This is a genomic window from Sphingomonas sp. GW821-FHT09E03 (assembly GCF_059416225.1).
In genome coordinates this window covers 333053-387492 of sequence record NZ_JBWKOS010000001.1, presented here as the reverse complement: position 1 = coordinate 387492, position 54440 = coordinate 333053, and the positions used below count along the sequence as shown (strand labels likewise).

57 protein-coding genes (1 of these 57 cut by a window edge) are annotated in these 54440 nt (G+C 67.6%); 34 read left to right on the top strand and 23 right to left on the bottom strand.

The window, feature by feature from the left end; translation table 11 throughout:
* Positions 1-231, bottom strand: partial view of an MBL fold metallo-hydrolase gene (locus AC07M8_RS02010; protein WP_495172776.1) — the beginning only. The gene continues 852 nt to the left of window position 1, outside the view; 231 of the gene's 1083 nt are visible here — the first part of the coding sequence; its start codon is at positions 229-231; its stop codon lies off the left edge, out of view.
* 148 nt (positions 232-379) lie between these two features.
* Between AC07M8_RS02010 and proB the strand changes: the two genes are divergently transcribed.
* The 7 genes from proB (at position 380) to lptG (ending at position 8352) form a co-directional block, all read left to right on the top strand.
* Positions 380-1483 (top strand): glutamate 5-kinase, encoded by a 1104-nt coding sequence (gene proB / locus AC07M8_RS02005; protein WP_495172775.1) that lies wholly within the window; start codon positions 380-382, stop codon positions 1481-1483.
* Positions 1480-2379, top strand: coding sequence for an NAD-dependent epimerase/dehydratase family protein (locus AC07M8_RS02000; RefSeq protein ID WP_495172774.1), 900 nt, complete (start codon positions 1480-1482; stop codon positions 2377-2379). The genes proB and AC07M8_RS02000 overlap by 4 nt, the downstream gene beginning before the upstream one ends.
* A gap of 57 nt (positions 2380-2436) precedes the next feature.
* A complete protein-coding gene (locus tag AC07M8_RS01995; protein WP_267395851.1) occupies positions 2437-2679 on the top strand; it encodes an acyl carrier protein in 243 nt (80 codons plus the stop codon).
* A 1-nt stretch (position 2680) separates the two neighbouring features.
* Positions 2681-3955 carry a serine palmitoyltransferase gene (spt, locus tag AC07M8_RS01990; protein ID WP_495172773.1) on the top strand — a complete coding sequence of 425 codons (1275 nt, stop codon included), beginning with the start codon at positions 2681-2683 and terminating at the stop codon, positions 3953-3955.
* A 53-nt stretch (positions 3956-4008) separates the two neighbouring features.
* Entirely contained in the window at positions 4009-5952 is a 1944-nt protein-coding gene (locus AC07M8_RS01985; RefSeq protein ID WP_495173131.1) for an ATP-binding protein, read from the top strand.
* Between the two features lie 121 nt (positions 5953-6073).
* Entirely contained in the window at positions 6074-7264 is a 1191-nt protein-coding gene (gene lptF, locus AC07M8_RS01980) for an LPS export ABC transporter permease LptF (protein WP_495172772.1), read from the top strand.
* Positions 7265-7299: 35 nt separating this feature from the next.
* Positions 7300-8352 carry an LPS export ABC transporter permease LptG gene (gene lptG, locus AC07M8_RS01975; RefSeq protein WP_495173130.1) on the top strand — a complete coding sequence of 351 codons (1053 nt, stop codon included), beginning with the start codon at positions 7300-7302 and terminating at the stop codon, positions 8350-8352.
* A gap of 193 nt (positions 8353-8545) precedes the next feature.
* Here the strand turns inward: lptG and AC07M8_RS01970 are convergent, their stop codons facing one another.
* Positions 8546-9637 (bottom strand): fatty acid desaturase family protein, encoded by a 1092-nt coding sequence (locus AC07M8_RS01970; RefSeq protein ID WP_495172771.1) that lies wholly within the window; start codon positions 9635-9637, stop codon positions 8546-8548.
* A gap of 196 nt (positions 9638-9833) precedes the next feature.
* Between AC07M8_RS01970 and AC07M8_RS01965 the strand changes: the two genes are divergently transcribed.
* The gene (locus AC07M8_RS01965; protein ID WP_495172770.1) at positions 9834-10988 is read left to right on the top strand and encodes an N-acetyltransferase; all 1155 of its coding nucleotides are present in this window, start codon (positions 9834-9836) and stop codon (positions 10986-10988) included.
* A gap of 45 nt (positions 10989-11033) precedes the next feature.
* Here the strand turns inward: AC07M8_RS01965 and AC07M8_RS01960 are convergent, their stop codons facing one another.
* The 7 genes from AC07M8_RS01960 to AC07M8_RS01930 form a co-directional block, all read right to left on the bottom strand.
* Entirely contained in the window at positions 11034-11387 is a 354-nt protein-coding gene (locus tag AC07M8_RS01960; protein WP_267395844.1) for a HesB/IscA family protein, read from the bottom strand.
* Complete coding sequence (locus AC07M8_RS01955) at positions 11387-11860, bottom strand: SUF system Fe-S cluster assembly protein (RefSeq protein ID WP_495172769.1); 474 nt, start codon at positions 11858-11860, stop codon at positions 11387-11389. The genes AC07M8_RS01960 and AC07M8_RS01955 overlap by 1 nt, the downstream gene beginning before the upstream one ends.
* 9 nt (positions 11861-11869) lie before the next feature.
* Positions 11870-13078, bottom strand: a complete 1209-nt coding sequence (locus AC07M8_RS01950) for a cysteine desulfurase (RefSeq protein ID WP_495173129.1) — start codon at positions 13076-13078, stop codon at positions 11870-11872.
* A 26-nt stretch (positions 13079-13104) separates the two neighbouring features.
* Positions 13105-14208, bottom strand: coding sequence for a SufD family Fe-S cluster assembly protein (locus AC07M8_RS01945; protein WP_495172768.1), 1104 nt, complete (start codon positions 14206-14208; stop codon positions 13105-13107).
* The gene (gene sufC / locus AC07M8_RS01940; protein WP_495172767.1) at positions 14205-14948 is read right to left on the bottom strand and encodes a Fe-S cluster assembly ATPase SufC; all 744 of its coding nucleotides are present in this window, start codon (positions 14946-14948) and stop codon (positions 14205-14207) included. The genes AC07M8_RS01945 and sufC overlap by 4 nt, the downstream gene beginning before the upstream one ends.
* Before the next feature lie 93 nt (positions 14949-15041).
* Positions 15042-16526: a Fe-S cluster assembly protein SufB gene (gene sufB / locus AC07M8_RS01935; protein WP_495172766.1), complete on the bottom strand. Its 1485-nt coding sequence runs from the start codon at positions 16524-16526 to the stop codon at positions 15042-15044.
* Entirely contained in the window at positions 16526-16990 is a 465-nt protein-coding gene (locus AC07M8_RS01930; RefSeq protein ID WP_495172765.1) for an SUF system Fe-S cluster assembly regulator, read from the bottom strand. The genes sufB and AC07M8_RS01930 overlap by 1 nt, the downstream gene beginning before the upstream one ends.
* 168 nt (positions 16991-17158) lie before the next feature.
* On the opposite strand from AC07M8_RS01930, the gene AC07M8_RS01925 reads away from it, so the two are divergent.
* The 3 genes from AC07M8_RS01925 to AC07M8_RS01915 are packed head-to-tail and all read left to right on the top strand — an operon-like array spanning position 17159 to position 21821.
* Entirely contained in the window at positions 17159-18190 is a 1032-nt protein-coding gene (locus tag AC07M8_RS01925; RefSeq protein ID WP_495172764.1) for a quinone-dependent dihydroorotate dehydrogenase, read from the top strand.
* A gap of 47 nt (positions 18191-18237) precedes the next feature.
* Complete coding sequence (gene ggt / locus AC07M8_RS01920) at positions 18238-19989, top strand: gamma-glutamyltransferase (protein WP_495172763.1); 1752 nt, start codon at positions 18238-18240, stop codon at positions 19987-19989.
* A gap of 44 nt (positions 19990-20033) precedes the next feature.
* Complete coding sequence (locus tag AC07M8_RS01915) at positions 20034-21821, top strand: AMP-dependent synthetase/ligase (protein WP_495172762.1); 1788 nt, start codon at positions 20034-20036, stop codon at positions 21819-21821.
* 96 nt (positions 21822-21917) lie between these two features.
* Here the strand turns inward: AC07M8_RS01915 and AC07M8_RS01910 are convergent, their stop codons facing one another.
* The gene (locus AC07M8_RS01910) at positions 21918-22706 is read right to left on the bottom strand and encodes an aspartyl/asparaginyl beta-hydroxylase domain-containing protein (protein WP_495172761.1); all 789 of its coding nucleotides are present in this window, start codon (positions 22704-22706) and stop codon (positions 21918-21920) included.
* A gap of 221 nt (positions 22707-22927) precedes the next feature.
* Here AC07M8_RS01910 and AC07M8_RS01905 point away from each other — a divergent pair, with 221 nt between their 5' ends.
* The 8 genes from AC07M8_RS01905 (at position 22928) to miaB (ending at position 30991) form a co-directional block, all read left to right on the top strand.
* Entirely contained in the window at positions 22928-25801 is a 2874-nt protein-coding gene (locus AC07M8_RS01905) for a M16 family metallopeptidase (protein WP_495172760.1), read from the top strand.
* A 125-nt stretch (positions 25802-25926) separates the two neighbouring features.
* Positions 25927-26499 carry a NifU family protein gene (locus AC07M8_RS01900; protein WP_495172759.1) on the top strand — a complete coding sequence of 191 codons (573 nt, stop codon included), beginning with the start codon at positions 25927-25929 and terminating at the stop codon, positions 26497-26499.
* 2 nt (positions 26500-26501) lie between these two features.
* Complete coding sequence (locus AC07M8_RS01895; RefSeq protein ID WP_495172758.1) at positions 26502-27095, top strand: malonic semialdehyde reductase; 594 nt, start codon at positions 26502-26504, stop codon at positions 27093-27095.
* 60 nt (positions 27096-27155) lie between these two features.
* A complete protein-coding gene (tsaB, locus tag AC07M8_RS01890) occupies positions 27156-27800 on the top strand; it encodes a tRNA (adenosine(37)-N6)-threonylcarbamoyltransferase complex dimerization subunit type 1 TsaB (protein WP_495172757.1) in 645 nt (214 codons plus the stop codon).
* The gene (locus AC07M8_RS01885; protein ID WP_495172756.1) at positions 27800-28267 is read left to right on the top strand and encodes a GNAT family N-acetyltransferase; all 468 of its coding nucleotides are present in this window, start codon (positions 27800-27802) and stop codon (positions 28265-28267) included. Before tsaB ends, AC07M8_RS01885 begins: the two co-directional genes overlap by 1 nt.
* A gap of 185 nt (positions 28268-28452) precedes the next feature.
* Positions 28453-28875 (top strand): Fur family transcriptional regulator, encoded by a 423-nt coding sequence (locus tag AC07M8_RS01880; RefSeq protein WP_267395829.1) that lies wholly within the window; start codon positions 28453-28455, stop codon positions 28873-28875.
* Between the two features lie 18 nt (positions 28876-28893).
* Positions 28894-29619, top strand: a complete 726-nt coding sequence (locus AC07M8_RS01875) for a lysophospholipid acyltransferase family protein (protein WP_495172755.1) — start codon at positions 28894-28896, stop codon at positions 29617-29619.
* Positions 29620-29653: 34 nt separating this feature from the next.
* The gene (gene miaB / locus AC07M8_RS01870; RefSeq protein WP_495172754.1) at positions 29654-30991 is read left to right on the top strand and encodes a tRNA (N6-isopentenyl adenosine(37)-C2)-methylthiotransferase MiaB; all 1338 of its coding nucleotides are present in this window, start codon (positions 29654-29656) and stop codon (positions 30989-30991) included.
* A 13-nt stretch (positions 30992-31004) separates the two neighbouring features.
* Here the strand turns inward: miaB and AC07M8_RS01865 are convergent, their stop codons facing one another.
* On the bottom strand, positions 31005-31298 hold the full coding sequence (locus AC07M8_RS01865; protein ID WP_267395826.1) for a hypothetical protein: 294 nt from the start codon (positions 31296-31298) through the stop codon (positions 31005-31007).
* A 337-nt stretch (positions 31299-31635) separates the two neighbouring features.
* Here AC07M8_RS01865 and AC07M8_RS01860 point away from each other — a divergent pair, with 337 nt between their 5' ends.
* The 4 genes from AC07M8_RS01860 (at position 31636) to AC07M8_RS01845 (ending at position 35481) form a co-directional block, all read left to right on the top strand.
* A complete protein-coding gene (locus tag AC07M8_RS01860) occupies positions 31636-32634 on the top strand; it encodes a PhoH family protein (protein WP_495172753.1) in 999 nt (332 codons plus the stop codon).
* The gene (gene ybeY, locus AC07M8_RS01855; protein ID WP_495172752.1) at positions 32627-33136 is read left to right on the top strand and encodes an rRNA maturation RNase YbeY; all 510 of its coding nucleotides are present in this window, start codon (positions 32627-32629) and stop codon (positions 33134-33136) included. Before AC07M8_RS01860 ends, ybeY begins: the two co-directional genes overlap by 8 nt.
* A 10-nt stretch (positions 33137-33146) precedes the next feature.
* Entirely contained in the window at positions 33147-34049 is a 903-nt protein-coding gene (locus AC07M8_RS01850) for a hemolysin family protein (protein WP_495172751.1), read from the top strand.
* Between the two features lie 106 nt (positions 34050-34155).
* Complete coding sequence (locus AC07M8_RS01845) at positions 34156-35481, top strand: PQQ-dependent sugar dehydrogenase (protein ID WP_495172750.1); 1326 nt, start codon at positions 34156-34158, stop codon at positions 35479-35481.
* Positions 35482-35604: 123 nt separating this feature from the next.
* On the opposite strand, the gene AC07M8_RS01840 is transcribed toward AC07M8_RS01845, so the two are convergent.
* On the bottom strand, positions 35605-35907 hold the full coding sequence (locus tag AC07M8_RS01840) for a polyhydroxyalkanoic acid system family protein (RefSeq protein ID WP_495172749.1): 303 nt from the start codon (positions 35905-35907) through the stop codon (positions 35605-35607).
* Positions 35904-36341, bottom strand: a complete 438-nt coding sequence (locus tag AC07M8_RS01835; protein ID WP_495172748.1) for a VOC family protein — start codon at positions 36339-36341, stop codon at positions 35904-35906. Before AC07M8_RS01835 ends, AC07M8_RS01840 begins: the two co-directional genes overlap by 4 nt.
* 279 nt (positions 36342-36620) lie before the next feature.
* Here AC07M8_RS01835 and lnt point away from each other — a divergent pair, with 279 nt between their 5' ends.
* The 3 genes from lnt to AC07M8_RS01820 all read left to right on the top strand — a co-directional run bounded on the left by lnt (position 36621) and on the right by AC07M8_RS01820 (position 40556).
* Entirely contained in the window at positions 36621-38168 is a 1548-nt protein-coding gene (gene lnt, locus AC07M8_RS01830; protein ID WP_495173128.1) for an apolipoprotein N-acyltransferase, read from the top strand.
* Between the two features lie 71 nt (positions 38169-38239).
* The gene (gene metK, locus AC07M8_RS01825) at positions 38240-39460 is read left to right on the top strand and encodes a methionine adenosyltransferase (RefSeq protein ID WP_495172747.1); all 1221 of its coding nucleotides are present in this window, start codon (positions 38240-38242) and stop codon (positions 39458-39460) included.
* A gap of 70 nt (positions 39461-39530) precedes the next feature.
* Complete coding sequence (locus AC07M8_RS01820) at positions 39531-40556, top strand: hypothetical protein (protein ID WP_495172746.1); 1026 nt, start codon at positions 39531-39533, stop codon at positions 40554-40556.
* On the opposite strand, the gene AC07M8_RS01815 is transcribed toward AC07M8_RS01820, so the two are convergent.
* Together AC07M8_RS01815 and AC07M8_RS01810 are read right to left on the bottom strand one after the other, a co-directional pair.
* A complete protein-coding gene (locus AC07M8_RS01815; RefSeq protein WP_495172745.1) occupies positions 40549-41232 on the bottom strand; it encodes a phosphatase PAP2 family protein in 684 nt (227 codons plus the stop codon). The two genes, AC07M8_RS01820 and AC07M8_RS01815, sit on opposite strands and share 8 nt — an antisense overlap.
* On the bottom strand, positions 41229-42029 hold the full coding sequence (locus AC07M8_RS01810; RefSeq protein ID WP_495172744.1) for a formate/nitrite transporter family protein: 801 nt from the start codon (positions 42027-42029) through the stop codon (positions 41229-41231). The genes AC07M8_RS01815 and AC07M8_RS01810 overlap by 4 nt, the downstream gene beginning before the upstream one ends.
* 68 nt (positions 42030-42097) lie before the next feature.
* Between AC07M8_RS01810 and trmB the strand changes: the two genes are divergently transcribed.
* Positions 42098-42778, top strand: a complete 681-nt coding sequence (gene trmB, locus AC07M8_RS01805) for a tRNA (guanosine(46)-N7)-methyltransferase TrmB (RefSeq protein ID WP_495172743.1) — start codon at positions 42098-42100, stop codon at positions 42776-42778.
* Positions 42779-42787: 9 nt separating this feature from the next.
* On the opposite strand, the gene AC07M8_RS01800 is transcribed toward trmB, so the two are convergent.
* Both AC07M8_RS01800 and AC07M8_RS01795 read right to left on the bottom strand, forming a co-directional pair.
* The gene (locus AC07M8_RS01800; protein WP_495172742.1) at positions 42788-42976 is read right to left on the bottom strand and encodes a DUF4169 family protein; all 189 of its coding nucleotides are present in this window, start codon (positions 42974-42976) and stop codon (positions 42788-42790) included.
* A gap of 140 nt (positions 42977-43116) precedes the next feature.
* Positions 43117-43725, bottom strand: a complete 609-nt coding sequence (locus tag AC07M8_RS01795) for an alpha-ketoglutarate-dependent dioxygenase AlkB (protein WP_495172741.1) — start codon at positions 43723-43725, stop codon at positions 43117-43119.
* A gap of 60 nt (positions 43726-43785) precedes the next feature.
* Here AC07M8_RS01795 and xth point away from each other — a divergent pair, with 60 nt between their 5' ends.
* Positions 43786-44559, top strand: coding sequence for an exodeoxyribonuclease III (gene xth, locus AC07M8_RS01790; protein WP_495172740.1), 774 nt, complete (start codon positions 43786-43788; stop codon positions 44557-44559).
* Between the two features lie 204 nt (positions 44560-44763).
* Here the strand turns inward: xth and AC07M8_RS01785 are convergent, their stop codons facing one another.
* From AC07M8_RS01785 to AC07M8_RS01775, 3 genes are all read right to left on the bottom strand, one after another.
* Positions 44764-44895 carry a hypothetical protein gene (locus tag AC07M8_RS01785; protein WP_495172739.1) on the bottom strand — a complete coding sequence of 44 codons (132 nt, stop codon included), beginning with the start codon at positions 44893-44895 and terminating at the stop codon, positions 44764-44766.
* 106 nt (positions 44896-45001) lie between these two features.
* Positions 45002-45544, bottom strand: coding sequence for a 3'-5' exonuclease (locus AC07M8_RS01780; protein WP_495172738.1), 543 nt, complete (start codon positions 45542-45544; stop codon positions 45002-45004).
* A 41-nt stretch (positions 45545-45585) separates the two neighbouring features.
* Complete coding sequence (locus AC07M8_RS01775; RefSeq protein ID WP_495172737.1) at positions 45586-46680, bottom strand: GNAT family N-acetyltransferase; 1095 nt, start codon at positions 46678-46680, stop codon at positions 45586-45588.
* A gap of 102 nt (positions 46681-46782) precedes the next feature.
* Between AC07M8_RS01775 and AC07M8_RS01770 the strand changes: the two genes are divergently transcribed.
* The gene (locus AC07M8_RS01770) at positions 46783-47232 is read left to right on the top strand and encodes a DUF2721 domain-containing protein (RefSeq protein ID WP_495172736.1); all 450 of its coding nucleotides are present in this window, start codon (positions 46783-46785) and stop codon (positions 47230-47232) included.
* The gene (locus AC07M8_RS01765; RefSeq protein ID WP_495172735.1) at positions 47229-47627 is read left to right on the top strand and encodes a DUF4345 domain-containing protein; all 399 of its coding nucleotides are present in this window, start codon (positions 47229-47231) and stop codon (positions 47625-47627) included. Before AC07M8_RS01770 ends, AC07M8_RS01765 begins: the two co-directional genes overlap by 4 nt.
* 7 nt (positions 47628-47634) lie before the next feature.
* Here AC07M8_RS01765 and AC07M8_RS01760 read toward each other — a convergent pair whose 3' ends face one another.
* Together AC07M8_RS01760 and AC07M8_RS01755 are read right to left on the bottom strand one after the other, a co-directional pair.
* Positions 47635-49206 (bottom strand): amidase, encoded by a 1572-nt coding sequence (locus AC07M8_RS01760; protein ID WP_495172734.1) that lies wholly within the window; start codon positions 49204-49206, stop codon positions 47635-47637.
* A gap of 97 nt (positions 49207-49303) precedes the next feature.
* On the bottom strand, positions 49304-50125 hold the full coding sequence (locus AC07M8_RS01755; RefSeq protein WP_495172733.1) for a ferredoxin--NADP reductase: 822 nt from the start codon (positions 50123-50125) through the stop codon (positions 49304-49306).
* 304 nt (positions 50126-50429) lie between these two features.
* On the opposite strand from AC07M8_RS01755, the gene uvrB reads away from it, so the two are divergent.
* The 3 genes from uvrB (at position 50430) to AC07M8_RS01740 (ending at position 53269) form a co-directional block, all read left to right on the top strand.
* Positions 50430-52625: an excinuclease ABC subunit UvrB gene (gene uvrB, locus AC07M8_RS01750; RefSeq protein ID WP_495172732.1), complete on the top strand. Its 2196-nt coding sequence runs from the start codon at positions 50430-50432 to the stop codon at positions 52623-52625.
* A 67-nt stretch (positions 52626-52692) separates the two neighbouring features.
* On the top strand, positions 52693-52980 hold the full coding sequence (locus AC07M8_RS01745) for a type II toxin-antitoxin system RelE/ParE family toxin (RefSeq protein WP_495172731.1): 288 nt from the start codon (positions 52693-52695) through the stop codon (positions 52978-52980).
* On the top strand, positions 52949-53269 hold the full coding sequence (locus tag AC07M8_RS01740; protein ID WP_495172730.1) for a HigA family addiction module antitoxin: 321 nt from the start codon (positions 52949-52951) through the stop codon (positions 53267-53269). The genes AC07M8_RS01745 and AC07M8_RS01740 overlap by 32 nt, the downstream gene beginning before the upstream one ends.
* Here the strand turns inward: AC07M8_RS01740 and AC07M8_RS01735 are convergent.
* Positions 53266-53637: a PRC-barrel domain-containing protein gene (locus tag AC07M8_RS01735; protein ID WP_495172729.1), complete on the bottom strand. Its 372-nt coding sequence runs from the start codon at positions 53635-53637 to the stop codon at positions 53266-53268. The genes AC07M8_RS01740 and AC07M8_RS01735 overlap by 4 nt on opposite strands.
* A gap of 99 nt (positions 53638-53736) precedes the next feature.
* Between AC07M8_RS01735 and AC07M8_RS01730 the strand changes: the two genes are divergently transcribed.
* The gene (locus AC07M8_RS01730; protein ID WP_495172728.1) at positions 53737-54270 is read left to right on the top strand and encodes a hypothetical protein; all 534 of its coding nucleotides are present in this window, start codon (positions 53737-53739) and stop codon (positions 54268-54270) included.
* The last annotated feature ends 170 nt before the right edge of the window (positions 54271-54440 follow it).

Sequence of the window (54440 nt, the reverse complement as noted above, 5' to 3'; positions counted from 1 at the left end):
ATGCGGCGGATGCACCTCCTGCTTGATCAGCGCGAACGGTCCCTTGTGCGCCTCGCCGCCGGTGCCCTGCTCGCCATCGGGATTGAAGAAGTGTCGCCCATCGAAATGGTCGCTCACCGGCAGCGCGCCCGGCGCGATCTTCGGGACTGCGCAGCCGGCGATGCCCCATGCCGCCATCCCGACGATCGCCACTGCCGCGCGATAGGGCAGCTTTTCCTGCATTTTGATCATCGCCCTGTTCATGCCAGCGGCGTTGACACTCCGCCACCAGGATCGTTCGCGTTCGTCATCGCCTGCCGGGTCAGGCGAGCGAGCCACTGATGCCGGATCCTACGCACGATCTTTGACGCCTGCCCCCTCCGCCCGATAAGGCGCGTGCATGTCGCTGTTCCCACCGTCCTCCTGTTCGCGCCTGGTGATCAAGGTCGGCTCCGCCTTGCTCGTCGATCCCGACGGCGCCGTGCGCCGGGCGTGGCTTGCCGGCCTGGTCGCCGACATCGCCGAACGGGTGCGCGTCGGGCAGCAGATCGTGGTGGTGTCGTCCGGCGCGATCGCACTCGGCGCGCGGCGCCTCAAGCTCGCGCGCGGCGGCCGCGCCAGCCTGGAGGATGCGCAAGCGGCGGCCGCTACGGGCCAGATCGCGCTCGCGCAAACCTGGGCCGGGCTGCTCGACGACCAAGGCGTCACCGCCGCGCAGATGCTGGTGACGCTCGACGATCTCGAAGATCGGCGTCGTTATCTCAACGCCGCGGCGACGCTCAACCGCCTGCTCGGGCTCGGCGTGGTGCCAATCGTCAACGAGAATGACAGCGTCGCCACCGAGGAGATCCGCTTCGGCGACAACGACCGGCTCGCCGCGCGCGTCGCCCAGGCGGCGGGCGCGAGCGGCGTGGTGCTGCTGTCCGATGTCGATGGCCTGTACGACCGCGACCCCGCGGCGCCAGGGGCGACCCACCTCCCCCATGTTGCCCGGATCGATGCCGCCATCGAGGCGATGGCCGGTGGCGGATCGGCGTCGGGCATGGGGTCGGGCGGAATGGCCTCCAAGATCGCGGCGGCGCGGATCGCGGCGCGCGCCGGCATCCCGCTGGCGATCGCCTCGGGAACGGTCGATCTGCCGCTCGGCGGTGGTGCCCGCCACACGCTGTTCGCCGCCGATCGCGTCGCGCCGGCACGCAAGGCCTGGCTGTCGGGCGGGTTGAGCGCACGCGGCAGCATCCATGTCGATGCCGGCGCCGTGCGCGCGCTTGCCGATGGCCGCAGCCTGCTGGCGGCGGGCGCCATCCGGGTCGAGGGCAGCTTCGGCCGCGGCGATCTGGTGACGATCGAAGGGCCGTCGGGCGCCGTCGCGCGCGGGCTGGTCGAATATGATGCCGCCGAAGCGCAGCGGCTGCTCGGCCGCCAGAGCGACGATCATGCCGCTATTCTCGGCTATGCGCCGCGATCTGCGCTGGTCCACCGCAACCATCTGGCCCTGCTGTGATCCTCGCGATCACCGGCGGCACCGGTTTCGTCGGCCGGCGCCTAATCGATCGCGCGCGCGCGGCGGGCCACGAGGTCCGCGCGCTCACCCGCCGTGCCCAGCCGGCGCGCGACGGCGTCACCTGGATCGAGGGCGCGCTCGACAAGCCCGAGGCGCTGGCAACGCTCGCCGCCGGCGCCGCGGCGATGGTCCATGTCGCCGGCGTGGTGAACGCTCCGACTCGCGACGGCTTCGTCGCCGGCAACATCGACGGCACCGCCGCGGTGATCGCCGCTACGCTAACGGCCGGCATCGACCGCTTCGTCCATGTCTCGTCGCTCTCCGCCCGCGAACCCGCGCTCTCCACCTACGGCTGGTCCAAGGCGGAGGCGGAGCGGCTGGTCGAGGCGAGCCCGCTCGACTGGACGATCGTCCGCCCGAGCGGTGTCTATGGCCCGGGCGACACCGAGTTGCGCGACGTATTCAAGGCTGCCACGCTCGGGGTGGCGCTGCTGCCACCGCGCGGCACCGTGTCGCTGATCGAGGTGGACGATCTCGCCACCTTGCTGTTCGCGCTGGCAACCCGCCAGGGGCCGCGCGCCGTCTATGAGGTCGACGATGGCACCGCCTGGACCCATGCCGCGCTCGCCCAGGCGATCGGTCGCGCGGTCGGCCGCCGCCGGGTGCTGGCGATCCACCTGCCGCGGGCGCTGATGATGATCGGCGCCCGGATCGACCGGCGCCTGCGCGGCTCCGGCGCCAAGCTCACCGCCGATCGGGTCGGCTATCTCGCCCATCCCGACTGGACCGCGCGTGCCGATCATCGCCCGCCGGCCGAGCTATGGACCCCCGCCACCCCGACGGAGGCGGGCCTTGCCGCCACCGCGGCATGGTATCGCGCCAACGGGCTGCTATAGCCGCCGAAAAGCCGCCGCATTGTTCTGTCAGTGTCACGGGCCTTCCCAGGAGTTAGCATGAGCGACCGCACCCAGATCCTCGACACCATCAAGGCGCAGATCGAGCCCTTCAACAAGAAGGGCGTGGCGATCACCGATGCCACCACCTTCCAGGGCGATCTGGAGTGGGACAGCCTGACCGTGATGGATTTCGTCGCCGCGATCGAGGACGAGTTCGACATCATCATCACGATGAACATGCAGGCCGAGATCGAGAATGTCGGCCAGCTCGCCGATGCCGTCGCCAAGCTGCAGGGCTGACATGACCGAAACTGGCCTCCAGGCAGAAGCACTTCCCGTCGATCCGCCGGTCGTCGCCCCGAGCAACGTTGCCGGGCACGACCTGATGAGCAAGTTCGATCCCCTGATCGCCGAACGCCGGGCGCTGCTCGACAGCGGCGTCACCGACCCGTTCGCGATCGTGATGGAACAGGTGAAGTCCCCCACCGAGGCGGTGATCAAGGGCCGCGATACCATCCTGCTTGGCACCTACAATTACATGGGCATGACCTTCGATGCCGATGTGATCGCGGCGGGCAAGGCGGCGCTCGACGAGTTCGGCTCGGGCACCAACGGCAGCCGCATGCTCAACGGCACCTTCCAGGACCACATGGAGGTCGAACAGGCGCTGCGCGATTTCTACGGCACCAGCGGCGCGATCGTCTTCTCGACCGGCTACATGGCCAATCTCGGCATGATCTCCACCCTGGTCGGCAAGGGTGAATATGTCATCCTCGACGCCGACAGCCACGCCTCGATCTACGACGGCTGCAAGCAGGGCAATGCCGAGATCGTCCGCTTCCGCCACAACAGCGTCGAGGACCTCGACAAGCGCCTCGGCCGGCTGCCCAAGGAGGCCGGCAAGCTGGTAGTGCTGGAGGGCGTCTATTCGATGCTCGGCGACATCGCGCCGCTCAAGGAGATGGTCGCGGTCGCCAAGAAGCATGGCGCCATGGTGCTCAGCGACGAGGCGCATTCAATGGGCTTCTTCGGCGCCAACGGCCGCGGCGTGTATGAGGACCAGGGGCTCGACGGCCAAGTCGATTTCGTCGTCGGCACCTTCTCCAAGTCGGTAGGCACCGTCGGCGGCTTCTGCGTGTCGGATCACCCCAAGTTCGAGGCGATCCGCCTCGCCTGCCGGCCGTATATCTTTACCGCATCGCTGCCGCCGTCGGTGGTCGCCACTGCGGCCGCCTCGATCCGCAAGCTGATGACCGCGCACGACAAGCGTGCGGCGCTGTGGCGCAACGCGCGGATGCTGCATGGCGGGTTGAAGGCGATGGGCTTCAAGCTCGGCACCGAGCAGCCCGACAGCGCCATCATCGCGGTGATCCTGGATGACCAGGAGCAGGCCGCGATGATGTGGCAGGCGCTGCTCCAGGCGGGCCTGTACGTCAACATGGCGCGACCGCCGGCGACACCGGCCGGCACCTTCCTGCTGCGCTGCTCGCTGTGCGCCGAGCATAGCCCCGAGCAGCTCGAGCGGGTGCTCGCGATGTTCCGCGCCGCCGGCGAGGCGACGGGCGCGATCGGCTGAGGCCAAGGGGGCCGCTTTCCACATTGGCCCCCTTGAGCTAGAACGACGTCGTGATGCGGAACGAGGCCGAGCGGACGGCCCCTGGGGGCGACTTGCCCTGGCGCACCATCATGCTGGTCGTGATGGGCGTGCTGGGGGCCGTGGTGTTGGTCGCGCTGATCGCGACGCTCACCAGCGCCAACCGCCAGCGCGACCGCGCGCTGCAGCTGCAGGCGCACAGCTATGACGTGATGATCCTCGCGCGTACGCTGTCGGGCACCATCGCCCGCTCGGAGGCATCGCTCGGGCGCTACGTGATCAGCGCCGACAAGTCGCTTGGCCGGCTCTATTTCGATCAATGGCGCCTCGCCAGCAGCCAGCTCGACCGGCTCGGCCAGCTGACCTATGACACGCCCGAGCAGAGCCACCGCGTCGCCCGGCTGCGCGAGGCCTATGCCGAGCGTGGCGCCGAGCTGTCGATCACCGCGCTCAGCACCACTTATGGCCAGAACAACCAAGCGTTGTCGCGCTTCTACCAGGCGCGCCAGTCGCCGGCGCTGGCGGCGATCGACTCGACGCTCAACCAAATCATCAGCCGCGAGCGGCAATTGCTCGATCGCCGCACCACCAATGCAATGGACACCGTCAACCGCGCCAGCCGTCTGGCCGGCGTGCTCGCCGTCTTCGGCGTGCTGATCGTGCTCGCCGCGCTGGTGCTGGGCTGGATCACGATCCGCACCGTCGGCGAGCGCGCGATCGCGCGTGCCGAGGCCGACGCCGAGCGCGAGCGGGCCGAGGAACTGTCCGGCGCCGTCACCCGTGCGACCGACGAACTGCGCGTCCAGGAAGCCAAGCTCCGCCAGATCCAGAAGATGGAGGCAGTTGGCCAGCTCACCGGTGGCATCGCCCATGATTTCAACAATATGCTGGCCGTGGTTCTCGGCGGGCTGGAACTCGCCCGACGCAGCGTCGTCACCGATCCGCGCGCCGTGACGCGTCACCTCGACAACGCCACCGAGGGTGCCAACCGCGCCGCCGCGCTCACCCGCCGACTGCTCGCCTTCAGCCGCGAGGACTCGCTGAAACCCGAATCGATCGGTGCTGCCGCGCTGGTCGCGGACATGTCCGAGATGCTCGATCGCACGCTTGGCGACGCCATCACCGTCACCACCCGCGATTCGGCGCGCGGCTGGCAGGTTCGTGCCGACCGCGTTCAGCTCGAGAACGCCGTGCTCAACCTCGCGGTAAACGCCCGCGACGCAATGAACGGCCGTGGGCTGCTGATCATCGACACCGGCGCCGTCACGCTCGCTGAGCATGAAGTGGATCATTGCCCCGGCGGCGAGTACGTCCGGATCGCGGTGACCGATAATGGCTCGGGCATGCCGCCCGAGGTGGTCGAGCGGGTCTACGAGCCGTTTTTCACCACCAAGGAGGTCGGCAAGGGCACCGGGCTGGGGCTCAGCCAGATCTTTGCGCTGGTCCGCCAGCTCGCGGGCGAGATCGCCATCGATACCGAGGTCGGCCGCGGCACCACCGTGACGCTCTATCTGCCCCGTGATCGATCCCAGGACGTCGGCAGGCCGGTCGAGATTACCGCCCCGGCACCGCTGCCCCCGGTGCCGGACAGCCTGGCGGTGCTGGTGGTGGAAGACGATCCCCGCGTGCTGGCGGCGACCGTCGGCGCGCTGGAAGAACTCGGCCACACCGCGATCGCCTGCCCGGCACCTTTGGAGGCGGCGGGGATGCTCGCCCGCGACGATAGCATCGACCTGATCATCTCCGACGTGCTGATGCCCGAGCAGACCGGCCCGGAGATGATTGCCGAGCTCGGCCCGCGCTACCCGCATCTCGCGGTACTGTTCGTCACCGGTTTTGCCGGCGACGCCAACACCAGCGAGTTCAACGGCCATCAGGTGCTGCGCAAGCCCTTCACGCTCGCGGGTCTGGAGCGGGCGATCGGCGAAGCGATGAGCCGCGACCGCCCCGCAGCGACGACGCAGATCGCCGCCGAATAGCATCACCCCTGCGGCAAGGCTCCCGCGCGATCCGCCCGAACGAGCGACCGGAATTTAAAAGCTGACGCTGCTGGCTGAGCAGCCTATATCCCGCCGCTCCCAGCCCCGGCCGAGCACATTCATGACATCCATCGATCGCTACATGGCCCGGCTGATCGCATTGCCCTTGTTCTCGACGTTGATCATTGCGGCGATGCTGCTGATCCTCGATCGCATCCGGCGCCTGTTCGATTTCGTCGCCGCGCAGGGCGGCCCGATCAGCGTGGTGTGGCGGATGCTCGCCAATCTGCTGCCCGAATATCTCGGCCTCGGCATTCCGATCGGCCTGCTGCTCGGCATCCTGCTCGCGTTCCGCCGGCTCGCCGCCAATTCGGAGCTCGATGTGCTCCGCGGCGTCGGTGTCAGCTACACGCGCCTGCTGCGCGTGCCTTACATGTTCGCGCTGGTGCTCGCGATCGCCAACATCCTGATTGTCGGCTTCGTCCAGCCGCAGGCGCGGTACTATTACGAGCAATTGCGCTTCGAACTGCGCACCGGTGCGCTCGGCGCCTCGATCAAGGTTGGCGAATTCACCCACTTCGGCAGCCAGATGACGCTGCGCATCGAGCAGAGCCACGACAAGGGCCGCAAGCTCGAGGGGATCTTCGTCCATTACGCCAACAAGGGAACCGAATATTCGGTGACCGCCCAGTCAGGCCGGTTCCTCGCCACCGACGATCCCAACACGATCAACTTCCGCCTGACCAACGGCACGTTGGTCCACAAGGCGCCGAATTTCGCCGTGCCGCGGGTGCTCACCTTCACCTCGCACGATCTGCCGATACCGCTGCCGAAATATGAGAACTTCCGCCAGCGCGGCGGCCGCAACCTCGAGTTCACCCTGCCCGAGCTCGCGCGCATCGGCCATTCGTCGCACAGCGAGGCGCAGCGTGATTCCAGCCGTTCCGAGTTCCACTTCCGCGTGGTCGAGGTGGCGACCATGTTCCTGCTGCCGCTGCTCGCCATCGCGCTCGGCGTGCCGCCCAAGCGTTCCAGCTCGGGTGTCGGCGTATTCCTCGCGATCGTGATGATCGTCGCCTATCACAAGGTAAACGAATATGCCGCCGCGGTGGGCGAGCTCGGCCGGGTCGATCCGCTGATCGCCTTGTGGACGCCGTTCCTGATCTTCGCCGGGATCATCATCTGGATGTATTACACCATCGCCTATGTCCCCGGCGGCCAGCCGATCGGCGCGCTCGAGCGCAGCTTCTCGAAGCTCGCCAAGCTGATCACCCGCTTCCTGCCCTTCCGCCGCAAGGAGGCCAGGGCGTGAGCGCGCTGTTCCCGTCCCGCACCATCGCCATCTACATGGGCCGGATGTTCCTGCTGCGCACCTTCGGGCTGCTCGCGGCGCTGCTGCTGATCCTGCAGACGCTCGATCTCTTGAGCGAATCGGGCAACATCCTTGCCCATGCCGGCAACACCCAGGCCCAGGTGTGGCAATATGTCGGCCTGCGCGCGCCGCAGATCGTCTCCTTCCTGCTGCCTTTCTCGGTGCTGCTCGGCACCATCCTGACGCTGATCACCATGAACCAGAACAGCGAGGTGATCGCACTCAAGGCCGGCGGCCTCTCCGCGCATCAGGTGCTGGCACCGCTGCTGGTCGCGAGCATGGGCGTGGCGGTGGTGAGCTTCGCGTTCAACGAGCGGATCGTCACCCGCGCGACGGCAACGCTCAACCAGTGGAAGAACGTCGATTACGGCCCGCTGCCGATCGACCGCGGCGATCGCGCCAACGTCTGGGTCCGCGACGGCGACGATCTGATCGCGGTTGATCAGGTCCAGGGGCGCGGCAATGCAGTCCAGCTTGGCGGCATCACCGTGTACGACCGGACCGGCGGCAACCTTGTCTCGATCATCCGCGCGCCGCGCGGCAAGCGCAGCGGCACCGGCTGGCTGATCGCGCCAGCGCGCCGGTTCAACATTGCCAGCGGCAAGCTCGCGCAGGTCGGCGCGGTCGTCGTCGCGCCAGGCGTCCGCCCGGACCAGTTCACGCTCGGCACCGTCGACGACGAGAGCCTGTCGTTCACCGACCTCAGCGCCGCAATCGGCGACTTGCGCGATGCCGGGCGGCCTACCAAGGCGCTGGAGGGCACCTTGTGGCACAAATTGTCGGGGCCGTTGTCGGCGGTGCTGATGCCGCTGCTCGGTGCGGTCGCGGCGTTCGGTACGGCGCGATCGGGCCAGCTGTTCATCCGCGCGGTGATCGGCATGGCGCTGGGTTTCGCCTATTTTGTCGCCGACAATTTCGCGCTGGCGATGGGCAATCTCGGCGCCTACCCGCCGTTCCTCGCCGCCTGGGCGCCGTTCCTGCTATTCCTGCTGATCGGCGAGGCGGTGCTGATCCGCACCGAGGAATAATCCCACTTCCCCAAGCCATCGCCCACACGCCGTCACCCATACGACGTCACCCCAGCGAAAGCGGGGTCTTTCAAGGAAGGGTGAGTAGCGCGTCCCAGGCAGATTCCAGCCTTAGCTGGGATGACGGCAGATAGAGAAAGGGCGCCCTCACCTTGCGGCAGGGCGCCCTTTAGCGGTCAGGCCCTTGCGCGCCTCAGCGCGAGACCATGGTGCTCTTGCCGATCCGGTGCATCAGCCCCAGCGCGCTCTTGTAGCTCGCCTTGTGGTAGACCGAACCTTCCTCGAGCACGGCGGAGATCCGCCGGTGCGCCTCGCCGAGTGCGTGATACGGCAGCCCGGGCAGCAGGTGATGCAGCGCATGGTAGCGCAGCCCCACCGGCGCCCACAGCGCCGGCAGCAGGCTCGGCGGCGGCACGTTGACCGAGTCGAGATACTGCGCCGTGACGCTCATCTGCTCGCCCTCATTCTCCCACAGATGCGCGACCAGGGTGCGCACCTGGTTGAGTAGCGCCACCGCCGAGCCGATCGCAACCACGATCCCAAAGCCGCGCAGCGGGATCAGCCCGGTCGCGACCAGCGCGACCACGGCAACTGCCCACACCGCCGCGCCGCCATCCAGCCGGTCAAACAGCCGGCGCTGCTCGCCTTCGGGGATCTTGCGGCGGAACGAGGGATTGATCGACAGCGCCGAATAACGCTCGATCACCGTCCTGCGCAGCGGCGGGATCAGCCACGACAATGGCGACAAGATCGCGAAGCGGATCAGCAGCCCGACCGGCGCAAGCAGCGAGACGAGGATGAACACCGGCAGCGTCCACGGCTTCATCAGCGCCAGCGGCAGATATTCGGGGTCCTCCGCGGTGCCATAGCGGGTCTTGGCATGGTGAAGGTTGTGGACGCCTTCATACATGAACGACGGGGTCAGCATCGGGATGCCGACCAGCAGGTTCCAGCCGAGGCGGAAGCCGGGCAGCGCCGCATGCTTGATGTGGCTGATCTCGTGGATGAACAGCAGGGCGCGATAGAGGGCGAGCACCGCGACGATGCCCGCCGCAATCATCACCGCGGTTGACGACGCCAATACCGCGACAGCCGCCGCGCCATAGCCGACCGTCGTCGAGGCGATGAGGTCACCCCAATAGACCAGCGGCTTGGGCGCATTGAGATCGCGGGTGAGATCGGCAGCCGCACGCAGCATCGCCTTGTCGTCGGCGATGCGCTGCCCCGGCGTGCGCGCCTCGGGCGCCGCGGCGGCGCCGCGCGCGAAGGAAAGCGTGGTATCCATGGCGTGTTCCATTGGCCCTAGATAGTGGCGACAGCGTGGCATTTACAGGCGGCGGCGCCGCCGTGGTGATGACTTGCCTCGATCACAGCCATGCGCCGCTACCATCACTGGGCTTCTAAACGCGCGCCACCGAAACGACCCTCGCCATGGGCGCCTCGACTGGCTACACGCGCACAGCTGTTTTCCGGAGGCATGAATGGCGAGCACCCTGTTGATCAGACCCGTCGAGACCAAGGCGGACCGCAAGATCTTCGTCGATCTGGCGTTCCGGCTGTACAAGGACGATCCCCATTGGGTGCCGCCACTGAAGGGCGAGGCGCTCGGGCTGATTACTCCGGAGAAGAACGGCTGGTTCAGCCACGCCAAGGCGCAGTTGTTCCTCGCCTATGAGGGCGACAAGGTGGTCGGCCGCATCTCGGCGCATATCGACACGCTGGCGCTGACCATGCCGGCGGCGCAGGGCTTCGGCCCCGGCGTCGGGCAATGGGGGCTGATGGAAGCGGAGCGCGAGGAGATTTTCGTGGCGCTGCTCGCCAAGGCCGAAGGCTGGCTGCGCGAGCAGGGCATGCACCGCGCGCTTGGCCCGATCTCCATGTCAATCTGGGAAGAGCCCGGCCTGCTGATCGAGGGCTATGATCACGCCCCGACGATCATGATGGGCCATGCCAAGCCCGAATATCGCGGCTGGATCGAGGCGGCGGGCTATGTCGGCGTCAAGCAGCTCATGACCTATGAGCTCGACATCACCCAGGAATTCCCGCCGATCGTCAAGCGCATCATCCGCTCGGGCGAGAACAACCCGCGGATCGTCATCCGCCAGGTCGACAAGTCGAAGTTCGATGAGGAAGCCGCGATCATCCTCGCCATTCTCAATGACGCCTGGAGCGACAATTGGGGGTTCGTCCCCCTCACCCCGCCCGAGATCAAGGATGTCGGCGTCAAGCTCAAGCCGATCGTGTTCAACGACCTGATCCGCATCGCCGAATTGGATGGCAAGCCGGTGGCGTTCATGATCACGCTTCCCGATCTCAACGAGGCGATCAAGCCGCTGGGCGGCAGCCTGCTGCCGTTCGGCTGGGCCAAATTGCTGCTGTGGCTGCGCAAGCCCAAGGTGCGCACGATGCGCGTGCCGCTGATGGGTGTGGTCAAGGAGCTGCAATCGTCGCGGATGGCGAGCCAGCTCGCCTTCATGATGATCGAATATATCCGCAAGGCGTCGGTCGACCATTATGGCGCGAGCCGCGGCGAGATCGGCTGGATCCTAGACGACAACCAGGGCATGCGCTCGATCGCCGAGACGGTGCACGGGACCGTCAACAAGGTCTATCAGGTATATTCGCGCGATCTGTAAGCGCGCCATCGTCGGCCGGCGCGCATCCGCCGGCCGATCGTCGGCTCACACCGTGAAGCTCTCGCCGCAGCCGCACGCGCCCTTGGCGTTGGGGTTGTTGAACACGAAGCCCGCGGTGAAATCGTCTTCCACCCAGTCCATCGTCGACCCGACCAGGTACAGGATCGAGCCGCCGTCGACGAACAACGTGCCGCCGGCGGTGTCGATCTTCTCGTCGAACGGCTTGGCCTCGGTGACGTAATCCACCGAATAGGCGAGCCCCGAGCAGCCGCGCCGCGGCGTCGACAGCTTGACGCCGAGCGCACCGGCGGGCGCCTTGCCCATCAGATCGGCGATCCGCGCCTCGGCGGATGAGGTCAGGATCAGCGGCGCCGGGCGCACGCGAGCGGCAGTGGCCATCACAGCATCCCCAGTTCGAGCTTGGCTTCGTCCGACATCTTCTGCGGATCCCAGGGCGGATCCCAGACTAGGTTGACGTCGGCGATCGCGATCCCCGGCACCGAGCCGACGCGCAGCTCCACCTCGCCGGGCATCGACTCCGCGACCGGGCAATTGGGCGTGGTCAGCGTCATCGTCACCGCGCAATGCCCCTCGGTGGAGACATCGACGCCGTAGATCAGCCCGAGATCGTAGATGTTGACCGGGATCTCCGGGTCATAGATCTCCTTCAGCGCGTCGATCACCGCCTCGTACAGCGCGCCGCCGGGCTCGCCGGGGGCGTCGCCCTGCGGCTGCTGCGCGAGGAAGCCGTCGAGATAATCACGGCGACGTTCGCCCTGAGCCTCGACGGTCGGCTCCGGCGCCTCGTCGACACGTGCGCGCGGCGGCGGGGTCACCGCCTCCACTTCCTCGATGCGAAAACCGTCGCTCATCCGAAATCCTTACCCGAAAATCCGCGTCACGCGCTCGATGCCGCGCACCAGCGCCTCGATGTGCTGCGGGCCGTTATACACCGCGAAGCTCGCCCGCGCCGTGGCATCCACGCCCAACGCCGCCATCAGCGGCTGCGCGCAATGGTGCCCCGCGCGGATCGCGACCTGCGCCTCGTCCAAGATGGTGCCGATGTCGTGCGGATGCACCCCCTCAATCACGAAGCTGACGATGCCCGCCGAGTCATCCGGTCCGAACAGCCGCACCGAGTTGATCTGCGACAATGCCTCACGGGTCTGGCGGACCAGCGCGGTCTCATGCGCATGGATAGCACCCAGCCCGATGCCTTCGACATAGTCGATCGCCGCGGCGAGGCCGAGCGCGCCAACGATATGCGGGGTCCCCGCCTCGAACCGGCCCGGCGGCGGCGCATAAGTGGTGCGCGCGAAGCTGACCCGATCGATCATCGATCCGCCACCCTGGTAGGGCGGCATCGCCTCGAGCAGCTCGGGCCGCGCCCACAGCACGCCGATCCCGGTCGGGCCGTACAGCTTGTGGCCCGAAAAGACGTAGAAGTCGCAGCCGAGCGCCGCCACGTCGACCGGCAGCCGCGGCACCGCCTGGCAGCCGTCGATCAGGATCTTGGCGCCGACGCCGTGGGCAAGTCCGGTCGCCCGCGCCACGTCGAGCACCGAACCGAGCACGTTGGAGACGTGCGCGAGCGCCACCAGTTTGTGCTGCGGTGTGATCATCGCCGCCATCGCGTCGAGATCGATCCGCCCATCCGCAGTCAGCGGCACCACGTCGATCGCAGCCCCCACCCGCTCGGCGACCATCTGCCAGGGCACGATATTGCTGTGATGCTCGAGCATCGACAGCATGATCCGGTCGCCAGCCTTGAGCTGCGTCCCCGCCCAGCTGTGCGCGACGAGGTTGATCCCCTCGGTCGCGCCACGCACGAACACGATCTCGTCGGCGGAGCCGGCGCCGATGAACCGCGCGACGGTGCGCCGCGCGGCCTCATAGGCCAGCGTCATGTCCGCCGAGCGCTGGTAGACGCCGCGATGGACGGTGGCATAGGTCTCGCCATAGGCGCTTGCGATCGCGTCGATCACCGGCTGCGGTTTCTGCGCGGTCGCAGCGGTGTCGAGATAGGCCCAGCCGGCGGGAATCGCAGGAAAGTCGGCGAGGCGATCGAGCGGCGCCGCCGTCGCTTGCATCTGCGGCAAGACTTGCTCGAGCACGGTCATGACACCCGCGCTCCCCCGGCGACCAGCGCTTGCCCCAGCCACGCATCGGCATCAGCGGCGAAGGCGTCGCGCACGGTCTCGTTGCCGATTCGGTCGAGCGCGTCGGCGACGAACGCGCGGGTCAGCAGCGCCTGCGCCTTGGGCTTGGGGATGCCGCGGCTCTGCATGTAGAACAGCGCGCGGTTGTCGAGCTCGCCCACCGTCGCGCCGTGCGCGCATTTGACGTCGTCGGCGAAAATCTCGAGCTCGGGCTTGAGGTTCACCGTCGCGGTACGCTGCAGCAGCAGCCCGCGCAGGCTTTGCTCGCCGTCGGTCTTCTGCGCATGCCGCGCGACCTCGACCGCCGCGGCAAGGCTCGCGGTGGAGCGATCCGCGGCCACGGCGCGCCACAATTGATGCGACTGGCCGTTGGACTCGGCATGGCGGACCCGCACCGCACACTCCTGGCGCTGCTCGCCCGCGGTGAGCAACGCGCCGCCGAACTCGGCATAGCCGCCGTCGCCCGCCAGCGTCACCGCGGCATCGATCCGCGTGCCAGCATGGCCGGCACCGAGGAAGGTCGTGATCAGGCTGGCGCCCGCGCCCAGCGTCGCTTCCTCGCGGACGCTGGTGAAACCGGCCTCTTGGGTCAGCCGCACCGCGCGCATCAACCGCGCCGCGCGTCCGAGCGACACCGAGGTGAAGCGGTTGCTCCAGCCGGCGCCGACATAGGTCTCATAGACCTGCGCCACCGCATCGTCGCCGAGCACGATCGCCGCCGGCAGGTGGTTTTCCGCGCCGGTGGCGACATGGACCACCTGGACCGGATCGAGCGCCGCGTCAGCCTCGACGCGCAGCATCCAGCCGGTGCCGGTGGCATGACGGCCAAGCAGGTGATCGCCGCCACCGAGTTCGGTCAGCACCACGCTGCCGAGCACGCTGCGCGCGTCATCGAGCACGCCGTCGACGAACAGCAGCCGCGCACCGGGCAGGTCGAGGAACGCGCCGTCGGTGTCGGAACGCGCCACCGGTGCGAGCGCCGCCGCGGTGGCGAGCGCGCCCATGTCGGCCCAGCGCCACGCCTCGGCGCGGCTGGACGGCAGATCGAGCACCGCGCTCATGCCGCCGCCTGCGCGTAACCCTCGCGCTCGAGCTGGTGCGCCAGCTCGGCGCCGCCGGTGCGGGTGATCCGCCCGGCTTCCAGCACGTGGACGAAATCCGGCTGCACATAATCGAGCAGGCGCTGGTAATGGGTGATCAGCAGCACCGCCTTGTCGGGCCGGCGCATGATCCGGTTGATGCCGTCGCCGACGATCCGCAGCGCATCGATGTCGAGGCCGCTGTCGGTCTCGTCGAGGATCGCGAACCTCGGATCGACGATCCCCATCTGCACCATTTCGTTGCGCTTCTTCTCGCCGCCCGAGAAGCCGACATTGACCGGCCGCTTGAGCATGTCGTGATCCATGCTGAGCAGATCGGCCTGGCCGCGCGCTAGCTTGAGGAATTCGCCGCCGGACAGCGGCTTCTCGTCACGGCTTGCGCGCTGGGCGTTGAGCGCCTCGCGCAGGAACTGGACGTTGGAGACGCCGGGGATCTCGACCGGATATTGGAAGCCCAGAAACACGCCGGCGGCGGCGCGCTCGTGCGGCTCGAGCTCGAGCAGGTCCTGGCCGGCGAAGGTGATCGCGCCGGCGGTCACCTCATAGCCGGGCCGGCCGCCGAGCACATAGCCGAGCGTCGACTTGCCGGCGCCGTTCGGCCCCATGATCGCGTGCACCTCGCCCGCGTTCACCTCGAGGCTCAGCCCCTTGAGGATTTCCTTGCCGTCGATCTCGGCGTGGAGGTTGTCAATCTTGAGCATTCTTCTCTCATTCATTCCCTGGCGACGCCGACGCTCATGGCCCCATGCGCATCGCCTGTAGCTGGACCCCGGCGCCCGCCGGGGATCAATGACTTAGCCGACCGAGCCTTCGAGGCTGATCCCGAGCAGCTTCTGCGCCTCGACCGCGAATTCCATCGGCAACTGCTGCAGCACCTCGCGCGCGAAGCCGTTGACGATCAGCGCCACCGCCGCCTCGGCATCGAGCCCGCGGCTCATTGCGTAGAACAGCTGGTCCTCGGAGATCTTCGAGGTGGTCGCCTCATGCTCGATCTGCGCCGATGGGTTGCGCACCTCGATATAAGGCACGGTGTGCGCGCCGCACTGGTCGCCGAGCAGCAGCGAATCGCACTGGGTGAAGTTGCGCACGCCTTCCGCGGTCGGACCGACGCGGACGAGGCCGCGATAGGTGTTGTCCGAGCGCCCGGCGCTGATGCCCTTCGACACGATCGTCGAGCGGGTGTTCTTGCCGAGATGGATCATCTTGGTGCCGGTATCGGCCTGCTGGCGGTTGTTGGTCACCGCCACCGAATAGAATTCACCGACCGAGCCATCGCCGGCGAGCACGCAGGACGGATATTTCCAGGTGATCGCCGAACCGGTCTCGACCTGGGTCCAGCTCACCTTGCTGTTCTTGCCCTGGCAGAGCGCGCGCTTGGTGACGAAATTGTAGATCCCGCCGACGCCATTCTCGTCGCCCGGATACCAGTTCTGCACGGTGCTGTACTTGATCTCGGCATCGTCGAGCGCGACCAGCTCGACCACCGCGGCGTGGAGCTGGTTCTCGTCGCGCATCGGCGCGGTGCAGCCCTCGAGATAGCTGACATAGCTACCCTTGTCGGCGACGATCAGCGTGCGCTCGAACTGGCCGGTGTTCTCGGCATTGATGCGGAAATAGGTCGACAGTTCCATCGGGCAGCGCACGCCCTCGGGAATGTAGACGAAGGTGCCGTCCGAGAAGACCGCGCTGTTGAGCGTCGCGAAGTAATTGTCGCGCTGCGGCACCACCTTGCCGAGCCACTTCTTCACCAGCTCAGGGTATTCCTTGATCGCCTCGGAGATCGAGCGGAAGATCACGCCCGCGGCCTCCAGCTCCTTGCGGAAGGTGGTCGCAACCGAGACGCTGTCGAACACCGCATCCACCGCGACGCGGCGCTTGGGGTTGCCCTCCGCGTCGAGTTCCTCGACGCCGGCGAGCATCTTCTGCTCCGAAATCGGGATGCCGAGCTTTTCATAGACGCGCAGGATCTCGGGATCGACCTCGTCGAGGCTGCCGAGCTTGGGCTTGGCCTTGGGCTCGGCATAATAATAAGCGTCCTGGTAATCGATCGGCGGCACGTTGAGCTTCGACCAGTCGGGCGCCTCCATCGTCAGCCACAGCCGGAACGCCTTCAGCCGCCAGTCGAGCATCCAGGCGGGCTCGCCCTTCTTGGCGGAGATGTAGCGCACCGTGTCTTCGCTCAGGCCCTTGGGCGCGAAGTCCTGCTCGATATCCGAGGAGAAGCCCCACTCATAGGTCTTGGAAACGGCCGCATAGGCCTCGGCGTTCTTCGTAGCCATTATGCAATTACCTCGGCGCGCAGCGGCGCGCTGTTCTGGGTCATCTGGGTTGGCGGCGTGCCGGCAAGGCTGGCGAGGCTGACCCCGGCAAGGGCACCGCGCACGGCGTTGTTCACCACGCCCCAATGCGGCTTCACCGCGCATTGGTGATCGAGCGAGCAATCCTGGCGACCGGCCCCCTCGACGCAGGCGGTCATCGCGATCGGCCCCTCGACTGCCTCGATGATCTCGGCGAGGCTGATCGATGCCGGCGGCCGCGACAGGCGGAAGCCGCCGCCGGTGCCGCGGGTGCTTTCGAGCAGCCCGGCGGCCGACAGCCGGCTGACGAGCTTCTGCGCAGTGGGCAGCGGCACGCCGGTCTGTTCGGCGAGCAGGGTCGCGTTGAGCCGCGCGAGCCCGCCGCAATGGCGCGCCGCGGCGGTCATCATCACCACTGCATAATCAGCCAGGCTGGACAGGCGCATGTTGCGAACGGTTCTCAAATCGGACGGAATTGATCCGATTGGCAAATGGTCCTGCGCGACCGGTTCGTCAACCAGGGTCGACGCCCCAATGTGAGATCGCGTCTGCGTCGGTCGTCATTGCCCGAGGACCGGTTGCGGAGCGACCGCCCCGGTGCGATTGGCGGAGGCATGGCCTATCTCGCTCGCCCGCTGCTGTTCACGCTTGATCCCGAGCGCGCCCACACGCTCACCATCGACGCGCTGGCGCTGCGTCAGCGGCTGCCGGTCCGCGCGCCGGTCACGTCGTCGCGGCTGGCTACCACCGTCGCCGGCATCGCTTTCGCCAACCCGCTCGGCATCGCCGCGGGGCTCGACAAGGATGGCAAGGCGATCGACGGACTGCTCGGGCTCGGCGCCGGTGCCGTCGAGATCGGCACGCTGACCCCGCTGCCGCAGGCGGGCAACGCCAAGCCGCGGCTGTTCCGCCTCGCTGCCGATGGCGCGGTGATCAACCGGATGGGGTTCAACAATGGCGGGCTTGCCGCCGGGATCGCCCGCGCCCGCGCCAGCCGCCGCGCCCACGGCGGCAGGCTCGGCATCAACGTCGGCGCCAACAAGGACGCCGCTGACCGCGTCGCGGATTATGTCGCGGGGGTGAGCGCGGCGGCGCCGGTCGCCGATTACGTCACGATCAACATCAGCTCGCCCAACACGCCGGGGCTGCGCGATCTCCAGCACGGCGCCGCGCTTGCCGAGCTGCTCGCCGCCTGCACCGCCGCACGCGGCACCACGCCGCTGTTCCTCAAGGTCGCGCCCGATCTCGAGCCCGCGCAGATCGACGATATCGCCCGTGCCGCGATCGATGCCCGCGTCGATGCGGTGATCATCGGCAACACCACGATCAGCCGTCCGGCGCTGCACAGCGCCGACGCCGGCGAGACGGGCGGCCTGTCTGGCGCGCCGCTCAAGCTGCTCGCCCGCCAGCGGCTGGCGGATTTCCGCGCCGCGACCGGCGCTGCGCTGCCGCTGGTCGCCGCGGGCGGGATCGACAGCGGCGCCGAGGCCTATGCCCGGATCCGCGCCGGCGCGAGCCTGGTGCAGCTCTACACTGCGCTGGTCTACGGCGGTCCCGCTTTGCCCCGCCGCATCGTCACCGAACTTGACGCGCTGCTCGCGCGCGACGGCATCGCCCGGGTCGCGGAGGCCGTAGGGGCGGGCTGATGCAAGCGTCTTGCCCTCCGGTCCCCAGCCGTTACGGTCCCCGCCCGATGAAGACGCTTCTGCTCGCGCTCACTGCGCTGTCGATGCCGCTCGCGGCCACCGCCCGGTCCGCACCCGCCACTCCCGCCAGTAAGCCCCAGGGCATGGTCAGCGCCGCCGATCCCCGTGCGGCGGCCGCCGGTGCCGAAATGCTGAGGGCCGGCGGCACCGCGACCGATGCGGCGATCGCGACCATGCTCGTGCTCAACGTTGTCGAGCCACAGAACTCCGGGATCGGCGGCGGCTCCTTCTGGGTCACCCACACCGCCGCCGGCCACAGGGTCTCGACCATCGATGCGCGCGAGGCGGCACCGATGGCGGCCGATCCCAAGTGGTTCTACGCCGATGACGGCAGGCCGATGAGTCACGCCCAGGCGGTGCCCGGCGGCCGCAGCGTCGGCGTCCCCGGTGCGCTCCGGGCGATGGCGCTCGCCCACCGCCGGGCCGGCAAGCTGCCCTGGGCGACGTTGTTCGCGCCGGCAATCCATTACGCTCGCGACGGCTTTACCGTATCGGCGCGGCTCCACAACGGGCTCAACAACTTCGGCAGCCATATCGATAGCTGGTCGCGCGGCCATTATCTCGGCGCCGACGGCACCGCGCAGCCGGTCGGCACCCTGCTCAAGAACACCGAACAGGCGACCCTGCTCGGCCAGATCGCGAGGCGCGGCGCCGACAGTTTCTATGTCGGGCCGACCGCGCAGGCAATCGTCGCCACCGTCAACGGCGCCAGCCGCAACCCGTCGAAGATGACCACCGGCGATCTCGCCAGCTATGATGCCAAGCCGCGCGGCGCGGTGTGCGGTACCTACCGGGGCTACCGGATCTGCGGCATGGGACCACCCTCGGCCGGCGGCGTCGCGGTGCTCCAGATCCTCAAGCAGCTCGAGCGGTTTGACATGACCGCACTCGGCAAGAATTCACCCGTCGCCTGGCATTTGCTCGCCGAGTCCGAGCGCCTCGCTTATGCCGATCGCGACATGTATCTCGGCGATCCCGATTATGTGTCGGTGCCGGTCAAGGGCCTCACCGACCCGCGCTATCTCGCTGCCCGCTCGGCGCTGATCTCGCCCGAGCGGACGATGGCGACCATCGCTCCCGGCCTGCCTGCCGGCGCCCCGCCGCGGATCCGCGCCAAGGTCAGCGAGGTGCCCGGCACCAGCGATCTGGTCGCGGTCGATCGCGCCGGCAACGTCGTCGAGATCACCACCACGATCGAGGGCTATTTTGGCTCGGGCCTGACCGTCAGCGGCACCGCGCTCAACAACGAGCTGACCGACTTCGATACCGTGCCCGACAAGGATGGCGCGCTCGTCGCCAACCGCGTCGAGGGCGGCAAGCGGCCGCGCAGCTCGATGTCGCCGACGATCGTCTACAACCCCGATGGCACGGTGCGGATCGCGATCGGCGCCGCCGGCGGCGCGACCATCATCGCCCAGGTCGCCAAGGCGCTGGTCGGCGTGCTCGACTGGCATCTGTCGGCGCAGGAGGCGATCGCACTCGGCCTGGTGTTTGCCCCCGGCCCGGTTGCGACGCTGGAGCAGGGCACCCAGCTCGACGCGATGAAGCCGGCGCTTGAAGCGCTGGGCGAGCGGGTGCAGATCGCACCGCTGGGGCTCAAGGCCAATGCCATCGAGCGCGTCGGCGGTCGCTGGGTGGGTGCCGCCGATCCGCGCAGCGAGGGCGTCGCGGTCGGCGAGGATGGCAGCGTCACGCAGATCGTCCGCGTCGGCGCCGCGCCGAACCGCCCGCCCGAATGAAGATGACGGCCGGCCAGCGAGCCGGCCGCGGCAGGAGAGAAGCCATGCGCACCCTCGAACACTTCCCCAACCTCGTCACCATGTTCCTCACGCGGGCGCGGGAGAAGGGCGACGCACCGTTCCTGTGGACCAAGCAGAACGGCGCCTGGCAGTCGATCAGCTGGGCTGAGGCGGCGCGCCAGGTGGCGAGCCTCGCCGCCGGGCTCAAGGCCATCGGCCTCAAGCGCGGTGACCGGGTGATGCTGGTCAGCGAGAACCGCCCCGAATGGTGCATCAGCGATCTCGCGATCATGGCCGCCGGCTGCATCACCGTGCCCGCCTACATCACCAACACCGAGCGCGATCACGCCCATGTAATCTCCGATTCCGGCGCCTGCGCGATCATCGTCTCCACCGACAAGCTCGCGCGGACGCTGCTCCAGGCGGTGCTGCGCTCCAATCAGGGGCAGACGGTGATCGGCATCGACCAGATGCGCGCGCCGTCTGCCGGCGTCGACTTCCACAGCTGGCATCAGCTGATCGCCGATCATCCGACCACGCCCGAAGCGGCCGCCGCGGACGCGGGCTTCGCGCGCGACGATCTCGCCTGCATCATCTACACCTCGGGCACCGGCGGCGCGCCGCGCGGGGTGATGCAGCATCACGGCGCGATCCTCCACAATGTGCGTGGCTGTTCGGCCGTGATCTCGGAGGACTTCGGTTGGGACGACGAGGTGTTCCTGTCGTTCCTGCCCCTGAGCCATGCCTATGAGCATACCGGCGGGCAGCATTTCGCGATCGGGCTCGGCGGCCAGATCTATTATGCCGAGGGGCTCGACAAGCTCGCCGCCAATATCGAGGAGGTGCGGCCGACGATCATGTTCGTCGTGCCCCGCCTGTTCGAGGTGCTGCGCACCCGCATCGCCAAGGCGATCGAGAAGCAGGGCGGCGCCTCGGCCTATCTGCTCGCCCGCGCGCTTGATATCGGCACCAAGGAATATGAGGGCCGGATCAGGCTCGCCGATCGACCGATGCAGCTGGTGGTCCGCACCCTGTTCAAACCCAAGATCGCCAAGAAGTTTGGCGGGCGGATGAAGGCGATGGTCTCGGGCGGCGCACCGCTCAACGCCGAGGTCGGGCTGTTCTTCCAGAGTCTCGGCCTCACCTTCCTGCAAGGCTATGGCCAGACCGAGGCTGCCCCGGTGATCTCGTGCAACCGCCCGTCGGCCGGCCTGCGGATGGACTCGGTCGGCCCGCCACTGGTGGATACCGAAGTGCGGATCGCCGACGATGGCGAGATCCTCGTGCGCGGCGAGCTTGTTATGCACGGCTATTGGCGCAACGAGGCCGAGACCGCGCGGGTGCTGAAGGACGGCTGGCTGCACACCGGCGACATCGGCGAGATCGACGCCAAGGGCCGGATCACGATCACCGATCGCAAGAAAGACCTGATCATCAACGACAAGGGCGATAACGTCGCGCCGCAGAAGGTGGAGGGCATGCTCACCCTCCAGCCCGAGATCGGCCAGGCGATGATCGCCGGCGACCGCCGCCCGTATATGGTCGCGCTGGTGGTGCCCGATCCCGAATGGACCCAGGAATGGTGCGCTGCCAACGGCACCAGCTGCAAGTTCGCCAATCTCGCCGAGAACAGCGAGTATCGCACCGCGATCGGCCAGGCGATCGAGCGCGTGAACAAGGACCTGTCGGTGACGGAGCGCGTCCGCCGCTTTGTGCTCGCCGACGCCCCCTTCACCATCGAGAACGAGCAGCTGACGCCGAGTCTCAAGATCCGCCGCCACATGATCCGGGCGATGTACGGCGAGCGGCTCGACGCGCTGTACAAGGGATAGCACGGCGGAGCAGCACCCGCTCCTGTTCGTCATCCCGAGCTTGTTTCAGGATGACGGCGGGGTATCCGTGGCGCTTCCGATCAGCCCTGCCGCGGCCTAGGCGTCGAGCCGCTTCATCGCCGCATTCCAGCTTGCGATGTTGCACCGCGCCTCCTGCACGAACGGCGAGCGGCGGACGATGCCGAGAAACAGCTCCGCGATCCACTTGCCGGGGTTCTTGAGCGGGCGCTCGACCTGGATCAGCAGCACCACGCGGGTGCCATGGGTGTCGTTCCACACCTCGTGATCATAGGTGTCGTCGAACACCAGCGTCTCGCCCTCCGCCCAGCGGACGACCCGGTCGCCTACCCGCATCCGCACGTCGCCGTCGCGCGGCACCATCAGCCCGAGGTGGCAGGTGATCAGCCCCTTGGTGACACCGCGATGCGCCGGAATGTGCGTGGCGGGCGCGAGGATCGAGAAGAAGGCGCTGTTGAGGCCGGGGATCTGCTCGACGATCCGCCGGGTCTGCGGGCAGCGCGCCAGATTGTCGTCGATCCGATAGCCATAGCCCCACAGGAAGAAGGAGCGCCACTTGTCGATCTCGGCGATCGAGCGATGATCCGGCGAGATGGTCGCGAGGCTGGGCGAGGCCCGGCCGCACAGCGCCACCGCCCGCGCCTCGTCGCGGATCGCCTGCCACTCGGCGCGCAGCAGCCCGGTCCAGGCGAAATCGCGAACGTCGAGCACCGGCTCGTTGCCGACCAGCGACGAAGCGGCGATGAGCCGGTCGAACATCCCGCGCAGATGCTTGCCGACGCGGATGATCAGCGGCCGCCCCGCGGCAGCGACCATGGCGGGCGGCTTGCGGTCGCGATCGCTGCCCGCGCCAGAATTCCGCCACATTGCAGGCGCTGCCCCGCCGTCCATCCCGACCGTCACTGGTTCACCATCTCACTGTGCCGCCGTTTTCGCATTCGCACCTGCTGATGCGATCGCCCGGTCGGCGTTTGTTTCACGGTCGGGCTAGCCGTGTTTCTGGTCGAAATCATGGCGCTAGCCGGGCGAGGACATGGTCCGGCAGGTCGCGCTGGCAGGCCCCTGCCCATGTCGCTAGAAGGCAGGCCATGGCGTTTTCCCCCCGCGCATTCGCGCCCGTATTCCTGCTCGCCCTGGCGATCCCGGCCTTTGGCCAGTCTACCCCCAAGCCCACGGCGACGGCACAGCCCGCGGTCAAGGTCGATACCACGGCCTGGCTGTACAAGGGCAGCGACCTGCCGCCCGACCCCGCCTGGTCGTTCGGCACCTTGCCCAACGGGCTGCGCTACGCCGTGCGCAAGAATGGCGTGCCGCCGGGGCAGGTTTCGATCCGCGTCCGCATCGATGCCGGCTCGCTTTATGAGGCGGACAGCGAGCGCGGCTATGCGCATTTCATCGAGCATCTGTCGTTCCGCGGCTCGGAATATGTCCCCGATGGCGAGGCCAAGCGGGTGTGGCAGCGGTTCGGCGCTACCTTCGGCTCTGATTCCAACGCGTCGACCACGCCGACCCAGACGCTGTACAAGCTCGACCTGCCCTCGGCGACGCCACAGACGCTCGACGAGAGCATCAAGATCCTGTCGGGCATGATGGAGCAGCCGGCGCTGACGGACGCCGCGGTCGCTGCCGAGCGGCCGATCGTGCTCGCGGAACGTCGCGAGCAGCCTGGGCCGCAGGTTCGCCTCGGCGACACCGTCAACGCCACCTTCTTCGCCGGCCAGCCGCTCGCCGATCGCTCGCCGATCGGCACCATCAAGACGCTGGAGGCCGCGACCGGCGCCAGCATCAAGGCCTTCCACGATCGCTGGTATCGCCCGAGTCGCGCGGTGGTGATCATCTCGGGCGACATGGATCCGGCCCTGCTCGGCCAGCTCGTCGTCAAGCATTTCGCCGACTGGCAGGGCGCCGGCCCCGCGCCTGCCGATCCTGATTTCGGCAAGCCCGACCCCGGCCAGCCAACCGCGGCGACGCTGGTTGAGCCCGGCCTGCCGCCGCTGGTCATGCTTGGCACCATGCGCCCTTGGCACTTCAACAACGACACCGCGATCTTCAACCAGAAGCGGATGATCGACACGCTCGCGGCGCGGATCATCAACCGCCGGCTCGAGCGGCGCGCGCGTGCCGGCGCCAGCTTCGTCCAGGCGAGCGTCGATCTCGACGACACCTCGCGGTCGGCGAACATGACCTCGGTGACGATCCTCCCCGTGGGCGACCAATGGGAGCAGGCGCTGAAAGACGTCCGTGCGGAGATCGCCGATGCGCAGAAGACCGCGCCGAGCCAGGCCGAGATCGACCGCGAATATGCCGATTATGAGGTGGCGATGCGCAACAGCGTCGAGACCGCGCGGGTCGAGGCGAGCGCCAAGCAGGCCGACGACATGGCCGGCGCGCTCGACATCCGCGAGACGGTGACGGCTCCGCAGAACCAATATGACATTCTCGCCGATGCCAAGAAGGCGGGGATGTTCACCCCCGACAACGTGCTCGCCTCCACCCGCAAGATCTTTACCGGCGATGCGACGCGGGCGCTGGTCAACACCCGCACTGCCGACAAGGGCGTCGCCGAAAAGCTCGCCGCCGCGCTCAAGGCGGACGTCTCAGGGCTGACGATCAAGCGCAGCGCCCAGGCCGCGGTCGATTTCTCCAAGCTGCCCGCGCTCGGCGCCCCCGGCACGGTGGCAACGCGCGAGCAGCTCGCCGGCCTGCCGGTCGAGAAGGTGGTGTTCGCCAATGGCGTGCGGATGCTGCTCTTCTCCAACACGGCCGACAGCGGCCGGGTGTTCGTCCGAGTCCGTTTCGGCGGCGGCTACAATGCCCTCCCCGCCAACCGGCCGAGCCCGGCCTGGGCCGGCGATCTCGCGCTAATGGAGAGCGGAATCGGCAATCTCGGCCAGGACGATCTCGACCAGCTCACCGCCGGGCGCCAGATGGGCCTCGACTTCGGCATCGACGACGATGCCTTCTCGGTCGCGGCGCTGAGCAGCCCCAAGGACTATGCAGACGAGCTCACCCTGATCGCCGCCAAGCTCGCCCAGCCGCGCTGGGATGCAGCGCCGGTAGCGCGCGCCAAATCGGCGGCGCTCACCGCCATTCCCGGCTATACTTCCTCATCGGACGGCATTCTGTCGCGCGATCTGGAAGGACTGCTTCGCGCCGGCGACCCGCGCTGGGTGACGCCCGATGCCAAGGCGGTCGATGCGCTCACCCCCAAGGCGTTCCAGGCGCTGTGGGCGCCGCTGCTCGCCAGCGGCCCGATCGAGGTCGACGTGTTCGGCGATGTCCAGCCTGACGCGGCGATCGCCGCCGTCGCCAAGAGCCTTGCCGCGCTGCCGCCCCGCACCACCCCGGCCATGGCGGCACCAGCCGTGCGCTTCCCTGCGCATGTCGCCACCCCCGTGCTGCGCAGCCATGATGGGCCGGACAACCAGGCCTCGGCGGTGATCGCCTGGCCGACCGGCGCCGGTCTCGACGACATCGCCGAAAGCCGTCGGCTTGACGTGCTCGCCCAGGTGTTCAGCGATCGCCTGTTCGAGCGGATGCGCCAGGCAGCCGGCGCAAGCTACAGCCCCGGCGTGGTCAGCCAATGGCCCAAGGGCCTGCCCGGCGGCGGCCGGCTGATGGCGGTGAGCCAGGTGGCGCCGGAGAATGTCACGCTGTTCTTCAAGCTGTCGCGCGAGATCGCCGCTGATCTGGTCGCCAACCCGATCTCGGCCGACGAGCTCGCCCGCGTGAAGGGGCCGCTCAGCCAATATTATGCGCGCGCCTCCACCAGCAGCTTGTTCTGGCTGCGCGAGCTGTCGGGCGGCGCCTACGACCCGCGGCGCTTGGAAGCGACCCGGCGGATCGGCCGCGACTTCGGCGAGGTCACCCCGGCGGTGCTGCAGGCGACCGCGGCGAAATATCTGCTGCCGGCCAAGGACTGGACGATGGCGGTGCTGCCGAAGAAGCTGGCGGCGAAGTAGCAGGCGCACCGCGCTCCTGCGGCCGCAGGAGCGCGGTGCCGCCAGCGGCAAAACCACCGCCGCGGAAACAATCCCTTTCCCCGCCCCGACTTGATCGCGGGGCCCGGCCGCGCCACATGCAGCGCATGCTGATCGAGACCGAAGCCACGCCCAACCCGGCGACGCTCAAATTCCTCCCCGGCCGCGTCGTGATGGACGCCGGCACGCGGGATTTCGCCACCCCCGAGGAAGCGGACGCCAGCCCGCTCGCCGAGACCTTGTTCGCGCTCGGCGACGTCACCGGCGTGTTTTTCGGTCGCGACTTTGTCTCGGTAACCGCGGCGCCCGGCGTTTCGTGGCCCGGGCTCAAGCCCGACGTGCTCGCGATCCTGCTCGATCATTTCTCCGCCGCCATGCCGCTGTTCAAGCCGGCCAGCGCCGGGTTCAGCGTGCCGAGCGCCGAGGATGACTTTCAGGACGACCCCGCCGACGCCGAGATAGTCGAGCAGATCCGCGACCTGATCGACACCCGCGTGCGCCCGGCCGTGGCGAATGACGGTGGCGACATCGTTTATCGCGGTTTCGACAAGGGAAAGGTGTTCCTGCGCATGCACGGCGCCTGCGCCGGCTGCCCCTCCTCCACCGCAACCCTGAAAAATGGCATCGAACAGCTGCTCAAATATTACGTGCCCGAAGTCACCGAAGTGAGGGCCGTCTGACCATGGCCGCCCCGCTCGACGACGCCGCGCTCGACACCATCTTCCGCACCGCGCGCAGCTTCAACCATTACACCGACCGGCCGGTCGGCGAGGACCAGCTCCACGCGATCTGGGAGCTGATGAAATGGGGGCCGACCTCGGTCAACCAACTGCCGGCGCGGCTGGTGTGGTGCACCAGCGACGAGGCCAAGCAGACGCTCGCCGCTGCGGCCAGCGGCAGCAACGGCCCCAAGATCCTCGCCGCGCCGGTAAGCGTCGTGATCGGCATGGACGTCAACTTCCACGAATATCTCCCCGAGCTGTTCCCGCACGTCGACGCTAAGGCGTGGTTCGACGGCAACAGCGAGCTGCGTGAGGCGAGCGCCTTCCGCAACTCGACGCTGCAGGGCGCCTATTTCATCATCGCCGCCCGCGCGCTGGGGCTCGACGTCGGACCGATGTCGGGCTTCGACGCCGGCCTCGTCGACAAGGCGTTTTTTGCCGACGCGCCGGGGGTGCGCACCAACTTCATCGCGACGCTGGGCTATGGCGATCCCGCCTCGGTTCACGAGCGTTCGCCGCGTCCCGCCTTCGACAAGTTCAATCGTATCGCGTGATGCCGTCGGCCTGCCCCGAATCGGGGTAGCGGCCGCCGGCATGACCGTCCACAGGCGGGCATGATCGACTCCCCTTTCCCTCGTACCTTGGTGATCGACACCGCCACCACCGCCTGTTCGGTGGCACTGATCGAGCAGGACAAGGTGATCGCACGCGATCATCTGGTGGTCGGCCGCGGCCACGCCGAACAATTGGTGCCGATGATTGCCCGGCTGCCCGATGGTGGCCGCGCCCCGCGCATCCTGGTTGACGTTGGCCCGGGAAGCTTCACCGGCGTGCGCGTCGGCATCGCTGCTGCGCGCGGGCTCGCGCTTGGCTGGGGGGCGGTGGCGCACGGCTATTCCAGCCTGACCCTGCTCGCCGCCGCCGGCTTCGCCGCGCGATCGCCGACCGATCTTGCGGTGGTGCTCGAAGGAGGGCATGGCGAGGTCTTCATGCAAGCGTTTGCCGCCGATCTGACGCCCCACGCGCCGCTCGTCTCGCTCAAGCCCGAGGCCGCCATTGCCGCACTCGGCACGCGCCTCGCCATCGGCAATGGCGTCGGCCGTCTCCTCGCGGTCGATCCCGCCATCGAGGCGCTGGAAGCGTTGCCCGACGCGGCCGATGCCATCCTGCTACCGCTTGCCTTGGCCAGCCTGCCGCCGCGCCCGATCTATGGCCGCGCACCCGACGCCAAGCTGCCCGGCGGGATCACCCCGGCCTGATGGCGACGCGCTCGATCCTGCTCCGCCCCGGCGACGCGCGCGATATCGGCATTGTCGAGGCGTTGATGCTCTCAGCGTTCGACCCGCGCTTCGGCGAGGCTTGGACGCGCAATCAGTGCCTGGGGGTGATGGCCATGCCCGGCATCCGTGTGACGCTGGCGCAGGTCGACGACGAGCCTGCCGGGTTCGCGATGGTCCGCAGCGTCGCCGACGAAGCGGAACTGCTGCTCCTCGCGGTCGATCCCCGCCATCGCCGCCGCGGCATCGGCACTGCCCTGCTGCGCGGCGTGATCGCCGAGGCACAGGCAACCGGCATCGCCGACCTCCACCTCGAGGTACGATCGAGCAACGAAGCCGTTGCGCTCTACAAGGCACAAGGGTTCGAGAAGGTCGGCGAGCGCCGCGGCTATTATCGCGGCCGGTCGGGTGACGTCCACGATGCTCACACCTACCGGCGGCCGGTCTAGTACTCGGCCTTGCCCCGTCCCAATCCGTGATCCCCGCGCGAGCTGGATATCTTGAGGACAAAAAGCGCCATTCGGGACACTTCCGGCTGTCGGGCGGATGACAGCGGATCGGCTAATCGACGGCTCATCCTTATTGCGAGTCAGTTTCGCTTCTCGCAACAAGCGGATGGGGTTAAGGAAGCATGATGCCCCGCAAGATCGATCTCGAAGCTCTCTGCAACCAGAAGGGCCTGCGCATCACCGAGCAGCGCCGGGTGATCGCCCGCGTGCTCTCCGAGGCGGAGGATCATCCCGACGTGGAGAAGGTTTACGAGCGCGCCTCAGCGATCGATCCCGGCATCTCGATCGCCACCGTGTACCGCACCGTGCGCTTGTTCGAGGAAGCCGGCATTCTCGACCGCCATGATTTCGGCGATGGCCGCGCCCGTTACGAGCCCTCGCCCGAAGCGCATCACGATCATCTGATCGACGTCGAAAGCGGCAAGGTGATCGAATTCGTCGATCCCGAGCTCGAGCTGCTCCAGAAGGCGATCGCGGAGCGGCTCGGCTTCCGTCTGGTCGACCATCGCATGGAACTCTACGGCGTCTCGCTCGACCGCAAGGTGTGAGCGCGACTCGGGTGACGAGTGGCTAGCCTCCGCCTGGCGCTGCGGCTCATCGCCATGACGCTGGCGCTGCTGATCGCGCTGGTGCTGCACGGATTGTGGCGGCTGCTGCGCCTCCCCTCGCCCTGGCCGCGCCTGCTGCTCGGGTTGATCGCGCGCATTGTCGGCGCCCGCCGCCGCATCGTCGGGCAGCCTCGCCGCCGCGACGTGGTGTTCGTCGCCAACCATCTCAGCTGGATCGACATCCTGCTGATCGCCGGCGCGACCGGCAGCACCTTTGTCGCCAAGGCTGAACTCGCCAAGGCGCCGCTGGTCGGCTGGCTATGCACGCTCAACAACACGCTGTTCGTGTCGCGCGAGGATCGGCTTCAGGTCGCCAGCCAGATCGGCCGGCTCCGCGATGCGCTCGCTGACGGCTGGGCGGTGACGATCTTCCCCGAAGGGACCACCGGCGACGGCAAGTCGCTGCTGCCGTTCAAATCGGCGCTGCTCGCCGTGCTCGAGCCGCCGCCGCCCGGCGTGCTGATCCAGCCGCTCCGCATCGATTACGGCAGCGCGACCGACGATCTCGCCTGGTTCGGCGACGAGCCCGGCCAGCACCATGCCGCCCGCGTGCTGCGCCGCCGTGGCAGCTTCATCGCCACGCTCGCGTTCCTCGAGCCGTTCGACCCGCTCGCCTTCGCGGGGCGCAAGGCGGTAGCCGCCGAGGCGCGCCGCCGGATCGAAGCCGCGCCGGTGCGCGGGTAGCGAAACGCGCGCGCTTGGGCTATGCGCCAGGGGCATGAAGCCCAGTCCCAAGACCTTCCACGTCAAGTCGTTCGGTTGCCAGATGAACGTCTATGACGGCGAGCGCATGGCCGAGTTGATGACGGCGCAGGGCCTTGCCGCGACCGACGATGCCGGTGCCGCCGACCTGGTGGTGCTCAACACCTGCCATATCCGCGAACGCGCCACCGAGAAGGTCTATTCGGACATCGGCCGGCTGCGCAAGGACGCGGCCAGCAAGGGCGTTGCGGCGCCGATGATCGCGGTCGCCGGCTGCGTCGCCCAGGCCGAGGGCGAGGAGATTGTCCGCCGCGCCAAGGTGGACGTGGTGGTCGGTCCGCAGGCTTATCACAATCTGCCCGCGCTGGTCGCCCAAGCGGCCGAGGGTGGTGCCGCGCTCGATACCGACATGCCGGTGCTGTCCAAGTTCGGCTCGCTGCCGGCGCGGCGCAAGGTCGGACCGTCAGCCTTTCTCACCGTGCAGGAAGGCTGCGACAAGTTCTGCACCTATTGCGTGGTGCCCTACACCCGCGGCGCCGAGGTCAGCCGGCCGTTCGCCGCGATCGTCGACGAGGCCAAGGCGCTGGTCGACGCCGGCGCGCGCGAGATCACGCTGCTTGGCCAGAACGTCAACGCCTGGGAAGGCGAGGACGCCGCCGGTCGTGTTCATGGTCTCGACGGGCTGATCCGAGCGCTCGATACGATCCCCGGCCTTGCGCGGATCCGCTATACCACCAGCCACCCCAACGACATGCGCGACGGCTTGGTCCGCGCGCACGCCGAGGTCGAATCGCTGATGCCCTTCCTCCACCTGCCGGTGCAGGCCGGGAGCGACCGGGTGCTCAAGGCGATGAACCGCAGCCATGATCGCGATTCGTACCTGCGGCTGCTCGATCGGGTCCGCGCGGTGCGCCCCGACATCGCGCTGTCCGGCGACTTCATCGTCGGCTTTCCCGGCGAGACCGACGCCGAGTTCGCCGAAACGCTGAGCCTGATCGATGCGGTCGGCTATGCCCAGGCCTATTCGTTCAAATACAGCCCGCGCCCCGGCACCCCCGCGGCGACGATGACCGCGCAGGTCGCGCCCGAGGTGATGGACGAGCGGCTCCAGCGGCTGCAGGCAGCGCTCAATCGCGACCAGCATGCCTTCAACGCGGCGACGGTGGGCCGGCAGTGTTCCGTGCTGATCGAGCGCCGTGGCAAGCTGCCGGGGCAGATGCTCGGCAAGTCGCCATGGCTTCAGTCGGTCCACCTGCTTACCGAGGCGCCGATCGGTGCGATGGTCGAGGTGGACATCGTCCGCGCCGATCCCAATTCGTTGAGCGGCCTCGCGCGGTTGAAGGCCGCGGCCTGATCCCGCGACGGCGCTACGCGTCGCCCTTCGGCGTCAGCACCGCCACCGCACGGGCGACGAGTTCGTCCTGTTCTACCGGCACCGGCTTGGCTGAATCCGGCAGGGTGCCGGCTATTTCAGCGGCCGCGGCAAGATTGTTGTGCCGCTCGGCCAGCGCCTGATGCGCCGCGGCGACGGCGGGATCCGTGGTACGCTCGGCGAGCAGCGCTTCCTGCTCGGCGCGCCGCCGATGATAATCGGCCTGGTCCGCCCAGGACCGTTCCGCGCGTATCGGATCATCGTCGGGGCGCGCCGTTCCACTGTTCATCGTACATCCTTTTACGAACGATACGCCATTGTGATGCCGAAACACCTCAAGAGACTAACCCAGATCAGGCCGGATAACGCATCATTCTGGTTTTATCTCCATGGGGAGGGAGACAATTTCAAAGGGTTCCGTGCCTTGCGACGATTACGGCATCTCGCAATTGTATCGGGCAAATAATCAGGGCTGTCGCCCGAGGCAGCGGCCTGCCACACTCGCCGGCGATGCAGCTGCGCCGTTTCGCGACTCGCCCCTTGAACGCGGGCCGTGCCACCCTCACCTCCGCCTTGGCGCCCGGCATCTCCGATGCACCCCGCGCAATGACCCCCGAAAGGACCGCATGAGCCGCAAGCCTGTCCCCGCCCATTCCGGTGAACGCAGCCGTGTAGAAGTGTTGTTCGACAAGCCCCAGCTCCTTGCCGCCCTGTTTGGCCATTATGATCAGAACCTCGTCGCGCTGGAAAACCGCCTCGGGGTCTATATCACCGCGCGCGGCAATCGTGTCGGGCTTGAGGGGACGGCCGAACAGGTGGCGATCGCGCGCGACGTGCTCCAGGATCTTTACGCGCGCATCCAGCGCGGCGAGGATGTCGATACCGGGCTGGTAGACGCAGCGATAGCGATGAGCGCCGAGCCGGTGCTTGACGGCATCATCAGCACTGAGCGCTCCGCCGCGCCCTCGATCATGATCCGCACGCGCAAGAAGACGATCGTGCCGCGCACGCCGGCGCAGGCGCATTACATGCGTGAGCTTACCACCAACGACATGATCTTCGCGCTCGGGCCGGCAGGCACCGGCAAGACCTATATCGCCGTCGCCCAGGCGGTCGCGCAGCTGATCACGGGCAGCGTCCAGCGTCTGATCCTGTCGCGCCCGGCGGTGGAGGCCGGCGAGAAGCTCGGCTTCCTGCCCGGCGACATGAAGGAGAAGGTCGATCCATATCTGCGCCCGCTTTACGATGCGCTCCACGATTGCCTGCCCGCCGAGCAGGTCGAGCGGCGCATCGCCAGCGGCGAGATCGAGATCGCGCCAATCGCCTTCATGCGCGGCCGCACGCTGGCCGACGCCTTCGTGATCCTCGACGAAGCGCAGAACACCACGCCCGGGCAGATGAAGATGTTCCTCACCCGCTTCGGCCAGAACAGCCGGATGGTGGTCTGCGGCGATCCCAACCAGACCGATCTGCCCGGTGGCGTCGCCGCATCGGGCCTTGCCGATGCGACGATGCGGCTGGAGGGGGTCGAGGGCATCTCGATGACCCGCTTCACCACCGCCGACGTCGTCCGCCACCCGATCGTCGGCCGGATCGTCGAAGCTTATGAGGGTACCAATGCTTGATATCGCCCTGACCCGCGAAGACCCCTGGGCCGACATCGATTGGGACGACCTTGCCGCGCGCGCCGCGCGCGCCGCGATCGAGCGGACGCCGCACGGCGAATTGCTGACCAGCGCGGCAGCGGTCGAGGTGTCGGTCCGGCTGACCAGCGACGACGAGGTCCACACCCTCAACCGGCAATATCGGCAGAAGGACAAGCCGACCAACGTCCTCTCCTTCCCGATGGTTCAGCCCGATCTGATCGACACCGTCAGTCAGAATTCGGACGACGGCGAGCTGCTGCTCGGCGATATCGTGCTGGCCCACGGCGTCTGTGTTGCCGAGGCGGCCGAGCGCGGCATTCCGGTGGAAGTGCATGCCACCCATTTGCTGGTGCACGGCACGCTGCATCTGCTAGGCTATGATCATCTGGGGGATGATGAGGCCGAGGCCATGGAGGAGATCGAGCGCCAGGCGCTCGCCTCGCTCGGTATCGCGGACCCTTATTTGATTCGCGAGGACTGAACTTACTGCCATGGCAGAGGACCGAAGTAGCGCCGGCAACGGCGACTCCAACGACAGCATCTGGCGCGGGCTGAAGACCCTGATCTTCGGCGATCAGGGGGAAGACACCCTCCGCGACCAGCTCGAAGAGGCGATCGATCGCCACGAGGACGATCCCGCGCCCGATGCCAAGGGCGATCTCACCCCGCTCGAGCGGCAGATGGTGCGCAACCTGCTCCATTTCGGCGAACGCGACGCCGGCGACGTCGGCGTGCCCCGCGCCGACATCATCGCGGTGGAGGAAGCCACCAGCTTCGACCATCTAGTTCAGATCTTCGCCGAGGCCGGCCACAGCCGCCTGCCCGTCTACCGCGGCGAGCTCGATACGATCATCGGCATGGTCCACATCAAGGACGTGTTCAACATTCTCGCCACCGGCGTCGCGCATCCCGAGAGCATCGCCGGGCTGATCCGCGAGCCACTCTACGTGCCGATGTCCCGCGGTGCGCTCGATCTGCTCGCCGACATGCGCGCCAGCCACGTCCATCTTGCTGTCGTGCTCGACGAATATTCGGGCACCGAGGGCCTGGTGACGATCGAGGATCTCATCGAGGAAATCGTCGGCGAGATCGAGGACGAGCATGACGAGGCGCCCGAGGCGCTGCTGGTACCGCGCGACGGCGGCATCTGGGATGCCGATGCCCGCGCCGAGCTCGAAGACGCCGCCGAGATGATCGACCCGCGCCTCGGCGAGGCGGAGAGCGACGTCGACACGCTGGGTGGCCTCGCCGCGGTGCTTGCCGGCCGTGTGCCCGCCACCGGCGATTGCGTCGATCACCCCAGCGGCTGGCGCCTGGAGGTGCTCGACGCCGACGAACGCCGCATCCACCGCCTGCGGCTGCATCCGCCGGTGCCGGTGGAAGAGGACGCGTAATCGCCCGTCATCCCGGGCTCGACCCGGGATGACGAGAAACAAGGCGCCACGCACCATCTGCGGCGCCCCGCTTGCTCCCTCCCCACTCCCCGCCTACCTTCGCCTCATGCTCAAGCACGTTCTGCGCGTCTTCGCGCTCCTCGTCGTCGTCGCCATAGCTGGAATCATCTATGTCGCCTGGCCGGACAAGGCGCAGGTGCCGTTCGACCAGGTCGTCGGCCGCCGCCCGTCAATCACCGATCCGCGCATCCAGACCATCCCCACCGTCAAGGTCGCTGACGTGATCGGCTGGCAGGGTAATGCCGCGCCGATCCCGGCCGCCGGCCTCAAGGTCCAGCCGTTCGCCGCGAACCTCGATCATCCACGCTGGCTGTATCGCCTGCCCAACGGCGACGTGCTGGTCGCCGAGACCAACTCGCCGCCGCGCAAGGGCGGCGGCATTACCGGCTGGGTGATGGGCAAGCTGCTCGGCAAGGCCGGCGCCGGCGGCGCGTCCGCCAACCGCATCACCCTGCTCCGCGACGCCGATGGCGACGGCATCGCCGAGCAGCGCCACATATTCATGACCGGGCTCAACTCGCCCTCGGGGATGACGCTGTTCGAGGGTCAGCTCTACATCGCCAACACCGATGCGCTGGTCCGCGTCCCCTATACGGATGGCGCCACCAGCATCACCGCCAAGCCCGAGCTGGTGGTCAAGCTCAGCGGCGGCGGCAATCATTGGGCGCGCAACGTCATCCCCAATACCGATGGCCGCACCCTGCTGGTCAGCGTCGGCTCGTCGTCCAACATTGCCGACAACGGCATGGCCGCCGAGAAATTCCGGGCGAACATCCTCCAGGTCTGGCCCAAGGAAAAGACCTACCGCATCTACGCTTCGGGGCTGCGCAACCCAAATGGCATGGCGATCAACCCCGATACCAAGGGGCTGTGGACCGTCGTCAACGAGCGCGACATGCTCGGCTCGGACCTCGCACCCGACTACCTCACCCAGGTCGAGTTCGGCGACCAGTTCGGCTGGCCTTGGTATTATTGGGGCGGCTATCCGGACACCCGGGTCGATCCGCAGAACCCGCAGCTCCAGCAATATTCAAAGCGTCCCGATTACGCACTCGGGCCGCACGTCGCCGCGCTAGGCCTCTCCTTCGCCAACGACGCCAAGCTCGGCGGCCAGTTCGCCCGCGGCGCCTTCATCGGCGAGCATGGCTCGTGGAACCGCAAGCCGGTGTCGGGCTACAAGGTGGTGTTCGTGCCGTTCGCGCCGACCGGCTTTCCGCTGCCCAACGCCAAGCCGGTCGACGTGCTCACCGGCTTCCTTGATGCCGACGGCAAGGCCCACGGTCGTCCGGTCGGCGTGATCACCGACAAGACCGGCGGGCTGCTGGTGGCGGATGACGTCGGCAACAAGGTGTGGCGGGTCAGCGCCAAGTAGCGGCAGGCCGATCCGTCATTCCAGCAAAAGCTGGGATCTTCCGCGATGGCGCCGTGTCGCCCGACCACGCCGATACTCCAGCTTTCGCTGGGGTGACGGAAGGGGGGAGCGAATCGCCGCCTTTTACTTCAACAGCTTGGGCGCCTCGGCCTGGATCGCATCGCGGATCTTGCCCGCGAACAGCCCCAGAAAGCCGGGCAGGTCCACCACCGCATGGACGTTGGTATCGGACACCGTCGCGCGCGAGGCGATCGACTGGCCCATCGCCGCGACGGTGAAATGCATCGTGTCGCCCTCCCAGCGATGCTCGACGGTGCCGCCGCCCGGGATCATCCGCGTGATCTTGCCGATCCCACCGTCAAGCCGCGCCCGCACCGCCTCCTTGCCGAGCTGGTGAGGAATGTTCACTTCGATCGGCGCGCTCATGCGACTTCCTTCTGGTCTACCGCGAACAGCATTGCGTCATCGGCAAACGCCTTGAACTCGAGCGCGTTGCCGGACGGGTCATAGAAGAACATCGTCGCCTGCTCGCCCGCCTGGCCTCTGAAGCGCACATGCGGTGCAATCCCAAAGGACACGCCCGCGGCGGCGACCCGTTCGCTCAGCGCCGTCCAGTCCGGCATCGTCAGCACCACGCCGAAATGCGGCACCGGCACGTCATGGCCGTCGACTGCATTGGCAATCGCGACCGGCTTGGCGGCCGGATCGAGGTGCGCGACAATCTGGTGACCGAATAGGTCGAAGTCGATCCAGCTGTCGCTCGAGCGCCCCTCCGCGCAGCCCAAAGTGCCGCCGTAGAAGGCACGCGCGGCGGCAAGATCGTGAACGGGAAAGGCGAGGTGGAAGGGGCGCAGCGTCATCGCCTAAGGATAGCCGCCGCCCGTCGCGCCGTCACCAGCGGAGTTGGGGAGCGACCAGGCTCCTGCGCTTTCGCCTCAGCCCCACGGAGTTGGTGCCGGGTCCACCTTGGTGATGCGAAGACAAGAGGCTCTACCGCGGCGGTTGTCGTCGAACGGCCCCGGAGCACGTCCGGGTGACGATCGCGGGCGCATCACCCGCAACCACTTGTCCCGCCCGGCCGGATCGGCGACAGCGGCACCCGCTCGCGACGAGCTCCCGCCGACCAGGATGCCCCCGTGATCCGCGCCTTCCTTGCCCAGCGACCCGCCCTCGCCTCGATCCTGCTCGGCGCCATTGCCGCCACCGGCTTTGCGCCCTGGCAGCTGTGGCCGCTGACGCTCGCTGGCTTCGCGGTGTGGATCGCCCTGGTTCACCGCGCGCCCACCCTCCGCCGGGCACTGTGGCTCGGCTGGTGCTTCGGCCTTGGCCATTTCACCATCAACAACAACTGGTTCCAGCACGCCTTCGATTTCCAGGACAAGATGCCCGCGGTGCTCGGCTATTTCGCCGCGGTTGCGCTGGCGTTGTACCTGGCGGTGTTTCCCGCGCTCGCCGCGGGCCTTGCCTGGCGGTTCGGACGATCGAGCCGCTACGCCGTCGATGCCGCTTACGTGCTGATGTTCGCCGCCGCGTGGATCGCCAGCGAATATCTGCGCAGCATATTGTTCACCGGCTATGCCTGGGATCCGATCGGCGTGGTCTGGCTGCCGGTGATCGGCGTCGCCCGCCTCTCGGCCTGGATCGGCACCTATGCGCTGTCCGGCGTTACCGTGCTTGCCGCAGGCTCGCTGCTGCTGCTCGCCACCCGCCAGCGGGCGCTGCCGCTCGGCCTTGCCGCCGCGCTCGTACTCGCCGCGCTGTCGGCGCTATGGACCAATGCGCCCGCCGCCGCGCCCGACGCGCCGCTGCTTCGCGTCGTCCAGCCCAACATCGGCCAGGATGAGCGCAGCGACGACGATGGCGATCGCGTCCTTACCGCGCTCGCCCGGCTGTCGGGCCGCCCCGGTCCCCGCCCACGGCTGATCATGTGGCCCGAGGGTGTCGTGCGCGACTATATCGAGAGCGGCTATCCGCTTTATGCCTATGGCGGCGCCAGCCCGCTGTTCACCCGCTGGCGGATGGCGCAATTGCTGGGCCCGCGCGACATGCTGCTCACCGGCGGCACGGCGTTGCGCTTCAACGCCGCCGAGGACATCACCGGCGCCAGCAACTCGGTCTATGCGCTCGACTCACGCGCGCGCATCCGCAATCGCTACGATAAGGCCCATCTGGTGCCCTATGGTGAATATCTGCCGATGCCCTGGCTGCTCAAGCCGCTGGGCCTCGCACGCCTCGTCCCCGGCGACATTGATTTCGACGATGGCCCCGGCCCGCGCAGCTTCGCCGTCCCCGGCTTCGGCCAGGTCGGCTTCCAGATCTGTTACGAGATCATCTTCTCCGGCCGGGTGATCGACGAGGCGCATCGTCCGCGCCTGCTGTTCAATCCCTCCAACGATGCCTGGTTCGGCAGCTGGGGCCCCCCGCAGCACCTTGCCCAGGCGCGGATGCGCAGCATCGAGGAAGGCCTGCCGATCGTCCGCTCCACCCCCACCGGCATTTCGGCAGTGATCGCGGCCGACGGCCGCCTGATCGCCACCGTACCGCACGAAACCGCCGGCGCGATCGAGGTGCCGATGCCCCCGGCGCTGGTGCCGACGCTGTTCAGCCGGCTCGGCAATTGGCTGGCGCTGATCGTCGTGCTGGCGATGATCGCGGGGGCCGTTGCCGTCCGCCGCCGAGCACGCTAGGGCAACATATAAGGAAAGCTTTATATGGCATGGCAACGGCCTGGGCTTTCCCCTCACCAGAAGGGATTCCAATGCGTTCCAGCTACATGTTCACGTCCGAGTCGGTCTCCGAGGGCCATCCGGACAAGGTTGCTGACCAAATCAGCGACTCCATCGTCGATCTGTTCCTGTCCAAGGACCCCGAGGCGCGCATCGCCTGCGAGACGCTGACGACCACCCAGCTTGTGGTGCTGGCCGGCGAGATCCGCGGCAAGGGCATCATGGATGCCGCCGGCAACTGGGCCGAAGGCGTGAAGGACGAGATCGAGCAGACCGTCCGCGCCACCGTCAAGCGGATCGGCTACGAGCAGTCGGGCTTCCACTGGCAGACCTTCCGCTTCGAGAACAATCTGCACACCCAGTCCGCGGATATCGCGATGGGCGTCGACGAGAGCGGCAACAAGGACGAGGGCGCCGGCGACCAGGGCATCATGTTCGGTTACGCGACTGACGAGACCCCCGGCCTGATGCCCGCCACCCTCTATTACAGCCACAAGATCCTCGAGAAGATGGCCGCTGATCGCCACTCGGGCGCGGCGCCGTTCCTCGAGCCCGACGCCAAGAGCCAGGTCACGCTGTCCTACGAGAACGAACTGCCGGTCGCTGCGACCGCGCTGGTCGTCTCCACCCAGCATGCGCCCGGTTTTTGCGAGAAGGGCGACAACGCCGATCCCGCCAAATACGCCGTGCTGCGCGACTATGTAATGGGTGTGTTTAAAGAGGTGCTGCCCGACGGCTTCATCACCGACGACACCAAGATCTACATCAACCCGACCGGCCAGTTCGAAATCGGCGGCCCAGACGGCGACGCCGGCGTCACCGGCCGCAAGATCATCGTCGATACCTACGGCGGCGCAGCCCCGCACGGCGGCGGCGCGTTCAGCGGCAAGGATCCGACCAAGGTCGACCGCTCGGCGGCGTACGTGGCGCGCTATCTCGCCAAGAACGTCGTCGCCGCCGGCCTCGCGCGTCGCTGCACCATCCAGCTCAGCTATGCGATCGGCATCGCCGAGCCGCTGTCGGTCTATGTCGACCTGCACGGCACCGGCGCCGTTGAGGAAGCCAAGCTAGAGGCCGCGCTGCCGCAGCTGGTCCGCCTGACCCCCAAGGGCATCCGCGAGCACCTCAAGCTCAACGCGCCGATTTATTCGAAAACCGCCGCCTACGGCCACTTCGGCCGCGAGCCGGAAGGCGACCTGTTCACCTGGGAAAAGACCGACCTGGTCGACGCGATCAAGGCCGCCGTCGCCTGATCTGACGATCGCCTGATTGCCTAATCGGCTGGATGACTTAGCCTCTCCTGGTAACAGGGGAGGCTTTTTCATGCGCATGATCATCACGGCGGCGTTAGCCATTGCTCAGGCAGGCTCGCTCGCAGCGCGCGACCTGCCGGTGCCGTCGAACAACGGGTGGCAGCATGCCGAGACCGGGCTCGTCCTGATGGCGACAGTGGATGGTCTGACGCGCAGCTCGTTGTCCGACAGCACGACAACGGAGCACGATGTCTCAGCCCAGTTTGACGATCCGGCCAAGAGCCTGTTCACCACCCTCTACCTGTTTCATCCCGCGGCCAACGATGTCCCCATGTGGTTCGATCGATCGCGCACCGCACTGGAAGACCGCACGCTGTTCCAGCACGCCTCGCCCGCCAGCGCTGACCCGGTTGCGTTTGCCGGCCCCGGCAGCACGACCACGTCCGCGATGCGGCAGAGCTATTCGGTGCTCGGCAGCGAATATCGCAGCACGGCCTTGGCGGTGTTGCCCCTGGGCGAGTGGCTTGTTGCGATCCGGATGAGCACTAAGACGATGAATGCTGATGCGTTGGACGCGAGGCTGACGCACTTCATCGACGCTCTTCGCTGGCCCACGACAGGCGTCGAGGCGGCTCCGGCAGCCGTTCCGATCCGCACCTGTCCTAAGCCGCTTGCCTTTACCAACGCCAAGGTCGTCAAGCCGGAAGGCAGCGACGTACTCGTGTCGCTGCTTGCCGGGATGATCGTCGATAGTGCCCACAAGCAAGGAAAGCCGCTGACGCGATCGCAATGGTGTCGTGAGGGAGTCGGCTCTGTCACCTTCGGCGTCTATCGAGCCATTGATGGAGATGGCTATTCGCTTGCCCTCGGTGACTCAGGGCGCATGATTGGCGTCGCCCCAACCCTCGGCACCTTGGTTGGCAAGGAACGGCGCTATTCGGTAACGTTCAACGATGTCGAGGGGGCGACCAGCACCTACGGCACCTTCGCGTCGCTACCCCGCCCACAGCAAGCCCTGGAGCTTGTCAACAAGGGCGGGGCTCTGGGCCGGACGCAAGGCACGACAATGACGCTCGACGCCAAGACGTTCAAATAGCGTCCCCCGTCAACCGCTGCTCGATCGCCGGCTCGAGCCGATCGAACACCGCGCTGACCACCGCTTCCGACACCCAGCCAACCGCGGCGCCGACCACCACGTCTGACAGGTAATGATGCCCCGCCGGCGCCTGCACCGCCGCCACCGCCACCGCGCCGATCGCGCCGGGCACCGCGGCGCCGTCGATATCGCGCGAGGCGGCGCGCGCGACGGCCACGGCACCGGCAGTATGCCCCGACGGGAAGGAATTGAGTTCGTGATCGTGGCTGTCGCCGCGGGCAAAATGCGTTTGGCCATCGGCCAGCGCCTTGTCCGGCCGGCTGCGATCGAACGACTGCTTGATCACGGCCTTGGCGGCGGTGGCGACGAGATGCGCCGCCAGCATCCGCGCGCCGCCGCGCACCAGATCACGCCGCCCGCCGACCAACCCCGCCGCGATTGTTCCTACCGAGGCGAGGATCAGCTGCGGCTGGTCACCCACCTCGCCGAGCAGCCCGGCAAGCCGTACGACCGGCAGGTGGCGTACCGCGGCCGCCTTGTGCGTGACCTCGCGATCCACCTGCGCGACCTTGCCGGCGGTTTTCTTGGCCTTCTTGGCGGACTTGCCGTCAGCCTTCTTGCCGCCCGGCTTGCCGCTTGCCTTCTTGCCGGTCGCCTTCTTGTCATTCTTGCTCATGTCGCGTCCCCGTGCATTTCGTCTTTGACCTGGCCGTGGGCAAGCAGCGCAAAGATTCCCGCGCCGCCCACCAGATTGCCGAACACCGCCGGTGCGATCAGCTCGATGACGGTCTGCCATACCCCGGTCTCCCCGGCGAACAGCAGCAGGAACGCCTCGTCGGAACCTACCACCGAATGGCTGAACCCCGCGGCCGTCAGCAAATAGGTGAAGGCAACGATGATCCAGAAACTCTGCTCGCGTGCATTGGGCAGCGCCCAGGCGAGGATTGCAATCATGAACCCGGCGGGAATGGCGTTGATGAAGGTGGCGAGCGGCGACAGCTCGGTGATCTTGGCCGAGATCGCCAGCGCCGCCTCGCGGATCTCGGCACTGCCGAGAAGCCCATGCGCGATCAGCACGGCGCTGATCGCGGTGCCAAGCAAATTGGCGAACAGCACGATGCCCCACAGCCTCAGTGTCCGCAGCAGCGCCCAGCGCGTCGGCGTCGTCACCAGCGGCAACATCGCGGTGATCGTGCTCTCGGTGAACAACTGCATTCGTCCGAGGATCACGACCAGAAAGCCGAGCGGATAGCCGAGCGCGACCACCAGATCGCGCCACGGCGCTGCCGGCAGCTTGGCGTATAAGGCAGCCTCGGCCATCAGCGAGGCACTGATCGCCATGCCGGCGGCAAGCCCTGACCAGAACAGCGACGCCACCGGTCGGCGCAGTTCGTCCTCGCCTTCCTCGCGTACCGCGCGGTGGAGTTCCTTGGCATCCGCCGCCTTGAGGTCGCTATTGTCGCTGTCTGCCATTACGCCGGTGTAACGGTCCGCGTGCCGCTTTGCTCCGCGGCGCGATACGGCTAGAGGCGCCGGCGACCATGAATGATCCTGCCACCATCCGCCGCCTCTATGGCCGCCGCCAGGGCCACAAATTGCGCCTCGGCCAGGCCGCACTCGTTGAAGACACGCTGCCTGCGCTCAGCGTGCCCGAGGCTGGCCCGCTCGATTCGACGATCTTGTTTGGCGACAAGCGCCCGCTCCAGCTCGAAATCGGCTTCGGCGCGGGCGAGCATCTCGCCGGCCAGGCCGCCGCCACGCCGGGCAGCGGCTTTATCGGCTGCGAGCCGTTCCTCAACGGCGTGGTCGGCGCGCTCGGCCATATCCGCGACGGCGACCTCACCAACGTCCGCCTGCACATGGGCGATGCGCTGGAGGTGGTCGAGCGGCTTCCCGACGCCTCGCTCGAGCGGGTCTATCTGCTCCATCCCGATCCGTGGCCCAAGGCGCGTCACGCCAAGCGGCGGATGATCAATCACGGCCCGCTCGATGCGATCGCGGCCAAGCTCAAGATCGGCGGCGAATTCCGCCTCGGCACCGACGATCCCACTTATTGTCGCTGGGCGATGATGGTGATGAACCAGCGTGCCGATTTCGCCTGGACCGCGCAAAGCCCGGCCGATTTCCTCACCCGCCCCGCCGACTGGCCCGAGACCCGCTACGAGCGCAAGGCGCGCCGCCACGGACACGAGGTGTGGTACTTTCGCTACCTGCGGGTCTGAGCTGGCCTTTCAGTCGGGGTCGGATGACTCCCGCCGCGCGCCATCGACGATCCGCGCCGTCCGCGCCTGTTCCTGCGCCTCGGCAAGCTTCTCAGCCTTGGTGCGGCCGAACCGCTGGCGATTGGCGGCGGCTTGAACGTCGGCCGCGGTCCGGTCCCGAGCCTTACGGGCACGGCGCAGGTTGATGATCTCTGCCATGCGCACAGGATAGCAGCCGGGAGACCAGCTGCCCATGTCGCACATCAGCTTCCTATCACCTTGTCATCCCAGCGACAGCTGGGAGGTAGCGCAGCACGCTCGGCCACGAGAGCCGGTTTCGGCCGGGCGAAGTATGACTGTTACCGCGCCACCTGGGCCTTGAACCGCGCCGCGAGGCTGCGAAACGTCACCGACCAGCGCGTTTCTTCCATCTCGGCGATGCTGTGCTCCCAGCCGTGCCGCGCCTCGCCGGCGAGATGGTAGATCGATCGCGGCGGCAGCGCCACCGTCCGCCGGGCAAAGCCGCCGTCGCCCAGCCGCCGTCGGAACCGCATCGGCGCCGCCACCCCGAGCGAGATGCCGACGACATGCTCGAACACCTGCCGGTCGCGATGCCAGCCAATCCCCGCGCCCGGATCGTAGCGGATCAGCAGCGCCTGGACGAGCTCGTCCGCCGCGAGCCCCGCGAACGCCGCTGCCCGGTCGCGCACCGGCAGCAGCCAGCCGGGGATCGGCTCGGCCTCGGCGACCCGGGCGGAGTCGAAATCATAATGCCAGCCGAACGACGCAGTCAGCCGTTTGCCGAGCCACCCCTGAAAGCGGAACGGCGCCAACGCGACGCCCTCGATCCCGCCGATCAACGCCGCCTCCTCGGCAACGGAGACGAAATCCTCGGCCAAGCGCAACCCCGGCAGCGGCGCCATCTCAGGCGCGGGATCGAGAGCAAACAGATCGGGCTGGATGGCCATCGTGCCCATATAGGCGGCGAACGGCGGAACGCAGCGCCCCCAGGCTCATTGAACGCTGGAATGAGGATAGCGACCTACAACGTCAACGGCGTCAACGGCCGGCTCGCGGTGCTGCTGCGCTGGCTCGAGCAGACCCGGCCGGACGTGGTCGCGCTGCAGGAGCTGAAAGCCCCCGACGACAAATTCCCCCATGCCGCGATCGAGGCGGCCGGCTATCAGGCGATCTGGCACGGCCAGAAGAGCTGGAATGGCGTCGCGCTGCTGAGCCGGTTCGGGCTGCCGGTCGAGACCCGTCGCGGCCTGCCCGGCGATCCCGATCCCGCCCAGAGCCGCTACATCGAGGCCGCGATCAACGGCGTGCTGATCGGCGGGCTTTACCTGCCCAACGGCAATCCCCGTCCCGGGCCGAAGTTCAATTACAAACTCGCCTGGTTCGAGGCACTGATCGCCCATGCCGCCGACCTGCTCGCCACCGGCATGCCGGTGCTGCTGCTCGGCGACTTCAACGTCATGCCGACCGAGCGCGACGTCTACAAACCCGAACGCTGGCAGGACGACGCCCTGTTCGCCCCCGAGGTCCGGGCCGCCTTCGCGCGGCTGGTCGGCCAGGGCTGGACCGAGGCGCTGCGCCACCTTTACCCAGACGAGACCATCTACACCTTCTGGGACTATTTCCGGAACGCCTATGGGCGCAACGCGGGGCTGAGGATCGACCATCTCCTGCTAAGCCCGTCACTCGCCCCGCGCCTCGCCGCCGCCGGCGTCGACCGCGACGTTCGCGGCTGGGAGAAGACCAGCGATCATGCCCCGGTGTGGATCAACCTTGGCGATTGATTCGCCCGAACATGCGCAAGTACGTGCGCCGGCACGCCGCCGACCCGAGGCCTAGCGGCTGCGACAGCCTTCATGCTTGGCCGCCTCGAGCGCCTCGCGCCGTTGCTGGTCGATCACCGCCATTCGCATTGCAAGTGGCACGTTCCGCTTGGTGATCCGGGAGCCGCGCGGTGCGTCGCTGCGACAGACCTCCTTGTCTGCCGGCTAGTCCATCGTTTTGTTTGCTGATGCCGAAGCATCGGCAGTGACCGCGGAAGAAACAGCCGGCGCGCTTTGCGCCACGGCGACATTGCCGCCACCCACAACAAAGATTAGCGCCACCATCGCCTTGACCATCGACCGTCTCCCGCAACGCTTGCCGATTCTACAACTATCGTCGTCGGCGCGGCAATGATGGTGCGAATACTGGGTGCATGTCGATCGGCATTGCCGTTGATATATTTCATCCCAGCCAGGCCCGCGCCGCGCGCGTGACCGCCAGCCAGCGCTGGCGCTCCTCCTCCGCATCGGCCTGGGCACGATGCGCCGGCGTGCCGCGGTCGCGCACCGCGGCGAGAGTCAGCACCTCCTCGACGACGCTGGCGAGTTGCGCCGCCGGCACCGCCGGGGCGAGGATCGCGCGTGCCGCCTCCACCTGCGCCTCCTCCGTATCGCGCAGCCGCAGGCTGTGCCGCGGTAGCCCGGCGGCGCGGAGCAGATAGCTCAGCCACTTGCCGTCCCACGACGGCGCGCTCGCGAGCAGATCGTGCCCGCTCAGCACCGCCACCATCCGCTGCGCCACCTCATCGTGCGGGCGACCGTCGCGGAGCAGCGTCGCACGCGGGATGTGATGGATGGCCTCCGCCTTGGCATCCCAGTCGGTCCAACCCTCCGCCGGCCGGATCAGGTGCGATTCCGCGGTGCCATCCTCGAACACCCAGGCGACTTCGATCGGATAGCTGGTCTTGGCGAGCGAGGAGGCTTCGAAGTCGAGGAAGGCGAGCATGGGCAAGGAACGCCGCAGCCGCCCGCCCGGGTGCACGCCGATCAGCCCGGCCGGTGGCCCGAGGCCCGCCAGCGACCGCGCAGCAGTCGGCCGACCCACGCTGGCCAGCCGGGCCGCAACAGCAGCCAGTCACGGATCGCCGGGCCACGGTCGGCGCCGATCACCTGCTTGTAGCCGCTGTCGCCCGCGCCCCAGTCGACGATGGCGACACCGCGGCCGAGCGCCTCGACGAGATTGCGGTAATAGAGCAGCTTGCCGGGCGAATGCTTAGCAAAGGCCGGATCATAGCTGTTGGCGATGGCGTATTTGAGCGTGCCGGCATCAAGGTCGAACGAAAAGGCTGCAGGCTCGCCGTCGATCGTCAGCAGCGCCGCGTGGAGCATCGCGGCGATCGCCGGGTCCCCCGCCGCGGCCTGCCAGAACGCACCGTGCCCGGTCGCGGTGAACTTGGCGTCGCTGCCGTCGGTGCGCGATGCGATCCAGCTCTTCTGCTCGATCCCGCCCAGCGCCGCAAAGCCCGCCGGCCAGTCGGCGCCGAACAGGAAGTGCCACTCGGGCGTGCCATGGCTGGCAAGGTGCTTCTCATGAAAGCGGTTCTTGCGCAGCGTCGAGCCGCGCGGCCACCCGCCCTCGCGCCCGAGCGCCGCCATGTCGAGGCGCCAGCTGTCGGCGACGAAGCGGTCGATCGCCGTCCAGCCGCTCGCCCGCGCCGCTGCGATCAGCGTCGTTGCCGCGGGATCGTCGTCATAGACCGGCCCGATCCGCAGCCCGTTGACGCTCGCCGCCAGCGTCGCCAGCCCGACCCGCAGGCTCGCCTCGGCGGCATCGCTGGCGAGCGGGAAGCTGCGAAACGGCCAATAGCTTCCCGGGATCGCCGCCAACCCGAGCCAGCGCGGCCCGGCAGCGACGAACGGCAGCGCCAGCACCGGCTCGCCATCCTCCTCCACCAGCAATGTCCGCGCGGCGCCGCCATAGGCGCTGAGCGCGGCGGCATACCAGCCGTAACGCAGGAAGGCGTGGCTCGGGGGCGCCCGCTCGGCGACGATGTCGATCGCCGCCGCTAGGCCGTCAGCGATGCTCGCGCGCGCCACCGGCGGCAGCCGCACGAAATCGGCAAGGAGCATCGGCTTGGTCACGCCGCGCGGCCTAGCGCCAAGGCGTTACCAAGCGGTGGAGCTGTCTCCGCCCGTGCCGCATCGAGCCTTTCGCTCCCCCGCTTTCCACCTATGATGCGCGTCATGCCCACCCTGCCTGCCGTCACCAACATCGCCCAGACCATCCAGCTGTCGCTCGCTCCGGTGTTCATGCTCGCCGCAATCGGCCAGTTGCTCAACGTCCTCGCCGGCCGGCTCGCCCGCGTCATCGATCGGGCCCGCGCGCTCGAGCTGCTGCTCGCCCGCGTCGAAGAAGACGAGCGCGCCCGCTACAAATGGGAGCTGCGGCTGCTCGACGAGCGGATGACGATCATCAATGCCGCGCTGTTCCTCGCCGTGTCCAGCGCCGTGATGGCATGCGTCGTGATCGCGCTGCTGTTCATCGCGAACATCGGCAAGTTCGCGATCGGCACGGTGATCGCGGTGGTGTTCATCGTCGGGGTAACGCTGCTGATCGCCTGCCTCACCGCCTTCATCTTTGAAGTCCGGGTGTCGCTGCGGTCGAACCACGTCCGCAAGGAGCTGCTGCTGTGAGCGCCACGCTTGAACGCCGCCTGCTCCAGCTCGTCGTCGCGCTCGCCTGCCTGGTGCCGCTGACGATCGGCGGCCAGAGCATCCTCACCGGCCCCGGTTTCCTCGGCCATCCGCCGGTGATCCCGCGCGATCTCGACAGCCACTTCCGCTACATCTCGGGCATCTTCTTCGCGGTCGGCATCGCCTTTGCGACCTGCATCCGCCACATCGAGCGCCAGGGCCCGCGCTTCCGCCTGCTCGCCGCACTGGTGATCTGCGGCGGCCTGTCTCGGTTGGTGTCGCTGGCGAGCGTCGGGGTGCCATCGCGAGGCCATCTGTTCGGCCTCGCGATGGAACTCGGCGTCGTGCCGCTGGTGATGCTGTGGCAGGCGCGGGTCGCGGCGCGGTACCGATAATCGCCGGCTAGCGCGCGCCCTCCAGCCCCGCCCCCACATCGGCCTGCGTCAGATAGCGCGGCGCCACCCGCGCCTTCGCCCGCTGCTCATACGCATAGCCCGCGCCGAGCACCGTCGCATCGCCGTTCCTGGTGGCGATGAACGACAGCCCCACCGGTAGCCCCTGCACCAGCCCCATCGGCACGGTGAGGTTGGGGTAGCCCGCGATCGCCGGCAGCTCGCTCGAGCTCGGCCCGTCATATTGATCGCCATAGACCGGGTCGCTTAGCCATGCCCCCGCATAGGTCGGCTCCACCAGCACTTGCGCGCCCGCCGCCTTGAGCATCGCATCGATCCCGTCGCGCCCCGCCAGCCGCAGCGAGGTGGCCCGCGCCGCCTGATACGCCGGATCGTCGAGCCCTTGGGTCTTGGCCGCCGCTTCAAATGTCTCCTGCGCGAAGAACGGCATCTCCTCGGCGGCATGCGCCTTGTTGAAGGCGATTAGCTGGTCGAGCGTCCGCGCCGTCACCGCCGCCGGCGCCGTCGCCAGATAGGCGTTCATGTCGGCCTTCAATTCGGTCTTGAGCACGATGAATTCGGCGTCGCCGATCCCCTCGAGCTTGGGCTGCTTGACCTCCACCAGCACCGCCCCCGCGGACCGCAGCACCGCCAGCGCCGCATCGTAGCGCGCCGCCACCGCCGCCGGCATCTCGGGCCGGATCACCCCCACTCGCATGCCGGACAAGGCGGAGGTCGACAGCCCCGCCGCGTAATCGTGCGTCACCGTGCCCGCGGTCGCCGGATCGGCCGGATCGGCCGCCACCATGGCCGAGAACAGCACCGCCACGTCGCGCACGCTGCGTGCCATCGGCCCCGGCGTGTCCTGGCTGTGGCTGATCGGCACCACCCGGGTGCGGCTGATCATCCCGATCGACGGCTTGAGCCCGACCAGCCCGTTGATCGACGACGGGCATACCACCGAACCGTCGGTCTCGGTGCCCACCGCCGCCGCCGCGAAGCTAGCTGCCACCGCCGCGCCCGATCCGGACGACGACCCGCAGGCGGTGCGATCGAGCGCATAGGGGTTCTTCACCAGCCCGCCGACCGCGCTCCACCCGCTCATCGCATGGCTGGAGCGGATGTTGGCCCATTCGGACAGGTTGGTCTTGCCAAGGATCACCGCGCCCGCCGCGCGCAGCGCCGCCACCACCGGGGCATCGCGGCGCGTGACATTGTCCTTGAGCGCGAGGCTGCCCGCGGTGGTCGCCATCGGGTCGGCTGTTTCGATATTGTCCTTGATCAGCACCGGCACGCCGTGCAGCGGCCCGCGCACCCGCCCGGCCTTTCGCTCTGCGTCGAGCGCCTTGGCCTGCGCGAGCGCATCGGGATTGACCGCGATCACCGCGCGCAGTCCCGGGCCCCGGCGGTTCATCGCCGCGATCCGCGCCAGATAGGCGCGGGTGATGTCGACGCTCGAGGCCTGGCCTGCTGCCATCATCGCGCCGAGCCGGTCGACCGACACCTCCTCAACCGCCACCGTCTTCGCCGCCGCCGGCACGGCTGCCGACGCCATCATCAACCCGATCACCAACGTCCGCATGCCAGCCCCCTTACCAAGAAGCTTCATGCTATCGCGGCACGTCGCCCTGCACGCTATGGTTATTCGGTCGTCCCGACGATTGTTGGCGTGACGGCGCTCAGTCGACGAACGCGCGCTCAATCACGAACTGACCAGGGTTGGCGTTGGAACCCTCGGTGAAGCCGATCCCCTCGAGCATCGCCGCCGTCTCGCGGATCATCGCCATGCTGCCACACAGCATGATCCGATCGGTCTCGGGATCGAGCTTCTTGGCGCCCTGCACCGGGTCGCCGAACAGCGCCGCGCTCTCGATCAGGTCGCCGATCCGCCCGGTGGTGCGGAACGGCTCCCGGGTCACGGTCGGCACGTAATGGAACTGCGCCTGCGCCTCGTCCGAGACCAAAGGATCCTCGGCGAGCCGCGACTGCAGCTCGTCATGATAGGCAAGATCGCTCACCACCCGCACCGAATGGACAAGGATGATCTGGTCGAACATCGAATAGACGTCCGGGTCGCGCGCCAGGCTGAGGAACGGCGCGAGCCCCGTGCCGGTCGAGAAGAAGAACAGCCGCTTGCCGCCGATCAGCGCGTCGGTGACGAGCGTGCCGGTTGATTTCTTGCCGAGATACACCTCGTCGCCCGGCTCGATCAGCTGCAGCTTCGATGTCAGCGGGCCATCTTCCACCTTGATCGAGAGGAATTCCAGCTCTTCGGCATAATGCGGGCTGGCGATCGAATAGGCGCGCATGATCGGCTTGGCGCCCTCGCCGTCACCCGGCAGCCCGATCATCACGAACTCGCCCGAGCGGAAACGGAAGCTGGCCGGCCGCTCGACCGCGAACGAGAACAGCCGGTCGTTCCAATGGCGCACCCACAGCACTTTGGCGTTGAGGAACGCCTTGGTCTCCGGGATCAGGGCGGGGGCGCGGACGTCGGTCATGCGTATCTTCCTTGAGCCGCGCCGGCGGGGCGCGGGATCGCCTGGGTCGAGGCTGATTGCGAGCGATGCGCAATATGGGTGCGCGGCCGATGGGTCAACCGAAGCAACGCTTGGGGGCTTCGTGATCCTCCTTTCCCCGTCGTCACCTTTCCCACCGTCGTCATCCCAGCGAAGGCTGGGGTCTCACGCGGCTCCTTCCCCGCGCCATCGCCGAAGATCCCAGCTTTCGCTGGAGTGACAACCTGGATTGGAGCCGGCGCAGGGTTGTTGCCGCCGTTCCACCGCCACCCCATATCTCCACCATATGGCCATCCAGATCCGCACCAGCCTCGCCGAGCCGGAAACCGGCGATACCTTCGTCCCTCATCGCCCGGCGCGCCCCGCCAAGATCGAAGAGGCACGGCCGTTCAAGCTGGTCAGCGAATATACCGCGAGCGGTGACCAGCCGACCGCGATCAAGGAACTGACGGAAACCGCCCGCGCCGGCGAGAAGGATCAAGTGCTGCTCGGTGTCACCGGCTCGGGCAAGACCTTCACCATGGCCAAGGTGATCGAGGAGCTGCAGCGCCCGGCGCTGATCCTCGCCCCCAACAAGATCCTTGCGGCGCAGCTCTACGGCGAGTTCAAGAGCTTCTTCCCCGACAATGCCGTCGAATATTTCGTCAGTTACTACGATTACTACCAGCCCGAGGCCTATGTCGCGCGGTCGGACACCTACATCGAGAAGGAATCGTCGACCAACGAGTCGATCGACCGGATGCGCCATTCGGCGACCCGCTCGCTGCTCGAGCGCGACGACGTCATCATCGTCGCCTCGGTGTCGTGCCTGTACGGCATCGGCTCGGTCGAAACCTATTCGGCGATGATCTTCGATCTCAAGAAGAACACCACCGTCGATCAGCGCGAGATCGTGCGCAAGCTCGTCGCGCTCCAGTATAAGCGCAACGATGCCGCCTTCCAGCGCGGCAACTTTCGCGTGAAGGGCGACACGCTCGAGATCTTCCCGTCGCATTATGAGGACAGCGCCTGGCGCATCTCCTTCTTCGGCGACGATATCGAGGACATCACCGAATTCGATCCGCTCACCGGCAAGAAGGTCGCGAGCCTCAACTCGGTGCGCATCTACGCCAACAGCCATTATGTCACGCCGGGGCCGACGCTCAAGCAGGCCGGCGATGCGATCAAGCACGAGCTTGCCGAACGGCTCAAGGAGCTGGTCACCGAGGGCAAGTTGCTCGAGGCCCAGCGGCTCGAGCAGCGCACCAACTTCGATCTCGAGATGATCGCAGCGACGGGCAGCTGCGCGGGCATCGAGAATTACAGCCGCTTCCTGACCGGTCGCCTGCCCGGCGAGCCGCCCCCCACGCTGTTCGAATATCTCCCCGAGAACGCGCTATTGTTCGTCGACGAGAGCCACCAGACGGTGCCGCAGATCGGCGCGATGGCGCGCGGCGATCACCGCCGCAAGATCACGCTCGCCGAATATGGCTTCCGCCTGCCGAGCTGCATCGACAACCGGCCGCTGCGTTTCAACGAATGGGATGCGATGCGCCCGCAGACGGTCAGCGTCTCGGCAACGCCGGGCAGCTGGGAGATGGAACAGGCCGGCGGCGTGTTCGCCGAACAGGTCATCCGCCCCACCGGCCTCATCGATCCGCCGGTCGAGATCAAGCCGGTCGAGGAGCAGGTCCAGGATCTGATCCAGGAATGCCACAAGACTACGGCGGCGGGCTATCGTACGCTGGTGACCACGCTCACCAAGCGGATGAGCGAGGACCTCACCGAATATATGCACGAGGCCGGGATCAAGGTCCGCTACATGCATTCGGACGTCGAGACGCTCGAGCGCATCGAGCTGATCCGCGACCTGCGCCTCGGCGTCTATGACGTGCTGATCGGCATCAACCTGCTGCGCGAGGGCCTCGACATTCCCGAATGCGGGCTGGTCGCGATTCTCGATGCCGACAAGGAAGGCTTCCTACGCTCGGAAACGTCGCTGATCCAGACCATCGGCCGCGCCGCGCGTAACGTCGACGGCCGCGTGATCCTCTACGCCGATCGCATCACCGGCTCGATGGAGCGCGCGATGAACGAGACCGCGCGGCGCCGCGAGAAGCAGGAGGAATATAACCGCGAGCACGGCATCACGCCGACCACGATCCGCCGCAACATCGGCGACATCATCGCGCATGTCAGCCAGGGCGATCAGGTCACCATCCCGATCGACGACGAACGCCCGCACATGGTCGGCCACAACCTGCGCGCGTATATCGAGGATCTCGAAAAGCAGATGCGCAAGGCCGCCAGCGACCTCGAGTTCGAAACCGCCGGCCGGTTGCGCGACGAGATCCGCCAGCTCGAGAACGAGGAGCTCGGCCTGCCGGTGGAAGAGCATAAGGCGCCGATCATGGGCCGCAGCAACGAAGGCAAGCCCGGCACCCGCAAGACCCGCTATGGCAAGGAACAGAAGATGCGAATGGGCGGGCGCCGATCGCGGTAGGCGGTTGCCAGCAATTCAAAGCCTCTGACATTATAGCTTCTGCTATGCCTAAACGTCGGAAGCGATGATGATCAGGGGTTTTGCTGAAAAAGAGACTGAGCGCATTTGGCTTGGCCAGCGCAGCCGGCATGTCGCCACGGATATTCAGCAGCCCGCTCGCCGTAAGCTTCGCCAGCTTGATGCGGCTGAGCGGTTGGATGATCTCGCCCGACCGCCGGGAAACCGACTGGAGCAGTTGAAAGGCTTCACCCCTCCACGATATAGCATAAGGATCAACGACCAGTGGCGGATCACCTTCGGCTGGTCGAATGGAGGCGCGGACGATGTCCGGATCGAGGATTACCATCGCGGGTGAGGATCGGCTGAACAATGTTCATCCGGGTGACATCCTGCGCGAGGATTTCCAAATTGGCTCCGAAATCCCGCTTATTGAAGTAGCCGAAGGAACGGGGATCGAAATCGCCGTGTTGGCAGAGGTAATTGCCAGCCGCCGCAGTATCGACGCTGCGCTTGACGCACGACTGACTCGCTATTTTGGCACGTCGGACGGGTTCTTCCTGCGGCTGCAGAATAGCTATGATATGGAAGAGGTGGAACGCGGCGAGGCCGAAGCCCTCAACCGCATAGTCCCTCGCGCCGCCTAGCCGGCCGCAAGATCCTCCGTGCCCACGCCGTAATAGCTCGCCACGCGGTCGGCATAGGCCTGGTCGAAGGTTGGCGAGTTGTTGGCCCAACTCGGGCCGCCCTCGAGCACGCGCCGGTCGATCGTCACCACATAGAGGTCGCGGACCGGATCGAACTGGAGCAGCGCGAACGGCAGCGGGTAGAAGCTCTTGCCCATGCCGAGGAAGCCGCCGAGGCTGAGGACCGCATGGGTCACCCGGCCGGTGCCCTTGTGGACCATGAAGGCAAAGACGCTGCCGACCGCGTCGCCGTCACGGCTCTCCACCTTGGTGGTGTGGGCGACATTCGCCTGGATCAGCAGCTGGGTGGGGATGGCGGCGGTGGTCATGGATGTCTCCTGGTTGTGCCGGTGAACCGCCCGGCGCCCGCGCCGGTTCCGCCCGCGGCGGGTTGAAGAGGCATCGATCCATCCCCCATAAGCGACGCCATGCGCGCCAGCCCCTCCCGTTTCGCCCTGTTCCTGGTCCCGCTGCTCGCGGTCGCCGGGTGCGTTCCCTCCGCGCCGCAGCCCGCGCCGCCGCCGCCGCGTCCGCAGGCGCCGCCCCCCGCCGCTTCGCGCCCGGCGCCGGCATCGAGCGACTGGCGCGACTGGCCGCTGACGCCCGGCGTCTGGCGCTATCGCCCGGATGATCGCGGCAGCGTCGCCGCGTTCGGGCTCGCCGGTGCCGACCCCGTCCTCACCCTGCGCTGCGATCGCGCGGCGCAACGGATTTTGCTGTCACGCCCCGGCACCAACGCGACGCCGCTGACCATCCGCACCACCAGCGTCACCCGCGCGCTACCGATCCAACCCGGCGGCGCCACGCCACCCACCGTCACGGCCGCGCTCGCCGCCAATGATTCCTTGCTCGACGCGATTGGGTTCAGCCGCGGACGGTTCATCGTCGAACAGGCTGGGCTACCGGCACTGGTGATCCCAGCCTGGGCGGAGATCGAGCGCGTCACCGAGGACTGCCGCTGACGCTCACAGGGGGTGCGGCGCGAGCGGACGAAGCTCGGCCAAAATCATCTGCATTTCAAGTCTTGTATGTTGATCATCCCTAACTCACATTACCTCTTGTGATCGGGATCGATCACGATTGGCTATCAACAAGCGAAAGGAGGTGATCCGATGTCTCATGGTTCAGCAGT

What these genes read in the sequence shown, in the direction of transcription:
- proB (WP_495172775.1), top strand. Translation starts at nt 380, where the DNA reads ATGTCGCTGTTCCCACCGTCCTCCTGTTCGCGCCTGGTGATCAAGGTC.
- AC07M8_RS01995 (WP_267395851.1), top strand. Translation starts at nt 2,437, where the DNA reads ATGAGCGACCGCACCCAGATCCTCGACACCATCAAGGCGCAGATCGAG.
- spt (WP_495172773.1), top strand. Translation starts at nt 2,681, where the DNA reads ATGACCGAAACTGGCCTCCAGGCAGAAGCACTTCCCGTCGATCCGCCG.
- AC07M8_RS01985 (WP_495173131.1), top strand. Translation starts at nt 4,009, where the DNA reads ATGCGGAACGAGGCCGAGCGGACGGCCCCTGGGGGCGACTTGCCCTGG.
- lptF (WP_495172772.1), top strand. Translation starts at nt 6,074, where the DNA reads ATGACATCCATCGATCGCTACATGGCCCGGCTGATCGCATTGCCCTTG.
- lptG (WP_495173130.1), top strand. Translation starts at nt 7,300, where the DNA reads ATGGGCCGGATGTTCCTGCTGCGCACCTTCGGGCTGCTCGCGGCGCTG.
- AC07M8_RS01970 (WP_495172771.1), bottom strand. Translation starts at nt 9,637, where the DNA reads ATGGATACCACGCTTTCCTTCGCGCGCGGCGCCGCCGCGGCGCCCGAG.
- AC07M8_RS01965 (WP_495172770.1), top strand. Translation starts at nt 9,834, where the DNA reads ATGGCGAGCACCCTGTTGATCAGACCCGTCGAGACCAAGGCGGACCGC.
- AC07M8_RS01960 (WP_267395844.1), bottom strand. Translation starts at nt 11,387, where the DNA reads ATGGCCACTGCCGCTCGCGTGCGCCCGGCGCCGCTGATCCTGACCTCA.
- AC07M8_RS01955 (WP_495172769.1), bottom strand. Translation starts at nt 11,860, where the DNA reads ATGAGCGACGGTTTTCGCATCGAGGAAGTGGAGGCGGTGACCCCGCCG.
- AC07M8_RS01950 (WP_495173129.1), bottom strand. Translation starts at nt 13,078, where the DNA reads ATGCAAGCGACGGCGGCGCCGCTCGATCGCCTCGCCGACTTTCCTGCG.
- AC07M8_RS01945 (WP_495172768.1), bottom strand. Translation starts at nt 14,208, where the DNA reads ATGAGCGCGGTGCTCGATCTGCCGTCCAGCCGCGCCGAGGCGTGGCGC.
- sufC (WP_495172767.1), bottom strand. Translation starts at nt 14,948, where the DNA reads ATGCTCAAGATTGACAACCTCCACGCCGAGATCGACGGCAAGGAAATC.
- sufB (WP_495172766.1), bottom strand. Translation starts at nt 16,526, where the DNA reads ATGGCTACGAAGAACGCCGAGGCCTATGCGGCCGTTTCCAAGACCTAT.
- AC07M8_RS01930 (WP_495172765.1), bottom strand. Translation starts at nt 16,990, where the DNA reads ATGCGCCTGTCCAGCCTGGCTGATTATGCAGTGGTGATGATGACCGCC.
- AC07M8_RS01925 (WP_495172764.1), top strand. Translation starts at nt 17,159, where the DNA reads ATGGCCTATCTCGCTCGCCCGCTGCTGTTCACGCTTGATCCCGAGCGC.
- ggt (WP_495172763.1), top strand. Translation starts at nt 18,238, where the DNA reads ATGAAGACGCTTCTGCTCGCGCTCACTGCGCTGTCGATGCCGCTCGCG.
- AC07M8_RS01915 (WP_495172762.1), top strand. Translation starts at nt 20,034, where the DNA reads ATGCGCACCCTCGAACACTTCCCCAACCTCGTCACCATGTTCCTCACG.
- AC07M8_RS01910 (WP_495172761.1), bottom strand. Translation starts at nt 22,706, where the DNA reads ATGTGGCGGAATTCTGGCGCGGGCAGCGATCGCGACCGCAAGCCGCCC.
- AC07M8_RS01905 (WP_495172760.1), top strand. Translation starts at nt 22,928, where the DNA reads ATGGCGTTTTCCCCCCGCGCATTCGCGCCCGTATTCCTGCTCGCCCTG.
- AC07M8_RS01900 (WP_495172759.1), top strand. Translation starts at nt 25,927, where the DNA reads ATGCTGATCGAGACCGAAGCCACGCCCAACCCGGCGACGCTCAAATTC.
- AC07M8_RS01895 (WP_495172758.1), top strand. Translation starts at nt 26,502, where the DNA reads ATGGCCGCCCCGCTCGACGACGCCGCGCTCGACACCATCTTCCGCACC.
- tsaB (WP_495172757.1), top strand. Translation starts at nt 27,156, where the DNA reads ATGATCGACTCCCCTTTCCCTCGTACCTTGGTGATCGACACCGCCACC.
- AC07M8_RS01885 (WP_495172756.1), top strand. Translation starts at nt 27,800, where the DNA reads ATGGCGACGCGCTCGATCCTGCTCCGCCCCGGCGACGCGCGCGATATC.
- AC07M8_RS01880 (WP_267395829.1), top strand. Translation starts at nt 28,453, where the DNA reads ATGCCCCGCAAGATCGATCTCGAAGCTCTCTGCAACCAGAAGGGCCTG.
- miaB (WP_495172754.1), top strand. Translation starts at nt 29,654, where the DNA reads ATGAAGCCCAGTCCCAAGACCTTCCACGTCAAGTCGTTCGGTTGCCAG.
- AC07M8_RS01865 (WP_267395826.1), bottom strand. Translation starts at nt 31,298, where the DNA reads ATGAACAGTGGAACGGCGCGCCCCGACGATGATCCGATACGCGCGGAA.
- AC07M8_RS01860 (WP_495172753.1), top strand. Translation starts at nt 31,636, where the DNA reads ATGAGCCGCAAGCCTGTCCCCGCCCATTCCGGTGAACGCAGCCGTGTA.
- ybeY (WP_495172752.1), top strand. Translation starts at nt 32,627, where the DNA reads ATGCTTGATATCGCCCTGACCCGCGAAGACCCCTGGGCCGACATCGAT.
- AC07M8_RS01850 (WP_495172751.1), top strand. Translation starts at nt 33,147, where the DNA reads ATGGCAGAGGACCGAAGTAGCGCCGGCAACGGCGACTCCAACGACAGC.
- AC07M8_RS01845 (WP_495172750.1), top strand. Translation starts at nt 34,156, where the DNA reads ATGCTCAAGCACGTTCTGCGCGTCTTCGCGCTCCTCGTCGTCGTCGCC.
- AC07M8_RS01840 (WP_495172749.1), bottom strand. Translation starts at nt 35,907, where the DNA reads ATGAGCGCGCCGATCGAAGTGAACATTCCTCACCAGCTCGGCAAGGAG.
- AC07M8_RS01835 (WP_495172748.1), bottom strand. Translation starts at nt 36,341, where the DNA reads ATGACGCTGCGCCCCTTCCACCTCGCCTTTCCCGTTCACGATCTTGCC.
- metK (WP_495172747.1), top strand. Translation starts at nt 38,240, where the DNA reads ATGCGTTCCAGCTACATGTTCACGTCCGAGTCGGTCTCCGAGGGCCAT.
- AC07M8_RS01820 (WP_495172746.1), top strand. Translation starts at nt 39,531, where the DNA reads ATGCGCATGATCATCACGGCGGCGTTAGCCATTGCTCAGGCAGGCTCG.
- AC07M8_RS01815 (WP_495172745.1), bottom strand. Translation starts at nt 41,232, where the DNA reads ATGAGCAAGAATGACAAGAAGGCGACCGGCAAGAAGGCAAGCGGCAAG.
- AC07M8_RS01810 (WP_495172744.1), bottom strand. Translation starts at nt 42,029, where the DNA reads ATGGCAGACAGCGACAATAGCGACCTCAAGGCGGCGGATGCCAAGGAA.
- trmB (WP_495172743.1), top strand. Translation starts at nt 42,098, where the DNA reads ATGAATGATCCTGCCACCATCCGCCGCCTCTATGGCCGCCGCCAGGGC.
- AC07M8_RS01800 (WP_495172742.1), bottom strand. Translation starts at nt 42,976, where the DNA reads ATGGCAGAGATCATCAACCTGCGCCGTGCCCGTAAGGCTCGGGACCGG.
- AC07M8_RS01795 (WP_495172741.1), bottom strand. Translation starts at nt 43,725, where the DNA reads ATGGCCATCCAGCCCGATCTGTTTGCTCTCGATCCCGCGCCTGAGATG.
- xth (WP_495172740.1), top strand. Translation starts at nt 43,786, where the DNA reads ATGAGGATAGCGACCTACAACGTCAACGGCGTCAACGGCCGGCTCGCG.
- AC07M8_RS01785 (WP_495172739.1), bottom strand. Translation starts at nt 44,895, where the DNA reads ATGGTCAAGGCGATGGTGGCGCTAATCTTTGTTGTGGGTGGCGGCAAT.
- AC07M8_RS01780 (WP_495172738.1), bottom strand. Translation starts at nt 45,544, where the DNA reads ATGCTCGCCTTCCTCGACTTCGAAGCCTCCTCGCTCGCCAAGACCAGC.
- AC07M8_RS01770 (WP_495172736.1), top strand. Translation starts at nt 46,783, where the DNA reads ATGCCCACCCTGCCTGCCGTCACCAACATCGCCCAGACCATCCAGCTG.
- AC07M8_RS01760 (WP_495172734.1), bottom strand. Translation starts at nt 49,206, where the DNA reads ATGCGGACGTTGGTGATCGGGTTGATGATGGCGTCGGCAGCCGTGCCG.
- AC07M8_RS01755 (WP_495172733.1), bottom strand. Translation starts at nt 50,125, where the DNA reads ATGACCGACGTCCGCGCCCCCGCCCTGATCCCGGAGACCAAGGCGTTC.
- uvrB (WP_495172732.1), top strand. Translation starts at nt 50,430, where the DNA reads ATGGCCATCCAGATCCGCACCAGCCTCGCCGAGCCGGAAACCGGCGAT.
- AC07M8_RS01745 (WP_495172731.1), top strand. Translation starts at nt 52,693, where the DNA reads ATGATCAGGGGTTTTGCTGAAAAAGAGACTGAGCGCATTTGGCTTGGC.
- AC07M8_RS01740 (WP_495172730.1), top strand. Translation starts at nt 52,949, where the DNA reads ATGTCCGGATCGAGGATTACCATCGCGGGTGAGGATCGGCTGAACAAT.
- AC07M8_RS01735 (WP_495172729.1), bottom strand. Translation starts at nt 53,637, where the DNA reads ATGACCACCGCCGCCATCCCCACCCAGCTGCTGATCCAGGCGAATGTC.
- AC07M8_RS01730 (WP_495172728.1), top strand. Translation starts at nt 53,737, where the DNA reads ATGCGCGCCAGCCCCTCCCGTTTCGCCCTGTTCCTGGTCCCGCTGCTC.